The 57,671-nt window shown below is 56.5% G+C and carries 55 protein-coding genes and 4 tRNA genes (2 of these 59 cut by a window edge); 30 read left to right on the top strand and 29 right to left on the bottom strand.

What is annotated here, in order from left to right:
• Together EV681_RS11770 and EV681_RS11765 are read left to right on the top strand one after the other, a co-directional pair.
• Positions 1–197 carry the final stretch of a VOC family protein gene (locus EV681_RS11770; RefSeq protein ID WP_130304125.1) on the top strand. The gene continues 247 nt to the left of window position 1, outside the view, so only the last 197 of its 444 coding nucleotides appear in the window; its start codon lies beyond the left edge, outside the window; its stop codon occupies positions 195–197.
• A gap of 17 nt (positions 198–214) precedes the next feature.
• Positions 215–667, top strand: coding sequence for a VOC family protein (locus EV681_RS11765; protein WP_130304124.1), 453 nt, complete (start codon positions 215–217; stop codon positions 665–667).
• A gap of 116 nt (positions 668–783) precedes the next feature.
• Here the strand turns inward: EV681_RS11765 and EV681_RS11760 are convergent, their stop codons facing one another.
• Positions 784–1,065 carry a DUF1289 domain-containing protein gene (locus EV681_RS11760; protein WP_130304604.1) on the bottom strand — a complete coding sequence of 94 codons (282 nt, stop codon included), beginning with the start codon at positions 1,063–1,065 and terminating at the stop codon, positions 784–786.
• Between the two features lie 45 nt (positions 1,066–1,110).
• Positions 1,111–2,484, bottom strand: a complete 1,374-nt coding sequence (locus EV681_RS11755; RefSeq protein WP_130304123.1) for a class II fumarate hydratase — start codon at positions 2,482–2,484, stop codon at positions 1,111–1,113.
• A 213-nt stretch (positions 2,485–2,697) separates the two neighbouring features.
• Here EV681_RS11755 and EV681_RS11750 point away from each other — a divergent pair, with 213 nt between their 5' ends.
• Positions 2,698–3,333: a glutathione S-transferase family protein gene (locus tag EV681_RS11750; protein ID WP_130304122.1), complete on the top strand. Its 636-nt coding sequence runs from the start codon at positions 2,698–2,700 to the stop codon at positions 3,331–3,333.
• Between the two features lie 160 nt (positions 3,334–3,493).
• Here the strand turns inward: EV681_RS11750 and EV681_RS11745 are convergent, their stop codons facing one another.
• A complete protein-coding gene (locus EV681_RS11745; RefSeq protein ID WP_242612233.1) occupies positions 3,494–4,330 on the bottom strand; it encodes a DMT family transporter in 837 nt (278 codons plus the stop codon).
• Between the two features lie 99 nt (positions 4,331–4,429).
• Between EV681_RS11745 and EV681_RS11740 the strand changes: the two genes are divergently transcribed.
• Positions 4,430–5,002 carry a DNA-3-methyladenine glycosylase I gene (locus EV681_RS11740; RefSeq protein WP_128393290.1) on the top strand — a complete coding sequence of 191 codons (573 nt, stop codon included), beginning with the start codon at positions 4,430–4,432 and terminating at the stop codon, positions 5,000–5,002.
• 202 nt (positions 5,003–5,204) lie between these two features.
• Here the strand turns inward: EV681_RS11740 and EV681_RS11735 are convergent, their stop codons facing one another.
• Complete coding sequence (locus EV681_RS11735; RefSeq protein WP_128393291.1) at positions 5,205–5,663, bottom strand: PACE efflux transporter; 459 nt, start codon at positions 5,661–5,663, stop codon at positions 5,205–5,207.
• Positions 5,663–6,613: an arginase gene (gene rocF / locus EV681_RS11730; protein WP_128393292.1), complete on the bottom strand. Its 951-nt coding sequence runs from the start codon at positions 6,611–6,613 to the stop codon at positions 5,663–5,665. The genes EV681_RS11735 and rocF overlap by 1 nt, the downstream gene beginning before the upstream one ends.
• Positions 6,614–6,917: 304 nt before the next feature.
• Here rocF and EV681_RS11725 point away from each other — a divergent pair, with 304 nt between their 5' ends.
• Positions 6,918–7,688 (top strand): SDR family oxidoreductase, encoded by a 771-nt coding sequence (locus tag EV681_RS11725; RefSeq protein ID WP_128393293.1) that lies wholly within the window; start codon positions 6,918–6,920, stop codon positions 7,686–7,688.
• Between the two features lie 54 nt (positions 7,689–7,742).
• Here the strand turns inward: EV681_RS11725 and EV681_RS11720 are convergent, their stop codons facing one another.
• On the bottom strand, positions 7,743–8,459 hold the full coding sequence (locus EV681_RS11720) for a GntR family transcriptional regulator (protein ID WP_128393294.1): 717 nt from the start codon (positions 8,457–8,459) through the stop codon (positions 7,743–7,745).
• Positions 8,460–8,559: 100 nt separating this feature from the next.
• Between EV681_RS11720 and EV681_RS11715 the strand changes: the two genes are divergently transcribed.
• From EV681_RS11715 to EV681_RS11700, 4 genes are all read left to right on the top strand, one after another.
• Positions 8,560–9,765 (top strand): ABC transporter substrate-binding protein, encoded by a 1,206-nt coding sequence (locus EV681_RS11715; RefSeq protein WP_130304121.1) that lies wholly within the window; start codon positions 8,560–8,562, stop codon positions 9,763–9,765.
• 103 nt (positions 9,766–9,868) lie between these two features.
• Positions 9,869–10,846, top strand: a complete 978-nt coding sequence (locus tag EV681_RS11710) for a 3-hydroxyacyl-CoA dehydrogenase (protein ID WP_130304120.1) — start codon at positions 9,869–9,871, stop codon at positions 10,844–10,846.
• Between the two features lie 91 nt (positions 10,847–10,937).
• Positions 10,938–11,879, top strand: a complete 942-nt coding sequence (gene kce, locus EV681_RS11705; RefSeq protein WP_128393297.1) for a 3,5-dioxohexanoate:acetyl-CoA acetone transferase — start codon at positions 10,938–10,940, stop codon at positions 11,877–11,879.
• Positions 11,866–12,645 (top strand): SDR family NAD(P)-dependent oxidoreductase, encoded by a 780-nt coding sequence (locus tag EV681_RS11700; protein WP_128393298.1) that lies wholly within the window; start codon positions 11,866–11,868, stop codon positions 12,643–12,645. Before kce ends, EV681_RS11700 begins: the two co-directional genes overlap by 14 nt.
• 97 nt (positions 12,646–12,742) lie before the next feature.
• Here the strand turns inward: EV681_RS11700 and EV681_RS11695 are convergent, their stop codons facing one another.
• A complete protein-coding gene (locus tag EV681_RS11695; protein WP_130304119.1) occupies positions 12,743–13,180 on the bottom strand; it encodes an excinuclease ABC subunit A in 438 nt (145 codons plus the stop codon).
• Positions 13,181–13,583: 403 nt separating this feature from the next.
• Here EV681_RS11695 and EV681_RS11690 point away from each other — a divergent pair, with 403 nt between their 5' ends.
• The 17 genes from EV681_RS11690 (at position 13,584) to EV681_RS11610 (ending at position 28,667) form a co-directional block, all read left to right on the top strand.
• Positions 13,584–14,330: a beta-ketoacyl synthase chain length factor gene (locus EV681_RS11690; protein WP_130304118.1), complete on the top strand. Its 747-nt coding sequence runs from the start codon at positions 13,584–13,586 to the stop codon at positions 14,328–14,330.
• Positions 14,273–15,103 (top strand): lysophospholipid acyltransferase family protein, encoded by an 831-nt coding sequence (locus tag EV681_RS11685; protein WP_207227061.1) that lies wholly within the window; start codon positions 14,273–14,275, stop codon positions 15,101–15,103. Before EV681_RS11690 ends, EV681_RS11685 begins: the two co-directional genes overlap by 58 nt.
• Positions 15,100–15,372, top strand: a complete 273-nt coding sequence (locus tag EV681_RS11680) for a phosphopantetheine-binding protein (RefSeq protein WP_128393300.1) — start codon at positions 15,100–15,102, stop codon at positions 15,370–15,372. The genes EV681_RS11685 and EV681_RS11680 overlap by 4 nt, the downstream gene beginning before the upstream one ends.
• Positions 15,373–15,381: 9 nt before the next feature.
• Positions 15,382–15,633, top strand: coding sequence for an acyl carrier protein (locus EV681_RS11675; protein ID WP_128393301.1), 252 nt, complete (start codon positions 15,382–15,384; stop codon positions 15,631–15,633).
• Positions 15,634–15,646: 13 nt separating this feature from the next.
• The gene (locus EV681_RS11670; protein WP_207227060.1) at positions 15,647–16,219 is read left to right on the top strand and encodes a COG4648 family protein; all 573 of its coding nucleotides are present in this window, start codon (positions 15,647–15,649) and stop codon (positions 16,217–16,219) included.
• On the top strand, positions 16,216–18,036 hold the full coding sequence (locus EV681_RS11665; RefSeq protein ID WP_165393040.1) for an ApeI family dehydratase: 1,821 nt from the start codon (positions 16,216–16,218) through the stop codon (positions 18,034–18,036). The genes EV681_RS11670 and EV681_RS11665 overlap by 4 nt, the downstream gene beginning before the upstream one ends.
• Positions 18,037–18,112: 76 nt before the next feature.
• Positions 18,113–18,856: a glycosyltransferase family 2 protein gene (locus EV681_RS11660; RefSeq protein WP_128393303.1), complete on the top strand. Its 744-nt coding sequence runs from the start codon at positions 18,113–18,115 to the stop codon at positions 18,854–18,856.
• A complete protein-coding gene (locus EV681_RS11655; RefSeq protein WP_128393304.1) occupies positions 18,853–19,779 on the top strand; it encodes an LpxL/LpxP family acyltransferase in 927 nt (308 codons plus the stop codon). The genes EV681_RS11660 and EV681_RS11655 overlap by 4 nt, the downstream gene beginning before the upstream one ends.
• On the top strand, positions 19,772–20,206 hold the full coding sequence (locus EV681_RS11650) for an acyl-CoA thioesterase (RefSeq protein ID WP_130304115.1): 435 nt from the start codon (positions 19,772–19,774) through the stop codon (positions 20,204–20,206). The genes EV681_RS11655 and EV681_RS11650 overlap by 8 nt, the downstream gene beginning before the upstream one ends.
• 22 nt (positions 20,207–20,228) lie before the next feature.
• Positions 20,229–20,855 (top strand): outer membrane lipoprotein carrier protein LolA, encoded by a 627-nt coding sequence (locus EV681_RS11645; RefSeq protein WP_128393306.1) that lies wholly within the window; start codon positions 20,229–20,231, stop codon positions 20,853–20,855.
• Positions 20,845–23,184 (top strand): MMPL family transporter, encoded by a 2,340-nt coding sequence (locus tag EV681_RS11640; RefSeq protein WP_130304114.1) that lies wholly within the window; start codon positions 20,845–20,847, stop codon positions 23,182–23,184. Before EV681_RS11645 ends, EV681_RS11640 begins: the two co-directional genes overlap by 11 nt.
• Before the next feature lie 14 nt (positions 23,185–23,198).
• A complete protein-coding gene (locus EV681_RS11635) occupies positions 23,199–24,455 on the top strand; it encodes an NAD(P)/FAD-dependent oxidoreductase (protein ID WP_130304113.1) in 1,257 nt (418 codons plus the stop codon).
• On the top strand, positions 24,433–25,026 hold the full coding sequence (locus tag EV681_RS11630; protein WP_130304112.1) for a DUF3261 domain-containing protein: 594 nt from the start codon (positions 24,433–24,435) through the stop codon (positions 25,024–25,026). Before EV681_RS11635 ends, EV681_RS11630 begins: the two co-directional genes overlap by 23 nt.
• Positions 25,023–26,216 carry a beta-ketoacyl-ACP synthase gene (locus tag EV681_RS11625; protein WP_130304111.1) on the top strand — a complete coding sequence of 398 codons (1,194 nt, stop codon included), beginning with the start codon at positions 25,023–25,025 and terminating at the stop codon, positions 26,214–26,216. Before EV681_RS11630 ends, EV681_RS11625 begins: the two co-directional genes overlap by 4 nt.
• Positions 26,217–26,218: 2 nt before the next feature.
• Positions 26,219–26,713 carry a hotdog family protein gene (locus EV681_RS11620; protein WP_207227059.1) on the top strand — a complete coding sequence of 165 codons (495 nt, stop codon included), beginning with the start codon at positions 26,219–26,221 and terminating at the stop codon, positions 26,711–26,713.
• Positions 26,710–27,441 carry a 3-oxoacyl-ACP reductase FabG gene (gene fabG, locus EV681_RS11615; protein ID WP_128393310.1) on the top strand — a complete coding sequence of 244 codons (732 nt, stop codon included), beginning with the start codon at positions 26,710–26,712 and terminating at the stop codon, positions 27,439–27,441. Before EV681_RS11620 ends, fabG begins: the two co-directional genes overlap by 4 nt.
• Entirely contained in the window at positions 27,441–28,667 is a 1,227-nt protein-coding gene (locus EV681_RS11610) for a beta-ketoacyl-ACP synthase (RefSeq protein ID WP_130304110.1), read from the top strand. Before fabG ends, EV681_RS11610 begins: the two co-directional genes overlap by 1 nt.
• Before the next feature lie 60 nt (positions 28,668–28,727).
• Here the strand turns inward: EV681_RS11610 and EV681_RS11605 are convergent, their stop codons facing one another.
• Positions 28,728–29,579, bottom strand: coding sequence for a 4'-phosphopantetheinyl transferase family protein (locus EV681_RS11605; protein WP_130304109.1), 852 nt, complete (start codon positions 29,577–29,579; stop codon positions 28,728–28,730).
• 193 nt (positions 29,580–29,772) lie between these two features.
• Positions 29,773–30,669, bottom strand: coding sequence for an alpha/beta fold hydrolase (locus tag EV681_RS11600; protein ID WP_130304108.1), 897 nt, complete (start codon positions 30,667–30,669; stop codon positions 29,773–29,775).
• Positions 30,670–30,870: 201 nt separating this feature from the next.
• On the opposite strand from EV681_RS11600, the gene EV681_RS11595 reads away from it, so the two are divergent.
• On the top strand, positions 30,871–31,779 hold the full coding sequence (locus tag EV681_RS11595) for a LysR family transcriptional regulator (protein WP_130304107.1): 909 nt from the start codon (positions 30,871–30,873) through the stop codon (positions 31,777–31,779).
• Between the two features lie 248 nt (positions 31,780–32,027).
• On the opposite strand, the gene EV681_RS11585 is transcribed toward EV681_RS11595, so the two are convergent.
• The gene (locus tag EV681_RS11585) at positions 32,028–33,110 is read right to left on the bottom strand and encodes an ornithine cyclodeaminase (protein ID WP_128393315.1); all 1,083 of its coding nucleotides are present in this window, start codon (positions 33,108–33,110) and stop codon (positions 32,028–32,030) included.
• A gap of 348 nt (positions 33,111–33,458) precedes the next feature.
• On the opposite strand from EV681_RS11585, the gene EV681_RS11580 reads away from it, so the two are divergent.
• Positions 33,459–33,878 (top strand): Lrp/AsnC family transcriptional regulator, encoded by a 420-nt coding sequence (locus EV681_RS11580; protein ID WP_128393316.1) that lies wholly within the window; start codon positions 33,459–33,461, stop codon positions 33,876–33,878.
• Positions 33,879–33,928: 50 nt separating this feature from the next.
• Here the strand turns inward: EV681_RS11580 and EV681_RS11575 are convergent, their stop codons facing one another.
• Positions 33,929–35,314: an amidase gene (locus EV681_RS11575; protein WP_130304106.1), complete on the bottom strand. Its 1,386-nt coding sequence runs from the start codon at positions 35,312–35,314 to the stop codon at positions 33,929–33,931.
• Positions 35,315–35,881: 567 nt separating this feature from the next.
• Between EV681_RS11575 and EV681_RS11570 the strand changes: the two genes are divergently transcribed.
• On the top strand, positions 35,882–37,015 hold the full coding sequence (locus tag EV681_RS11570) for a PQQ-dependent sugar dehydrogenase (RefSeq protein WP_165393081.1): 1,134 nt from the start codon (positions 35,882–35,884) through the stop codon (positions 37,013–37,015).
• Positions 37,016–37,253: 238 nt separating this feature from the next.
• On the opposite strand, the gene serA is transcribed toward EV681_RS11570, so the two are convergent.
• The 18 genes from serA to mnmG form a co-directional block, all read right to left on the bottom strand.
• On the bottom strand, positions 37,254–38,483 hold the full coding sequence (gene serA / locus EV681_RS11565; RefSeq protein WP_128393319.1) for a phosphoglycerate dehydrogenase: 1,230 nt from the start codon (positions 38,481–38,483) through the stop codon (positions 37,254–37,256).
• A 233-nt stretch (positions 38,484–38,716) separates the two neighbouring features.
• The gene (gene rpoC / locus EV681_RS11560) at positions 38,717–42,967 is read right to left on the bottom strand and encodes a DNA-directed RNA polymerase subunit beta' (protein WP_128393320.1); all 4,251 of its coding nucleotides are present in this window, start codon (positions 42,965–42,967) and stop codon (positions 38,717–38,719) included.
• Positions 42,964–47,079, bottom strand: coding sequence for a DNA-directed RNA polymerase subunit beta (rpoB, locus tag EV681_RS11555; RefSeq protein ID WP_128393321.1), 4,116 nt, complete (start codon positions 47,077–47,079; stop codon positions 42,964–42,966). Before rpoB ends, rpoC begins: the two co-directional genes overlap by 4 nt.
• A 186-nt stretch (positions 47,080–47,265) precedes the next feature.
• Complete coding sequence (rplL, locus tag EV681_RS11550) at positions 47,266–47,646, bottom strand: 50S ribosomal protein L7/L12 (RefSeq protein ID WP_014752663.1); 381 nt, start codon at positions 47,644–47,646, stop codon at positions 47,266–47,268.
• A 77-nt stretch (positions 47,647–47,723) separates the two neighbouring features.
• On the bottom strand, positions 47,724–48,248 hold the full coding sequence (gene rplJ / locus EV681_RS11545) for a 50S ribosomal protein L10 (protein ID WP_128393322.1): 525 nt from the start codon (positions 48,246–48,248) through the stop codon (positions 47,724–47,726).
• Between the two features lie 242 nt (positions 48,249–48,490).
• Positions 48,491–49,186 carry a 50S ribosomal protein L1 gene (rplA, locus tag EV681_RS11540; protein WP_128393323.1) on the bottom strand — a complete coding sequence of 232 codons (696 nt, stop codon included), beginning with the start codon at positions 49,184–49,186 and terminating at the stop codon, positions 48,491–48,493.
• Complete coding sequence (gene rplK, locus EV681_RS11535; RefSeq protein WP_014752666.1) at positions 49,186–49,620, bottom strand: 50S ribosomal protein L11; 435 nt, start codon at positions 49,618–49,620, stop codon at positions 49,186–49,188. Before rplK ends, rplA begins: the two co-directional genes overlap by 1 nt.
• Positions 49,621–49,685: 65 nt before the next feature.
• Positions 49,686–50,219, bottom strand: a complete 534-nt coding sequence (gene nusG / locus EV681_RS11530; RefSeq protein WP_014752667.1) for a transcription termination/antitermination protein NusG — start codon at positions 50,217–50,219, stop codon at positions 49,686–49,688.
• A 10-nt stretch (positions 50,220–50,229) separates the two neighbouring features.
• Positions 50,230–50,610 (bottom strand): preprotein translocase subunit SecE, encoded by a 381-nt coding sequence (gene secE, locus EV681_RS11525; RefSeq protein ID WP_128393324.1) that lies wholly within the window; start codon positions 50,608–50,610, stop codon positions 50,230–50,232.
• A gap of 34 nt (positions 50,611–50,644) precedes the next feature.
• A tRNA-Trp gene (locus EV681_RS11520) sits at positions 50,645–50,720 on the bottom strand.
• Between the two features lie 99 nt (positions 50,721–50,819).
• Positions 50,820–52,010, bottom strand: coding sequence for an elongation factor Tu (tuf, locus tag EV681_RS11515; protein WP_128393272.1), 1,191 nt, complete (start codon positions 52,008–52,010; stop codon positions 50,820–50,822).
• A gap of 46 nt (positions 52,011–52,056) precedes the next feature.
• Positions 52,057–52,131: transfer RNA gene (locus EV681_RS11510), tRNA-Thr, on the bottom strand.
• 79 nt (positions 52,132–52,210) lie between these two features.
• A tRNA-Gly gene (locus tag EV681_RS11505) sits at positions 52,211–52,284 on the bottom strand.
• Positions 52,285–52,463: 179 nt separating this feature from the next.
• Positions 52,464–52,549, bottom strand: a tRNA-Tyr gene (locus tag EV681_RS11500).
• Between the two features lie 141 nt (positions 52,550–52,690).
• On the bottom strand, positions 52,691–53,710 hold the full coding sequence (locus tag EV681_RS11495) for a ParB/RepB/Spo0J family partition protein (protein ID WP_128393325.1): 1,020 nt from the start codon (positions 53,708–53,710) through the stop codon (positions 52,691–52,693).
• Positions 53,711–53,721: 11 nt separating this feature from the next.
• A complete protein-coding gene (locus EV681_RS11490; RefSeq protein ID WP_128393326.1) occupies positions 53,722–54,519 on the bottom strand; it encodes a ParA family protein in 798 nt (265 codons plus the stop codon).
• Positions 54,509–55,189: a 16S rRNA (guanine(527)-N(7))-methyltransferase RsmG gene (rsmG, locus tag EV681_RS11485; RefSeq protein ID WP_130304104.1), complete on the bottom strand. Its 681-nt coding sequence runs from the start codon at positions 55,187–55,189 to the stop codon at positions 54,509–54,511. The genes EV681_RS11490 and rsmG overlap by 11 nt, the downstream gene beginning before the upstream one ends.
• A gap of 10 nt (positions 55,190–55,199) precedes the next feature.
• Positions 55,200–57,140, bottom strand: a complete 1,941-nt coding sequence (mnmG, locus tag EV681_RS11480; protein ID WP_128393328.1) for a tRNA uridine-5-carboxymethylaminomethyl(34) synthesis enzyme MnmG — start codon at positions 57,138–57,140, stop codon at positions 55,200–55,202.
• Positions 57,141–57,406: 266 nt separating this feature from the next.
• Between mnmG and EV681_RS11475 the strand changes: the two genes are divergently transcribed.
• Positions 57,407–57,671, top strand: partial view of a methionine aminotransferase gene (locus EV681_RS11475; protein ID WP_165393039.1) — the 5' portion only. The gene runs 911 nt beyond the window's last position; only the first 265 of its 1,176 coding nucleotides appear in the window; the start codon lies at positions 57,407–57,409; the stop codon falls past the right edge of the window.

The raw sequence follows: 57,671 nt of genomic DNA, 5'->3' as shown, positions 1-57,671 counted from the left end.
CGGGCAACGATTTCGGCTTCGGCGTGAGCCTTGACAGTGAAGACAGCCTGCGCCGGTGCATAGAGATTCTCGCCGGCGGCGGCACCATTACCGTGCCACCCGGGCCGGCGCCTTGGGCAGACTTGTTCGCGGCGCTCACCGACAGGTTCGGCAAGATCTGGTATCTGAATTACTTTGGCAGCAAATCACCTCGATAATCCTACTGGAGTTCACAATGAATACAGACAACCCAACCCTGCTTTACGTCAATCTGCCGGTTACCTCGGTTGACGCGACCAAAACCTTTTTCTCGGGACTGGGCTTTACCTTTAACGCCATGTTCTGTGATGAAAACGCGCTATGCATGCAAATTAGTCCGATGGCAAGCGTGATGTTTCTTCAGAAGCAGCGGTTTTCCGATTTCACCCCGAAACCGGTTGCCGACGCCCACAAAAGCAGCGAAGTGCTGCTATGTATCAGTCGCGACTCCAGAGAACAGGTGGACGAGCTGACCAATCGTGCCCTGGCGCTGGGTGCGACCGAAGCGCGGGAGCCACAAGAACATGGGTTCATGTATGGCCGCAGCATAAACGACCTGGACGGTCATATCTGGGAAATCATGTGGATGGATATGGCGCAGTTCCCGGGCAATGATGCCGCAGCAAAGACCGACAATACGACCGCGTAACGACAGCAAGGGTGTGGTGGCAGGTCGCCAGGAAACGTAAAGGCGTTGCGTCACACCCCTTTTAGCACCGACCCGGCCCTGCCCCCACCTACAGCAAGGCAGGCTTGGAACATGCCTCAGGTGCCTGGCAGGCGTGGCTCGTCGTCTTCAATTCCGGTCTGGTTATCTGCAGCATGACCGGTGGCCGCTTGTGCTCGTGCCGCCAGCGCTTCCACAATCAGCTTGTGCTTGCGCTGAGTACACAGGCGCAGTATTTCACGCTTGCGAGTGTCGGAAAAGTTTTGCCATTGAAACCGCTCTTCCCGGTTGCGCAGACAGCCCCGGCACAGGCCGCGGCTGTTCACTTCGCATATCCCCCGGCAGGGGCTGGGAATGTCGAAAAACTCGAGCTGTTCCATTGCTATTTCAGACTGCATATTCACCAGACATGTTCATCACGGTAGTTACAGTCCGCCCTCGGTCAGTTTTTTCGGGTCCAGCAGCTTGCGCAACTGCGCCTGGCCCAGATCGGTGTTTTCGTCAGCCACATCAATCACCGGCCGCTTTTCCTTGTATGCCTGCTTGGCAATTTCGGCAGCCTTCAGGTATCCAACCACCGGATTGAGCGCCGTGACCAGAATCGGATTCTTATCCAGCGCTTCCTGTAACCTGGGTTCATTGACTTTGAAAGTGGCAATGGCTTTGTCCGCCAGCAGGCGGGACACATTGGCCAGCAATTGAATACTGCCCAGCAGATTGTGGGCAATCATGGGCAGCATAACGTTCAATTCAAAGTTGCCTGCCTGCCCGCCTACCGTAATGGCCGCATCATTGCCGATCACCTGTGCTGCCACCATGGCAGTGGCCTCGGGGATGACCGGATTGACCTTGCCCGGCATGATGGACGAGCCCGGCTGCAGCGCTTCCAGTTCGATTTCACCCAGGCCGGCAAGCGGGCCGGAATTCATCCAGCGCAGATCATTGGCAATTTTCATGAGCGTTACCGCCGTGGTCTTGAGCTGTCCTGACAGCGCGACGGCAATATCCTGGGAGCTGATGTGGGCAAAAAAGTTTTCGGCAGGCGTAAAACGCACCCCCGTCAGCGTACTGATCTGGCGGGCAAATTCAGCGGCAAATTTTGGATGGGCGTTGATGCCCGTGCCCACGGCGGTGCCGCCCTGCGCCAGGGTCTGCAGCAGCGGCTGCTGCGCCTTGAGCAGCTGTATGTTCTGTTCGACCTGCACCGCCCAGCCTTCGAGCGGCTGGCTCATCCGCACCGGCATGGCGTCCATCAAATGGGTCCTGCCCGTCTTCACATAGCGATCGACTGCGCGCGCTTTCTTGCGAATCACTTTGGCCAGGTGCGTGAGCGCCGGCAGCAGTTCTTTGTGCAGTTGCACCGCTGCGCTGATATGAATGGTGCCCGGAATCATATCGTTGCTGCTTTGCCCGTAATTGACATGATCATTGGGGCTGACCGGCTCGCCATACAGTTTGCTCGCCAGCGTGGCCAGCACCTCGTTGGCATTCATGTTGGTGCTGGTGCCCGAGCCGGTCTGGTAGATATCGATGGGAAAATGCACCATGAAATCGCCTTCGAGCAGCGTATCCACGCAGGTCACGATTGCCTGACCCATGTCAGGTGGAATCTGTTTGAGCCGGACATTGGCTTTGGCCGCAGCCGCCTTGGCCAGCAACAGCGAACGGATAAAGGCGGCAGGCAGGCGCTGCCCGCTGATCGGGAAGTTATTGATGGCGCGCTGAGTCTGTGCACCATAAAGCGCCTGGGCCGGAACCGCCAACTGCCCCATACTGTCTTTCTCGATCCGTGTTTTCATTGCTTAACCTCATCCGTTCAAAATATGAAAATCCCGTGCTGTGCACTGGCGCCAGCCATATCCTGTCATACCATTATAAGCACCGTCTGACCGCACTGGAAGGCAAAGTGCCGCACAGCGATTTGATTTGCACTGCCCAGCACCTGCGCACTATGATAAGTGCGACGCGCAACATTCTTCGCTATCACCCTTTTTTCCTGTAAGGATTCGATCATGTCAGCCAGCCGCATCACCTTTTACTCCAACCCACAGTCCCGCGCTGCCGTTATCCACTGGATGCTAGAGGAATTGGGCGAACCCTACGAAACCATCTATCTTAATTTTCAGGGTGCCATGAAAACACCCGAGTATCTGGCTATCAACCCCATGGGCAAGGTCCCGGCCATCGTGCATGACGGCCAGGTTGTTACCGAAGGCGCAGCCATCTGCGCTTTTCTGGCCGATCAGTACCCGCAGAAAAACCTGGCCCCCGCCCTCGACAGTCCGTTGCGCGGCACCTATTACCGCTGGTTGTTCTTTGTGGCCGGACCGCTGGAAGAAGCAATCACCATGAAGTCGCTGAACATGCCTATCCCGGCCGATAAGAGCGCAATGCTGGGCTTTGGCACGCTGGGGCACGTGGTCGACGCACTGGAGCAGGCCGTGTCCAACGCAACCTGGATCTGTGGCGAACAGTTCACTGCAGCCGATGTATACGTGGGTTCGGCCATCCGGTTTTATATGCAGTTCGGGGTCCTGGAGCCGCGCCCTGCCTTCAAGGCCTACGTAGACCGCGTCACGCAACGACCCGCCTATCAGCGCAGCGTGAAAATCCTGGAGCAGGCTGCGGCCGAACAGCAGAAGAAATAAACATTAAACACGGATCGTATAAAACTGACCGGCCATGAACACAAAAATGCGGTCGTTAAAAATTCGGTCCTTAAACACGAGTCGTAAACACACATCCCCCAGGGTTGTTCACCCACGCCGCGGCCCTGAGGTTACTGCTGGCAGCGTTGGCCTGACAGCATCAGGGCAGCGCTGCCGGCGGTCGACGTCGCACCCGCAACTTGAATTCGCTCACCACCACGCTCACGATAATCAATACGGCGCCAAACAACGCCAGTGCCGAATGTCGCTCGTCGGCAAACACGCGCCCGATGATGCCAGCCCATACCGGTTCGCCCGCATAAATGACCGTGGCGCGCGTGGCGGAAATATGGTTCTGGGCCCAGTTCATCGTGATCTGAATCACCGCGGTGGCCAGTTGCACGATGGTCACCCGTCGCAGGTCTACCTGACCGGCAAAACGGCTGATCAGAATCACCTCTACCGCGATGGCAATGGCGCTGAAGACGGTCAGCCACTCGCCCGTACCAGCCCCGCCTTCCATGCTTTGCGGATCCGCCAGCAATACCAGCCCGATAAAGGCCATGGTCGCGCCGATCCAGTTCATCAATGTCGGTGGTCGTTTCAGAAACAGCCATTGCATCAACGGAACCAGCGGTACATACAAGGCAGTGATAAACGCCGACTTGCTGCTGGCAATGGTCTGCAAGCCAACCGTCTGCAGGCTGTAGCCCAGAAAAATACACAGGCCGATCAGCATGCCGGCACGCACTTCCAGACTTGTCAATCCGCGCAGTATGCGCAGGGAACACAACATCATGGCCAGCGCGGCACAGCCAAAGCGCATGCCGACAAACACAAATGGATCACTGTGCACCAGCGCTTTCTGTACGATCAGAAAGGTGGCGCCCCAGAAAACCGTAATAATCACGAGCGCAATTTCGTAGCGATTCAGCGCAAGGGACGAAGTGGGTGCAGATTGGCTCATGATGGCGGTAGGTCGCAAGCCGGACAACATGGCCGGTTACTGCGGGTCAGTCCAGGAGGTAGAATAATGCAGAATGGTAGCAGACCCTTGCGGTTTTCTACTGCCCTTTTTGCCTGATCAGGAAACATCATGAGCTACTGCGTATTCGTTGCCCAATTGCCGCCAGAGACTGCCTCCGCCCATAAACACTATCACGACCAGCGCTATGGCTTTCCGGTGGAAGATGATAACGAGCTGTTTGGCCGGCTGGTGCTGGAAATCAATCAGGCGGGCCTGTCATGGTCAACCATTCTGAACAAGGAAGCGAGCTTTTTGCAGGCCTACGACAACTTTGATATTGATACCGTTGCCGCCTACGATGATGCCGATCGCCAGCGGCTGCTGGCCGATGCGGGCATCGTTCGCAACCGGCTGAAAGTAAACGCGGCCATTCACAACGCCCAGGTTGTGCAATCGCTGCAGCAGGAGCATGGCTCATTCAAGGCCTGGCTGCAACAGCATCACCCCATGAGCAAGGATCAATGGGTACGTTTGTTTCGCAAGACATTCAAATTCACGGGCGGGGAAATCGTGGGTTCTTTTCTGATGAGTATCGGCTATCTGCCTGGGGCGCATGATGAAGACTGCCCGGCTTACCAGCGCGCCCTGAAAGCGGGCGCCGTCTGGCAGCAGCAAGCGGTAGAAAATGACAATGCAAGATAACGCTGCAACACACGACGAGTAACAACTTCACCGGACCGGCGGCGCAACGGCGGACAACAGGGCAACACAAGTTGCAAGGGCCTCATGGGACCTGCCGCTTGGACAAGTGTGTGTAGGTCGTGGTCGTATCTCGTACCTGTCCAGCAGGGCGCCAGCGGCGACTGGCGCGAAGGGGCCGCAATACCCGCGATCAAATATCAGGTCAGCATTGCTGCACGCGCCGCCCCCAGTAGCGGCTGCGCAGCGTGTCATAAACCAGATTGTAGATATACGCGTAAGGCAGATAGAACAGGATTAGCCCGATATCCAGCACCAGTGCTTCCCACAAGCCGATATTCAGCCACCACATCACAAATGGAATAGCCATGACCAGCAGGCCAAGTTCAAACCCGATGCTGTGCCAGATACGCATGATCAGGGTCTTGCTTTTTCCGCTTGCCGCCAGAAAGCGATCGAACATGGCGTTGTAAACCATGTTCCAGATCAGCGCCATAATGGCGATTACAACCGTCACCACCCCCATGTCAGTCATAGAATGGCCCGACAGCAAGGCGGCCAGTGGGGCCGATAGCCCAATGGCCAGCACTTCAAAAATAAGGGCGTGCAGGAAACGCTCAAGAACCGTCTTGGTCTTTTCCTGACTCGTTGTTGTTTGTTGCATTATTGTCTGCCAGAACCGTTTTTATGTTTAGGACGCACCAACGTGCTTTGTCCGAACAGGCTGCGCACCAGATCCAGCGCCACTTCGGCGGTCTGATTGCGGACATCCAGCGCCGGGTTCAGTTCGACAATATCGAGCGAAGCCATGCATTCGGTATCGGCAATCATCTCCATGCACAGCTGCGCTTCCCGATAATTGGGCCCGCCGCGCACGGTGGTGCCTACGCCGGGCGCAATATCCGGATCAAGGAAGTCCACATCGAAGCTCACATGCAAATGGGTATTTTCATCCAGCCCGTGCAAGGCCTGTTCCATGGTATGACGCATGCCATGCTCGTCAATGAAACGCATGTCGAATACTTCTATGCCCTGCTGATGAATGAATGCTTTCTCACCCTCGTCCACACTGCGAATACCGATCTGGCGCAGCATATCGGCCTGCAATGCCGGCACCTGGCCAGCCATCTGCACCAGTTCGCGCGGCCCGTGACCAAACAGGCACGCTACCGGCATGCCATGGATATTGCCGCTGGGAGTCAGATCAGCAGTATTGAAGTCAGTGTGCGCGTCCAGCCACAGCACCCGCAGTTTGCGGCCCTGTTCCCGGCAATAGCGCGATACGGCAGCGATCGACCCCACCCCAAGGCAGTGGTCGCCGCCCAGCATGATGGGGAACCGCCCCTGGCAAAGCTCCGCATAGAGCGCATCGTGGGCCAGCTGGTTCCAGGCGATAACCTGTTCCAGATGCCGGTAACCTGCCTGCGGCGGCAACCAGGGATTGGGCGGACCATTCAGATTCCCGCAATCTCGCACTGCGATACCCAATTGCTCCAGCGTTTGCGTGATACCCGCGACCCGAATGGCTTCCGGGCCCATACTGGAGCCGCGATGGCCCGCGCCGACATCGGTCGGCACTCCGACCAGACTCACTTGCTTGCGTATGTCCTGCACTTGACTGTTTCTCCTGACGATTGCAACCGGCGCCGCGACAGATAGGACCGGCGCCTGCAATCTCTGATTGGGCGTTTTTGACGACAGTTCATTGTAACCGCAAAAACCGCCAGATCCGAGACCTGGCCATGACCGTATAGTGGCCTTGCTAAAGCCCTGTCGCCGCATATCGTAACCGACTGATCTGCACCACAGCCCTGACATTTTTACCAGCAGTTACTGTGATCACACTTTTATATTTTCGCTGCGCCAGTTATGATACTCGGCATAAAGTGACAATTATCACCATAACCAGGAGACATATATGAATTTGCAGGGACGACGGGTATTGATCACAGCCGGCGGCAGCGGCATCGGGCTGGCCATGGCACATGTTTTCACCAAGGCAGGCGCGGCGGTGTTTGTCACCGATATCAATGAGTCTGCGCTCAAGACATTGAAGTCGCAATTGCCGCAAGTGCATGCCGTCACGGCGGACGCGGGCAACGAGCGCGATGTCGTGCGCAGCGTGGAGCAGGCGGTACAAGCGCTGGGCGGACTGGATATTCTGATCAACAACGCCGGAATTGCCGGTCCGACCGGGCCGGTAGAGGATATCACGCTGGCAGAATGGGAAAATACCCTGCGCATCAATATCACCGGCCAGTTTCTTTATGTGCAGAACGCGTTGCCGCATTTGCGCAAGGGGACGCATCCGGCCATTGTCAATCTGTCATCGGCTGCGGGCCGCCTGGGCTTTGCCGGCCGCACGCCCTATTCGGCTTCCAAATGGGCAGTGATCGGCTTTACCCGGTCCCTGGCCAATGAACTTGGTCCCGACGGCATCCGCGTCAATGCGATTTGCCCAGGAGCAGTAGACGGCCCGCGCATTCAGCAGGTCATCAGCGCCAAAGCCAAGATGCTGGGCAAGCCCCACGCCGAGGTGGAAGATACGTACAAAGCCCAGTCGGCCATGCATACCATGGTCACGGCAGACGATATCGCCAATCAGGCGCTCTTCGTATGCAGTGATCTGGCCCTGAATATTTCAGGGCAGGCGCTGGCCGTGGATGGCCATACCGAAAAACTGTTTTGATCCTGCGGGGCTTTGCTCAACGGTTCTTGCATCAGCACGTCCCCGCATCACTCCTCAGCGACCAGGGCCGCTGCCATCGGGCGGCAGAAACAGGCTGGGCATGCGTGTTGTCATATGTTCAAATGCCTCGCGGATATCGGCAACCACAGCCAGGCGGGCAGCCTGGGCATCGCCACGCTGCAACGCATCGATCATGGCCCGGTGATGCGCCACGGCCACCTGCTCCCGGGTACGAGGCGAGCCCTGGCGCAGGTCAAAGTTCAGAATGGGGCCGATACGCAGCCACATGCTCTCTATCATCTGAAACAGCACCGGCATGGCGGCCGCCTCGTAAATGGCAAAGTGAAACTGCTGATTTAAGCTGACCAGTTCCTGCGTATCGGCCTGCGGCTTGGCCATTTCCCGGGACAGCGTGTCATTGATCAGCGCAATGTCCGATAGCAGCGACGCACTGGCCTTTCCCGCTGCTTCGGCCACGGCCATCCCCTCGATTTCAAAACGAATCCGGGTAATTTCCGTAAAAGTTCTCACACTCAGGACAGGAACCCGCACCGAGCGGTTCGGCGTCACTTCCAGCGCATGATCGGCCACCAGCCGGGAAAAAGCATCGCGCACCGGCATCATGCTCACACCCAGCGCCTCGGCGGTTTTACGGATCGACAACTGCTCTCCGGGCATGACCCTGCCACTCCACAGCATCTGCTTTATTTGTTCCAGAACCGATGCGCTCAGGGTCTGCCGACTGGCCGTGCCTTCTCTCTCGTTTTTCATATAAGGGTAATTACCAAGGTTTCTTCTGTGATCACAGTTGTTATAGTTTACTTATATCAACAACAACATACTTCTGCAACCGCAGTGTATAGGAGACAGGATGAAATCAACAACATTAGTGCTTGCCGGGTGCTGCGCGCTGGCAGCTGCCCCGCTGGCGCATGCCGCCGCTGCAATATCGGACAAGGAAATCCGGATCGGCTTTATTACCGATATGTCCGGCGTGTACGCCGATACCGATGGCCCAGGCGGCACCGTGGCCATCCAGATGGCGATTGACGAGGTTGGCGGCGCCATTGATGGCAACAAAATCACGCTCGTGACGGCCGATCACCAGAACCGCGCCGATCTGGCGGCCTCCAAGGCGCGCGCATGGATCGACCAGAATAAAATCGACGTCATCATTGGCGGCACCAATTCTGCCACCACGCTGGCCATCGCTACCGTAGCAGCCGAAAAACATATTCCGCTCATTTCCGTGGGCGCCGGCGCCACCGCCATCACCAACGAATACTGCACCCCGTATACCGTGCACTATGCCTACAATACCCGGGCCACGGCCTATGGCGTGGCATCCGCCGTCCTTAAGCAGGGCGGCAAAGACTGGTTCTTCATTACCGCAGATTATGCATTTGGCCACGCACTGCAGAAAACCGCATCGGAAGTGGTCAGCCAGTCGGGCGGCAAAGTCATGGGCAGCGTCAAAGTGCCGCTGAGCACCGCCGACTTCTCGTCCTACATGTTGCAGGCCCAGTCCTCGGGCGCCAAAATCCTGGGCCTGGCCAATTCGGGTAATGACTTCATCTCGGCGGTCAAGGCAGCCAACGACTTTGGCGTGACCTCCAGCATGCGGCTGGCCGGCCTGCAGGTGTACATCAGCGACATTCACGCACTGGGACTGGAACCAACACAGGGCATGTACCGCACCGCTCCCTGGTATTGGGATCAGGACGAAGCCTCTCGCATTTGGTCACAAGCGTTCATGAAAAAACACCGCGCCATGCCTACCTTCAACCAGGGCGGCGACTACTCGGCGGTCAAAACCTACCTGAAAGCGGTCGCCGCCAGCGGCACCGACGATGGCAAGACCATCATGGACTGGTTCAAATCAAATCCGATTGCCGATTTTTATATCAAGAACGGCAAAGTGCGATCTAACGGCCTGCTGGTGCACGACATGTTCCTGTACGAGGTCAAGAAGCCGTCCGAGTCCAAAGGTGAGTGGGATTACTTCAAAGTGTCCGCCACCATCCCGGGTGACGAGGCCTACGGCCCTGAGTCCGAATCGTCCGCGTGCAAGTTGTAAGCGCGGCCTTTATATACCATCACGGGGGCAATCCGGTATTGCCACGGTCCGTCCCCGACGTGACCCATGCCTTGCCCCCACTTCTTGCGGAAACCCTGTCATTGTGAATGCCCCTACCCTTGCTTCAGTCAGTATTATCGGCACCGGCCTGATCGGCCAGGCCTGGGCGGTTGTCTTTGCCCGCGCCGGTTGCATAACAACCCTATGGGACGGTAATGCCCAGGCTGCCCAGCAGGCGGTAACGCTGATCGAGCAGCAAATGCAGACGCTGGCCCAATACGGCCTGGTCGACGATGTGCCCGGCGCCATGGCGCGCATTCGGGTCGCGGACAGCCTGGAAGCGGCGGTTGCCGATACCGGCTATGTGCAGGAGAACCTGCCCGAAGTGCTGGACATCAAACTGGATATTTTCGCCCGGCTGGATGCCGCCGCCCCGCCAGAGGCCATCCTGGCCAGCTCCACTTCAGGTATTCCTGCCTCGGCGTTTACCGAGAAGCTGGCCGGTCGCGCCCGCTGTCTGGTTGCCCACCCGGTCAATCCGCCCTCCCTGATTCCCGTGGTGGAACTGTGCGGCGCGCCGTGGACCAGCGAGCAAACGCTCGGGCGTGCCCGTGCCATCATGGATGCTGTGAAACAAAAGCCGGTCACGGTGTTGCAGGAAATTGACGGTTTCATCCTGAACCGGCTGCAGGGCGCGCTGTTGCGCGAAGCCTTCCGGCTGGTCGAACAGGGTTATGTCTCGGTGGAGGATCTGGACACCACGGTCAGTGATGGCCTGGGGCTGCGCTGGTCGTTCATGGGGCCGTTCGAGACCATCGATCTGAACGCCCCCCAGGGCATCCGCGACTATGCCCAACGCTACGGGCCACTGTATCAGGAACTGGCCAAAACCCAGGTCGATACCCGGCCCTGGTCGGGCGAACTGATCGACAATGTCACCACGGCTCGCCGGGCCGACCTGCCGGAAACAGAACTGGCCGCACGCCGTGCCTGGCGCGATCAGCGTCTGATGGCGCTGGCCGCCCACAAGCAGCATGCCAGCGACAACCACAACGACACCGACATGCAGGACACCCACTGACCCGGTACCGATCGCCCACAAGCCCTGTCCCGCCGCCCCGGCAGCGCACTGCCACTACCGCCACTTATTTTATGAACCTGGATAACATGTTATGAGCACAAGCAAAAAACCGCACAAAGTCATTATTACCTGCGCTGTCACCGGCGCGATCCATACGCCCAGCATGTCTGCGCACCTGCCGGTCACTGCCGAACAGATTGCCGATGACGCGATCGCCGCAGCCCGCGCCGGCGCCGCCATCCTGCACTTGCACGCACGCGACCCGAAAGACGGGCGCCCCACCCAGGATCCGGAATTTTTCAAACCGTTTCTGGCCCGCATCAAGGCAGAAACCGACGCGGTCATCAATATCACCACCGGCGGCAGCCCCCACATGACGGTGGAAGAACGCATGCGTCCGGCCACGACCTTCAAGCCCGAGCTGGCCTCCCTGAATATGGGTTCCATGAACTTTGGCCTGTACACCATGCTGGATCGCTTCAAAGAGTTCGAGCACGAATGGGAGCGCGAGCATCTGGAAAAAAGCCGCGACCTGGTGTTCAAAAATACCTTCAAGGATATTGAAACCATCCTGCGACTGGGCAATGACAACGGTACGCGCTTTGAATTCGAATGCTATGACATCAGCCATTTGTATAATCTGGCCCACTTCATGGATCGCGGTCTGGTCAAGTCTCCGCCATTCATTCAGTCCGTCTTCGGCCTGCTGGGCGGCATTGGCCCGCATCCGGAAGACCTGATGCATATGCGCCGCACGGCGGACCGTCTGTTCGGGCAGGATTACCAATGGTCTATCCTGGGTGCGGGGCGTAACCAGATCCCGCTGGCTTCCATGGGGGCGAGCATGGGTTCCAATGTACGGGTCGGTCTGGAAGACTCGTTATGGATTGCACCGAAACGGCTGGCCGAGTCCAATGCTGATCAGGTCTCACAAATACGCCAGGTGCTCGAAGGCCTGAATCTGCAGATTGCCAGCCCTGATGAGGCTCGCGAGATCCTGCAATTGAAAGGTGCGGCCAATGTCAATTTCTAAGGGCCCTGCACGGTTCTCTTTGGACGGACAGCTTGCATTGGTAACCGGCTCCAGCCGGGGTATCGGGCTGGCCAGCGCACGCGCGCTGGCCGAACAGGGGGCCAGAGTCATCATCAATGGCCGATCGGCGCAGACAGTGTCGCAGGCCGCGCACACCCTGCGCCAGGCAGGGCTGCAGATTATTGAAGCGCCTTTTGATGCGGCAGACATCCATCAGTCGATTGCCACCGTTGACCGCCTGATCCAGGAACACGGCCCCATCCAGATTTTCATGGCCAACGCGGCCATGCAGCATCGTGAAAGCCTGCTGACTTTCCCTCAGGAAAAGTTCGAAGAAGTGCTCTGGCTCAATCTCACCGCGCAATGGGCGCTGGGTCGCCATCTGGCCACCCATATGGTGCAGCAACAATACGGGCGGGTGATTGTGACCGGCTCAGTCACCGGCCTGCAGGGGCGCAAGGACATTTCCGCCTACACCGTCGCCAAGGCCGGCCTGCATGCACTGGCCCGGCAGTGGGCCGTGGAACTGAGTCCGCATCACATCACCGTGAATGCGGTGGCGCCCGGTTATATTGCCACGGAGTTCAATGAAGCGTTGCAAAACGACGAGCAGTTTAACCAGTGGCTGTTTGACCGCGTGCCCCAGCAAAAATGGGGCAGCCCGGACGACATTGCCAACGCAGTGTGCTACCTGGCTTCGCGAGAAGCTTCATTTGTCACAGGCCAGACGCTGGCCGTGGACGGCGGCTTTACCATCGCGTTGTAGGCGCGGCGGCGATGATCGAGTGATTCAGGCGTGTTGTCTTATCCAAAGAAGACAGCACGCCTGCGACGACGGCCCGAATGGTCCGTCGATCAACGCATCAGCGAATGATATCCCCCCTGAGGGCCACACCCGTCACAAATGCCCCTGCATGGCACTCATAATTGACCGTGCTCGCATTCACGTTCTTTTTGTAATAACTGACGATATTGCTCACCCCCGTTCCGCCCAGCTCCCTGGCCCGCTGCTGCAGTTGCTTATAGGCAGACAGAAATGCCCAAGCGCAGGCCTTTTCATCACTGCCCTTGCCGACCCGGCTGGTTTTCTTATTGGTAACGGCATCGGCCTGGATCACCTGTCCCGGCGCTTTGCGCCCAAATGTCATTTTGATGGACGGGTCCACAATGTTCGCGGCTTCCGGGGTGGCCAGCGCCTGCGCAATCGGCAGATCATAGCGCGTATCGCGGGCATGCGCCTGCATACTACTTGCCACTGCCAGCAGGGCGGTCAGACATGCGATTGAAATTTTACCTGGCATTGAATTTCTCCTGAGCAAAATATTAGAAACCACTACACTGCCGTCAGGCAGGATGTAACAATCATCCGCCGACCTGAAACGATCTGAATTCAACTGCGACATGTGTAGGCAGTACAGCGCCGCAAGCACCTGAATGTGTACTATATTTCTGAAACCCCGGCAGATCGGGGCCGCTGCGTATGACCGAAAGGTCAGGTGCCGAATGTCACTATTGAGTCACTATTGAGTCACTATTGAGTCACTGTTGAGTCACTGTTGAGCCACCGTTAAGCCAACGTTGTCCGACAGGAAGCCATACAGCAGGTTTTCGTTTTCAAGCCGCGATATGTTTATTATTGTCACAATAAGAAACATATTATAATAAATTTCGTTTAGCCGACACATTGAGAGTCAATAACTACACATGCTCGCCTTTGAATTGACCATTTCCGAAAAGAACGCGCTTGCTCCCGGCTTAGCCACTGCATCGCAGTGGACACGGTGGCTGCAGGCGGGCAGTGCGCAGGAAAAAGAGCATAGCCGGACACAGAACCCGCAAGATCCGCCGGCGCTCAGTTTTCTTCCGGCTATGCAGCGACGACGCTTAAGCGCGCTGTCCCGGCTGGTCTTTGCAGCAGCCTGGCCCATTCTGGAGCAGCATCCGCAATGCCCCATGGTGTTTTCGTCGCGCAACGGCGAAATCAACCGCAGTTTTCAGCTTCTGATTGAATTGGCCAAAGGCAACGGCGTGTCCCCAACCTCTTTTGGCCTGTCGGTGCATAACGCGATTGCTGGCCAACTGGCCATTCATCACGGCAATTACGCTGAACAGTCGGCGATTTCAGCCAACAGCAACGGCCTGGAAAACGCCATGCTGGACGCCTGGCTGATGCTGCAGGATGGCGCCGACCAGGTGCTGGTGCTTTACGCCAACGATCCGCTGGACGCCCAATACGAAGTCGATATTGAACGGGGGCCGTTTGCGCTGGCCTGTGCCCTGCTGGTACAGAAGGGGTCAGACTGGCGCCTGTGCTACGACACCAACACCGACGCACCGCTGAACAAAGACGGTAGCGCGGGGGTATGCGCACAGCTGCTCAGCGGCCAGAGCCAGTGGGCAACGCTCACCGCACGGCCGCCTGCCTGCTGGACATGGACCCGCCAGGCATGAACCGGATCAGCGCATACTTTTGGCACAAATGGCGCTGGCTGGCCATTGCCAGCGGCTACGTTGTCTTTGGTCTGTTTGGTATCGCCCTCAAGATCGTCCTGCTGCCCTTTACCAGCGGGCTGCTGAATCAATCCCGAGCGGCGAACCAAAAGCGGGCGCGCAGCATTATTCAATTTTTGTGGCGTCAGTTCCTGCAATACGTCCGGCTCATAGGCGGGCTCAATTACCGCTTTCCCGATCACGACCGGCTGGGCCGCCCCGGGCAGGTCATCATCGCCAATCATCCGTCGCTGCTCGACGTGGTTTTCATGCTTGCACATGCCCGACAGTCCAACTGTATCGTCAAGCCCGGCTTGCTGGACAACCCCTTCCTGAACAGCGCCATCCGCGCTTGCGGCTATATCCCCAACGATGGTTCTGCCCAGGTCATTGATCATGCCGTCGCTGCCTTGCAGGGCGGGCAGTCCATCCTAATATTTCCCGAGGGCACGCGTACGGGCGACGATAATGTCATTTGCTTTCACCGTGGCGCCTGCGCCATCGCCCTGCGCGGCGCGACGGTGATCACCCCTGTTATAATCCGGATGCATCCCCGTTGCTTTAAACGGAATCAGCCGTGGTATCACATCCCGCATGAAAAAGTTAATTATGAATTCATCATCGGCGATGACATTGATCCGGCTCACTGGAAGTCGGGAAAACATATGCCTGCGGCAACCCGGCAACTGAATGCCTATCTACAGACTTATTTTGAACGAGAACTACAGAAATGACCACAGCGCTCAATCTGGAAATCAAAGAATTAATTATCTCCAGTCTTGGACTCGAAGACATAGCGCCGGAAGATATTGAAGACGGCGCCCCGCTGTTTGGCGAGGGGCTCGGCCTTGATTCGGTCGATGCGCTGGAATTGGGTCTGGCGCTGCAAAAGCACTTTGGCATCCAGTTCAATACCAAGACACAGAATTTGCGGGAACATTTCACCGATATTAATACACTTGCTGCGTTTGTCAACGATCTGAAAAACAATCCACATACCTGAGGGGCTACCATGAATCCATCAGACCAAATTTATCAGACGCTCAAGACTGCACTGGTTGAGCTGTTTGAAATTGAACCCGAGCGTATCCGGCCTGATGCCGATCTGTACACGGATCTGAACATCGACAGCATCGACGCCATCGATCTGATAGACCATATCAAACGCGTCACCGGCCACAAGCTGCTGGCAGAAGACTTTCGCAGTGTCCGCACGGTGCAGGATGTCGTTGATGCCGTAAACCGCAAACTTGCTCCCGCATAAGGGAAGCAGGCTGGTGTCGTTTCGATTGCCGCGCAGTGCACTGCGCCTGTTTAATCTGCTGGTGGTATTGACTCTGGCCGCCTATCCATTTCTGGTCTATTACGGCAAGGAACGAATTGGTGCCCTGTGGATTACTGCCGGGCTATTGCTGCTATGGGGCGTCAAAAGCCTGCTGAGCGGTCAGCGCTGGCAGCAGATCGTCGCCCTGGCATTGCTGGTCTGCGTCATGGTGTTCCAGTTGACCGACAAGTCGGGTTTCCTTTATTTTTATCCGGTCGTCATCAATCTGGTGCTGCTGGCGGTCTTTGCCGGCAGCCTATTTACCTCCATGAGTGTCGTTGAACGCATCGCACGCAGCCAGCAACCCGATCTGCCCCCATCGGCCATTGCATACACCCGAAGGGTGACAAAAATCTGGATCGGCTTTTTCATCCTGAACGGCAGTACGACTTACCTGCTGTGGCAGGCCGGTTACTTTCACGCTTGGTCGCTTTATACCGGCTTTATTTCCTATGTATTGATGGGGTTGCTATTTACCGGGGAATGGCTTTACCGTCAGCATTACAAACGGAAGCATTCAGCATGAGCGAAGTTACCGGTGGCATCCTATTGCCTTTTCCCCATGCCGACTCGCTGGTTGCGACGCGCCCGGCCATGCGTCGTGCCCAGTTCGAGGCCATTGTCAATCACCTGCAGCAACAATTGCAAACCCGCGGCTGCACGCATGCCGCCCTGTGGTTCGACGATACCGCCCTGTTCAGTTGCGCCCTGCTAGGCTGCTGGGCCGCCGGCGTTCAGGTGCTGCTGGCGCCGGATCTGCTGGGCGATACCCGCGCCTGGGTACAGGCTGATGCGACCTTGTGGATCAGCGACCAGGCACTGCCCGATCCGGCCATGCCTGTCTTGCGGCTGGACGCCATGGCCCAGGCCATCGAGCGGGCAGACCGCAAGGCGCCGGCTGCCGGGCAATCGGACCAGTGGACGCCAGTCGCTGCCGATGGGATGCCAAGTGTATTCCAGGAGCGCTCAGAGGGACTATTTTTACCTCTGCCTGCCGATGCCTGCGCCCTTTTGCGCACCTCGGGTTCCAGCGGCACCCCCCGCGTGATCCGCAAGCGCTTTGGTCAATTACACGCCGAGGCGCTCACCCTTATTCGCACCTGGTCGCTGCATACGCTGCCGGCCACGCTAATCGCCAGCGTCAGCCACCAGCATATGTACGGCCTGACGTTCCGTGTCATGGTGCCATTGCATGCAGGCCTGGTATTGGACCGAATGCCATCGCGCTACCCCGAAACCCTGGCCGAGCAGACGCAGATGTACGAACAATGCATCTGGATCACCAGTCCCGCCCTGCTGCAGCGACTGCCTGACAGCCTGCCATGGGCCGCGCTGCTGCCGCGCCTGTCCCGGGTGGTCTCTGCCGGGGGCGTGCTGGCAGAGGAAACCCGCAAGGGTTTGCTGCAACGCCAATGGCCCCTGCACGAAATTTACGGTAGCACTGAAACCGGCGTCATCGCCACGCGACACAGGCAATCGTGCTGGACACCATTGCCCGGCGTCAGGCTGCAAACCGACAGCGAAAACCGGCTTGCGGTTTGCTCTGCCTGGACAGACGGCACCGAACAAACGGCCGATATTATCAGTCGCGACGACGAAAACAGCTTCACACTGCTGGGCCGCGCCGACCGCATTCTGAAGCTGGAAGACAAACGCATCTCCCTGAATCGTGTAGAACAGGCTGCCCTGTCGCATCCTTATGTCAGCGACATCCATTGCGCGCCCAGCCCACTGGCAGGCCGATTGTGCGCGATGGTCGAACTCTCGGCCGAGGGTATCGCGGCCTTTCGGCAACATGGGCGCCGTCGCGTGATCCAGGCTGTCTCTGCCCGGGTGCGCGAGGAGGTAGACCCCCTGGCCGTGCCACGCCACTGGCGGTTCCCGCTGGCATTGCCGCGCAATGCGCAATCGAAAATTACCCGAAGCCAGGTCCATGACTGCTTCACACAGCAGGTACGCAGCCCCCGATGGGAGCACTGCGCAGCCGACACATCTGCAACGCCATCAGAAAACCCGTTACCGACGGCACCAGACACGGAATACTGCCTGGACACCCGGATTCCCATGGACCTGGTCTATTTCCAGGGGCATTTCCCCTCGTTTCCCCTGGTTCCCGGCGTGGTGCAGCTGGGCTGGGCATTGGAGCAGGCCCGCGCGCGCAAGCTGTGCCGCGGCGACACGCATCGAATTGAAAATCTGAAGTTTCAGCATTTTTTACGCCCCGCCGATCCCTGCACAATGACGTTAAAATGGGACAATGACAAGCGTAAACTGTATTTCACCGTGCGCACCGGCGCGACCCTGACCGCGTCGGGACGCATTGCATTTACCGATTCAGCCTGATCCCGTACTTATCTTTGGAACCGCTGCCATGACAACACGAAAAACAGCCAGTACAGACGTGCTACGGTAAATACTTATGAATCGCACCATTGCCCTGATTCCCTTCTACAACCACCCCGCCACCATCGAATCGGTGGTCGGGCAGTTGCACCGCCACGGACTGCCCGTGCTCATCGTTGATGACGGTTCCGATGCGTCCTCGCGACAAGTGCTGGACACACTCAAGGCCTTGCCACACGTGCATGTCCATCACCAGCCGGTCAACTGCGGCAAGGGCAGCGCCGTCAAGACTGGCTTTAAGCTGGCCGACGCAATGGGCTATACCCATGCGCTACAGGTGGACGCCGACGGCCAGCATCATCTGGACGACGTCCCTACCTTTCTGGCACTATCCGAACAGCATCCCGATGCCGCCATCTGCGGGCAGCCGGTGTATGGCGATGATATTCCCCCTGCACGCCTGCACGGCCGCAAGGTGACGCTGTTCTGGGTGCATTTGCAGACGCTGTCGCGTTCCATCCCCGACGCCCTTTGCGGCTTCCGGCTGTATCCGCTGGCTGCGGTCCGGTTTATCAGCGACACCCCTTATCTGGGCAACTGGATGGATTTTGATCCGGAACTCCTGATGCACCTGTACTGGCGCCAAACGCCGTTGCGCTGGATCCCGACCCGCGTCTCCTATGCGGCCGATGGCATCTCGCACTACCGCATGGTGCGCGACAATCTGCTCATCACGCGCATGCATACACGCAGCTGCCTGCATATGCTGCCGTTTCTGCCTTCGCTGTTGCGACGGGCCTTCGCCAAAGGCGGATCATGAGCGAACACTGGGCGACCAAACAGGAACGGGGCAATCGCTTTGCGCTCAGGCTGGGGGTCCGGCTGATCCGGTACTGCCCCACGTGGCTGTTGGGGATACTGTCGCATATCGTCGTGCTGTACTTCTTCGTGACGTCTCCGACCGAACGCCGCAATATCCGTGACTACCAGCAACATTTGCGATCATGGTCCGGCAGATCCGATCTGCTGCCCGCCTTTGCGCCGGTTTACCGGCAGTTTGTCGCTTTCGGCCAGGCGCTGGTCGATCGCTTTGCCGTCTGGCAGCAACGCCTGCGCTACGAACACATCGTCATTGAAGACCCTGAAGGCATCCATAAGGAAATGCTCTATGCCCAAGGCCGGGGGCAGATACTGATCTGCTCGCACCTGGGCAACACCGAAATCAGCCGTGCACTGGTATCCCATCACAAGGGCCTGGTGCTCAATATCCTGATTCACAGCAAGCATGCCCAGATGTACAACGAGGTCATGGCCGATCTGGGAGCCGACAACGACATCCGACTGCTGCAGGTGACCGAGCTGGACATCGACACCATGATGATGCTGCAACAGCGCGTGGATAACGGGGAATGGATCGCCATTGCGGCGGACCGCGAGCCGGTGCGTGGTGAAAAGGTGGTCCCGGTCTCGTTCCTGGGCGATACCGTTGCATTTCCGCAGGGGCCCTGGCTGATGGCCGGCCTGCTCAAGGCAAGCGTCAACACGCTGTTCTGCACGCGCCAGCAGGGCCGCTACTCCTTGCACATCGAGCGCATGAGCGATCGTATTCAATGGACGCGCCAGGATCGCGATGAAGTGATCAGATCATGGGTGCAGCGTTACGCACAGCGTCTGGAACAGGTCTGTGTGAAGGCGCCGCTGCAGTGGTTCAATTTCTATGACTTCTGGAAGCACAATGACTAAGCATCCGGGCCTGAGCATTTGCATGCCAATGACCATCCCGTTTTTCGACGTTGATGCGATGCATATCGTCTGGCATGGGCATTATGTGAAATATCTGGAAATTGCCCGCTGCGCCCTGCTCGACAAGCTCGGCTACAACTACGACGCCATGCGTGCCGCCGGCTATGTCTGGCCGATCGTGACCATGCAACTGAAGTATGTACGCCCCGCCGTCTTTGGCCAGCAGGTGCTGGTTCAGGCCCACATTCGCGAGTGGGAGTCACGCTTGCGCATTGCGTATGTCATCACCGACGCGGTCTCTGGCGAGCGTCTGACCCAGGCCGAAACCACCCAGGTAGCTGTATTGCTGGAGAATCGCGAAATGCAATTTGATACCCCGCAAGACTGGCAGGACATCATCCGCCGGGCGATGCAGTCTGAAGTCTGAATTTTTGTGAGAGTATTGCTTTATGCCTACTATCAAGTCCCTATTGTCCCTATTGCGCATGACTGTCGTGCTGGCTCTGACCCTGCTATGCACTGCCGTACAGGCCTTTTCGCTCCAGGACCTGCAAAAACAGCTGTCGGCCCACCAGACGGTGCAGGGCGACGTACAACAAAAACGTTATCTGCGCTCGCTTGAACAGCCGCTACTGAGCCAGGGCCAATTCGTCATGGCAGCGGACAAGGGGCTGCTTTGGGAGATGCGCAGTCCGATAGCCAGCCTGATTCGCATCACACCGCAGGGCATGATGCACCAGGATGGTGCGGGGCGCTGGCAACCGGTGCAACAACAGGGAGCGGGCAGCCAGACCCAGATCCGGCTCTTCATGGATCTGCTGTCGGGCAATACGCGCAGCCTGTCTGGACAATTTACGCAAAACCTGCAAGGCGACGCCAAGGGCTGGACACTGACGCTGGACCCGGCATCGGCGGTGCTGAAACAAATTTTCCAGCGCATTACGATCAGAGGCTCACGCTCGGTCGATCAGGTCACCCTGGCCGAGACACAGGGCGACAGGACCGAGATCCTGTTCTCTAATCTGCGCATCAATCAACCCCTGCCGCCCGCTGCCCAAGATGCGCTTGAACGCTGAACGAGGCTGGGCAGCGCTTTATATCCTGGGGCTGCTCGGGTTGCTGCTGTACGCGGCTTGGCAGCTCGCATTTCGCCAGCCGGTGCACACCGACCTGCTAACGCTGCTGCCGCCCGATGGCGCGCAAAGCGAAGTACAAACCAGGGCGCAGGACACCATCCGGCAAACGCTGAACCGGCAGATTATTGTGCTGACCGGCGCCACCGACTCGGCCAAGGCCCTGGCTGCCGCGCAAAAGCAGGCGCAGCAATGGTCCGCCAGCGCCTTGTTCGAGCGCGTGGACCTGCAGGTGGCCGCCAATCTGGATCAGTTGCGCCAGGAGTTGCAACGCATGGATCAGGCAGGCCTGCCACCACAGGCACGGGAGGCCCTGGCGCGCGACCCGCAGGCATGGTTTGGCCAGCGCGCCCAGCAGATCATGTCGCCGCTGGGTGAGCAAACACTGGTTGCCGCCGATCAGGACTGGCTGGGGTTTGCTTCCCGGCTGTCAGGCAAGCTGCAGGCCAGCTCTGCCGTGCACTACGATATTGCAAGCAATACCATGCAACTGGAGGCCGACAACCGCATCTGGTATGTCATGCGCGCGCAACTGGACGCCACAGACCAGAACGGTGGCGATGAACAGTTGCTGGCGCTGATCGACCAAACCCAACAGCAGGCCGCACAGCAGGATGTCCGCGTCCTGATGGCCGGCGGCGCAATCTACAGCGCACAGGGTAAAGCCGAAGGCGGCCAGGAAAGCACCTGGATGAGTATTACCGGCAGTATTCTGACCATCCTGTTTCTGCTGCTGATGTTTCGCTCATCCCGCATTCTGCTGCTGGCGCTGCCGGTGGCGGCCGGTCTGCTGGCCGGCTTTGCCGCCTGCATTGCCCTGCTGGGCTCCATTCACATTCTCACGCTCATTATTGGCACCAGCCTGGTCGGGCTGGTGGTCGATTTTCCGCTGCATTGGCTCAGCCACGCCACGCTTGATGCCCGGTGGCAGCCCTGGCCAGCCGTCAGGCGCGTATCCCGTCCCTTTATCATCAGCCTGGCGGTCACCGTTACCGGTTACCTGTTCCTGCTGCTGACGCCCCTGCCGATCCTGCAGCAGACAGCGGTCTTCTCGTCGGCCGCGGTCATCAGTACTTTTTTGTTTACGCGCCTGCTGCTGCCGGCCCTGTTCAACCACTGGCAACCGCGCCCGACCCCAGGGCTGATGCCGCTTCTGAATGGCCTGCGCCGTGGTATACGTGGCGCCGGCGAGCGCATCCGCCATACGCCCCTGCTGGCAATACTGCTACTGGTCGTTGCAGCAAGCGGGCTGTATCTGAGCAACTGGCAGGACGACATCCGCAACTGGGTAAACACACCGCAATCGCTACTGAACCAGGCGATACAAGTGGGCCGCCTGACCGGCATCGAGCCCACCAGCCAGTACTTTATTGTGCAGGCAGCAGACCAGGAAAGCCTGCTGCAAACCGAACAGCGCCTGTCCGCCAGGCTGGACACGCTGATCGCCCAGGGCCAGTTACGCAACTACCGCGCCGTCAGCCAGTGGGTCAATCCGGCCAGCGAGCAGCAAGCGCTCAAAGCCACCCTGGCAACACTGTCGCAGCAGCCCCAGGCATGGGCGCCGCTGCACGCGCTGGGTGTGCCAGACAGCGCCTTGCAAGCCGAACTCAAGCGACGCCAGGACCAGCCGGTACTGACCATCGAACAGTCGCTGCGCGGCACCCTGGCCGAACCCTGGCGCGCCCTATGGCTGGGACCCGACGAACAAGGCCGGCCCAGCAGCATGATCACCATGAACGGCCTGCAGGACCCTTCTGTGTTGCCGGCGCTCACGCAAAACATCCCCGGGGTCTCTTTGGTGGACCAGCGCAGTCACATCAACACCCTCTTTGCCCAGACCCGTCTGGAAGCGATCGTGCTGAAACTGCTTTCCTATACCGTGGGGTTTCTCATCCTGTATCGCGTCTTTGGCACCCGACCTGCGCTGCGCATTTTACTGGTGCCGCTATCGGCCTCGTTAACAGTCATGAGCCTGTCGGGACTGATTGGTATGCCCCTGAATCTGTTTTGCATTTTCGGCCTGCTGCTGGTGACTGCCATCGGCATCGATTACGCCGTCTACGCCTATACGCCCACGCTGCCGGCTGAAGAAAAAACCGCCGGCATCTTCATGACCTCGATCACCACCATGATTACTTTCGGCCTGCTCTACTTCAGTTCCACCCCGGCGGTGGCCACGTTCGGCCTGAGTGTGGTGCTGGGGGTGCTATGCAACGTCATATATACTTTCTGGTATATGCGCGCCTTTCTGACACCCGAATCTGAACCCTGAATGAGTCATTATTTATGAAAACATCCAGCTTACCCGCCAGTACCGACATCGCCATTATCGGTGCAGGCCCATCCGGATCAGTTGCCGCCGCCCTGTTGCGCCAGCGAGGCTGGCAGGTGTGCGTGCTCGAACGCCAGCATTTCCCGCGTTTTTCTATCGGCGAAAGCCTGCTGCCCTATTGCATGGATATCCTGAAGGAAGCTGATCTGTTGCAGGTCGTCAATGATGCCGGATTCCAGGTCAAAAACGGAGCTGTCTTTACCTGGGGTGATCGGGAAAGCGTCATTGACTTTCGTGACAAGTTCACCGCAGGACCGGGCACCACCTTTCAGGTAGAGCGCGCGAAATTTGACCAGATTCTTATCCAGGAAGCGCAAAGAAAGGGCACACAGGTCTGGTTCGGCCATACCGTCACCCACATGACAAGCCAAGAAGAGCACGCCACACTCTCGATCTGCTCCGATCAGGACGAATCCTATACGTTGCAGGCTCGCTTTGTGCTTGACGCCAGCGGCTATGGGCGCGTGCTGCCACGCCTGCTGGATCTGGAACAACCGTCGACATTCCCGATGCGTGAAGCCTGGTTCACCCACATCCAGGACAATATCAGCGATCCCGGGTTCGACCGCGAGAAAATAGTCATTGCCACCCACCCGCAAGACCGCGCCATCTGGATGTGGCTTATTCCGTTCAGCCACGGCCGCTGCTCCATCGGCGTTGTAGGCGAGCCCAGCCATCTGGCAATGAACGGACGCGAGCCGCTGCCGTTCCTGCAGGCCATGACGAATGAAATACCACGCCTGCGCCGACTGCTGACCAATGCCCAGTGGGATACACCGGTCAATCCGCTACGCGGCTATTCGGCCAATGTGACAAGCCTGTATGGTCAGCGCTTTGCACTGCTGGGCAACGCCGCCGAATTTCTCGACCCCGTCTTCTCCTCGGGTGTCACCATTGCCATGCACTCGGCCAAACTGGCCGCTGCGCTCGTGGACAAAACCCTGCGAGGCCAGGCAGCAGACTGGCAAACGGACTTTGCCGACGCCCTGCGCAAGGGCATCGACACCTTCAGAACCTATGTTGCCGGCTGGTACGACTGCAGCTTTCAGGATGTTATATACTCCAGACAAATCAACCAGGATATCCGGCGCATGATTGCTGCCATCCTGGCCGGGTATGCGTGGGACACTCGCAACCCCTATGTTGAAAAATCAGAACGGCGCTTAAAGGCGCTGGCGGAGATATGTGGTGAAGCACAACTGGATACCTGATCGCAGCCTTACCGGTGCCTGGCTGGGCATGCTGCTGATGCTGTTATTGGCCGGTTGCGCCGCCACGTCGGTCCTGCCGCGCCAATACAACGAGCCCGCACAGGTTCAATCCTACAAGCTGAGCCTGGTTACGGCGCCCGGCCAGACCGAGGACAGCCTGCTGATCGTGCAGCCCGAAGCCGGGGGCGCCAGCCGCTGGATCCAGACCAATGCACTGGGCGCGCCGCTGGCCCGCCTGTCGCTACGTGATGGGCAATGGACGACCGATGGCTTTGCCCCGCCCAATCCGCGTGCTCGCCAGCTGTTCGAAGCTATTATTGCCGCACAGATTCCCCCGGCGCAATGGCCTGCCGTCTATCCCGGTGTTGACATCAGCAAGACACCGGGCAGCAACGGAGCCGCCTACACATTCAGTCGCCAGGGGCAAACGCTGTGGTCGCTGCAATTGCCGCCAGTACGCAATGCCACAGGGACGCAGCAAACCGAGACGGCTGCTGCGGCAACGGCCACCGCAATTACGCTGCCCGACCGTAGCCAATGGAATCTGACCCCACTGCCTGCAAGACCATGAGAAGTTACCTGAGCCCGCCCGCCACGGTCAGCGCATTGGGGCTGACCTTTGCAGACACCATGCAGGCATTGTTTGACACCACCGTCTCGCCGCTGATGCCGGAAACCCAATGGGTGCCAGGCAAGACGATTTATACCGGTCGTCCGGCTGTCGCGCCCCCGCCGCTACCGGCGGGCACACCGACGCACTTCAATACACATAACAACCGCCTGCTGTGGCAGGCAGCCAGCCAATTGCAGGAGCCCATCGAACGCGCCCGCGCTCAGTATGGCGGGCAACGGGTCGGCGTCATTATCGGCACCACCACCACGGGCGTCGACGACAACTACCCGGCGTTCCAGACCTTTGCCCGCGACGGGCACTGGGACAAGGATCTATACCGGCACGAACGCCAGCTGCTGTCGGCGCCGGCCGATTTCCTGGCCCATCATTTCGGCCTGAGCGGCCCGGTCTATAGCATTTCCACCGCCTGCACGTCCGGCGCCCGCGCCATTATCACGGCGCATCGCCTGCTAACTAGCGGACTGTGCGATGCCGTGGTCTGCGGCGGCGTGGATTCTCTGGCCCACCTCACGATCAATGGCTTTGACTCTCTGCAGGCGCTGTCCGCGGGTATTGCCAATCCGTTTTCGATCAACCGCGAGGGCATCAATATTGGCGAGGCGGCCGCCCTTTTTGTGATGACCAGGCAAGCGGACGATGGCTTGCCCCTGCTGGGCTATGGTAACAGCGCCGATGCCTGGCATATGTCCTCGCCCGACCCCAAGGCCACGGGCGCCATTCTTGCCATCCGCCAGGCGCTGGCACAGGCAGGGTGCGAAGCTCAAGATATCGGCTGGGTCAATCTGCACGGTACGGCTACCGAGCTGAACGACAGCATGGAAAGCCTGGCCATGGCGACCTGCTTTGCACAGGACGTTTCCTGCACCAGCACCAAACCGCTCACCGGTCATACCCTGGGCGCGGCCGGCGCGCTGGAAGCGGCGCTGCTGTGGGGTGTCATCCACCCCGAGTACAATCGGGCCGGGCAGCTACCGGCGCAGCATTGGGATGGGCAGGCAGATCCGGCGCTGCCTGCGATTGCGCTTACGGACAGCCGGTCCAGATGGCAAAAGCAGCCACGCATCGGCATGAGTCTATCCTTTGCTTTTGGCGGCAACAACGCCGTTCTGATACTGGGAGAGGCCTGACAATGCAGACACCGATACGCCATCTTGCGCCTTTGCTGCCGCATGCCGGCAACATGATCCTGCTTGACGAAATCGTCACCTACTCCGACTCACAGTTACAGGCCCTGGCGCGCATCGGACCCGATCATCTCTTCCTGGATGAGAACGGGCAGTTACCCATGTGGTGCGCCATTGAAATCATGGCGCAGGGCGTGGCTGCCTTAGCCGGCTGTCATGCTCACGATGCCGGCCAGCCACCAAAGCTGGGTTTTCTGCTCGGCAGCCGCCAGATTGACATCCTGCGCCCCAGCGTTGCGCAGGGCAGCCTGCTATGCGTACAGGTCGAGGCCTCCACGCGTGACGAGGCCAGCGGCTTCGGTGTCTTCGAATGCCGCCTGTCCCTGCTGGATGAGCCTGGAAACGCAAACACCGACAGCGCGCAAACGGTGGCTACCGCAAGACTGAGTGTCTTCAGTCCGCCGGATATTGAACACTATTTACAGGAGCAAACAGCATGACCGCTTCCCGTATTTTTGTCACCGGTTCCAGCCGGGGTATCGGCAAAGCCATTGCCCTTGATCTGGCGCAGGCGGGCTTCGATATCACGTTGCACTGCCGCCAGCGGCGGCAAGAGGCGCAGCAGGTTGCCGAACAAATCCACGCCCTGGGCCGGGCGGCCGATATCCTGCAGTTCGACGTGTCCGATCGCCCGGCCTGCAGGCAGGCTCTGGAAACCTACCTGGAAAGCCACGACGCCTTCTATGGGGTCGTCCTGAACGCCGGACTGACACGTGATAACGCCTTTCCTGCCTTTACCGATGAAGACTGGGACCAGGTGCTGGACACCAACCTGGGCGGCTTTTATAACGTCCTGCATCCACTGGTCATGCCCATGATTCGCCGGCGCAAGCCCGGTCGCATCGTCTGCATGGCCTCGGTGTCGGGGCTTATCGGCAACCGTGGACAGGTCAACTACAGCGCCTCCAAGGCCGGCCTGATCGGCGCGGCCAAGGCGCTGGCCGTGGAACTGGCCAAACGACGCATTACCGTCAATTGCGTAGCGCCCGGGCTGATTGATACTGACATGCTTGACCAGCAGGTGCCCGTCGAGGAAATCCTGAAAATGATTCCGGCCCAGCGTGCCGGCAATCCCGAAGAAGTGGCTGCGGCCGTCACCTTCCTGATGTCCGAAAAAGCCGGCTACATCACCCGCCAGGTGCTCTCGGTCAACGGAGGGTTGTGCTGATGAAGCGCGTGGTCGTAACGGGCATGGGCGGCATTACGGCCCTGGGCAACAGCTGGCCGCAGATCCGGCAGGCCTTTACCGAGGGACGCAGCGCCGTATGCGCGATGCCCGAATGGGATCGCTATACGGAACTGAACACCCGCCTGGCCGCCCCCATTGCCGACTATCGCTACCCATCGCACTGGCAGCGCAAGCAGTTGCGCAGCCTGGGCAGGGTATCGCAGCTGTGTGTGGATGCCGCCGAGCGCGCCCTGGCCGATGCCGGTCTGCTGGGCGATCCGCTCATCCAGTCCGGCGCCATGGGTGTTGCCTGCGGGTCATCCACGGGCAGTACCGAAGACGTCAGGGCCCTGGCGGCCCTGCTCATGCATGGCGAATCGCATGGGGTCAATGCCAACACCTATGTTCGCATGATGCCGCACACCACGGCAGCCAACATTGGTATCTTCTTCGGTCTCAAAGGACGCGTCATCCCCACTTCGAGCGCCTGCACTTCGGGCAGTCAGGGTATCGGCTATGCATACGAGGCCATCAAATACGGGCTGATTCCGTTGATGCTCGGCGGCGGCGGTGAAGAACTGTGCCCCAGCGAAGCCTATGTGTTCGATTCCCTTTACGCCACCAGTCAGCGCAACAACGCCCCGCACACCTCGCCGCGCCCCTATGACCGGGATCGCGACGGGCTGGTTATCGGCGAAGGCGCCTGCATGTTCGTTCTGGAAGAGCGCGATCATGCCCTGGCACGGGGCGCCCGCATATACGCAGAAATCGTCGGCTTCGGCAGCAATTCGGACGGTGCCCATATCACCCGCCCCCAGGCCGACACCATGCACCGGGCCATGACGCTTGCCATTGAAGACGCAGGCATCCACGCCGAACAGATCGGCTATGTCAACGGACACGGCACAGCAACCGAACAGGGCGATATTGCTGAATCACATGCCACGGCTGCCTTGTTTGGCGAACGCGCAGCCATCAGTTCGCAAAAAAGTTTCCTGGGCCACACCCTTGGCGCCTGCGGCGCACTGGAATCCTGGTTCTCCATTGCCATGATGCACGACGGTGCGTTTGTGCACACCCTGAACCTGGATAAAGTGGACCCACGCTGCGCACAGCTGGACTATCTGCAGCATGACTGGCGCGAAATTGACACCGAATATGTGATGAATAATAACTTTGCTTTCGGCGGCATTAATACTTCGCTGATATTCCGCCGGCAAGCGTAAAGACTGAAAGTTGCAACCGCTGCACTGGTCCATCGCAACGGATGCGCCATCGGAGCGCGGCTATCGAACCTCGGGCTGCGGCCCGACACCAAAAACCACAGACTGCTCAAGTGGCAGGATCTGCGCTTGGCCCGGCGATGCCTGCCTGGCGAGCAGCCTCATGGGCGTTGGGAGCTCTTGAGCAGGCCACACAAGCGCCATCATCCAGTTGTCGCCGATCATGGCCGAGACGCCATGCCAGTGCTGGTCTCCCAGGCCGCTCAGGCGCCACCGATGCTGTTGCGCGACCGCTTCGGCGGCGCCGGGCAGCGGCCCCCGCAGGGCACGGGCAACGTCCTCGGGCATTGCCCCGGTTGCGCCAGCAGCAACGCCGCCTGCTGCCGGCGTGGTGCCTGCGCACGGCCGGATCCCGACCCGCAGCATGTCCGCCGGAAAGTCGCCGCCCACCGCTTTGACCAGCGCTTCCTTAAGCGTCCATAATCTGAAAAAAAACCGGGTTCTGTCCTGTCCCTGCAGCGAGCGCAACAGCTGCTTTTCATCCTCAAGGGCGATCAGTTCGGCCAGCGCCAGTTCATCAATAGCGCGTATCCGTTCCAGATCAACACCGATCTGCGCATGCCGCGATGATGCCGCCCACAGGGCATGACCGGCGCTGTGCGACAAGCTCGATGATCGATAGGGGTCAAGCAGGCGGCGCTGCAGTGCGCGGCTGACACGCCACTCGTAGGCTTTGCGCGCGCTCAGGCGAGCCGCCTCGCGAGCGCGATCCTGCGGAGTCAGCGCCAACGGATCGTACTCTACCTGCAAGGCGGGGCCGGCAAACCACAGTTGCAGCAGCGTCGGCTGATCTGAATCGGAAAATGACATGAACAACGCAACCGAAATGGTAATGACGCCATTGTACGTATTCATGCCATTTGCTGGCGCATCTTTGATAAATGATTTGGATGGGTTGCTAGCGTACACCCGGCGTTCAGGTTAAATGGTGACTGCTTGACCTACCGCCACGGCGTACGTTGTGTAAACAAACCAGAACTGCCCTGTGAGCCACCTCACAATTGAGCTATCTGACTGGCAACACCAAAGAGTGGCGCTGGCTCCAAGCCTAATCGCCGTTCTGCGAACCGAAGAACGTCATCATTTCCTGCAGGATAATATCCGGCTGCTCTTCGGCCAGGTAGTGGCCGCAACCCACCGAATGGCCGCTTACGTCGCTACCGGATAGGTCTTTCCATAGCGAGAGCACATCGAAGTTCTGGCCGACAGCGCCGTGCTCGGCCCACAGTACGCGCAACGGCATGGCAAGATGATTGCCGGCATCCCGATCATGTTCATCGTGCTCAAGATCGATACCTGCGGAAGCACGGTAGTCGCTGCATATGCTTCTGGCGGTCAATGGCAGGGCGATACAACGCTCATACTCTGCCAGCGCGTCGGGGTGGAAAGCAGACAAGCCGGCATGCCGCCGGCCCGAAACATTGTGCAGGTAGGCAACGGGGTCGCTCTCAATCAGCCTTTCGGGCAAGGGGGCAGGCTGAATCAGGAAAAACCAGTGCCAGTACGCGCGTGCGAAGGCCATTGATGTGCGCTCGTACATGGCCAGCGTCGGCGCAATATCCAGAAAGAACAACCGCCGCACCCGATCCGGGTGGTCCAGGGCGAGCCGATGGGCGACGCGCGCGCCCCGATCGTGGCCACCGACCATAAAGTGCTCGAACCCGAGCTCGCCCATGATGTCTGCCATGTCTTGCGCCATGGCGCGCTTGGAGTAGGCCACATTCTCCACACCAGGCTCTGGCCTTGATGAGTCCCCAAAGCCTCTGATGTCAGGCGCAACAACGGTATAGTGCTGCGCCAAGCTGGGCGCAATCCTGTGCCACATGGCGTGGGTTTGCGGATGGCCATGCATCAAAAGCAAGCCGGGCCCGCTCCCTCCCACCCGGGCATGAATGCGTACGCCATCCTTCATGGTGAAGTTTTCAGTGGAAAAATTCTCAAACATACTGACGTTACCTTTTTCGCGTTGTCGGCCCGATTCGATGAAGCCAGAAATTCTTGTAGCAGCGTTGCTTTCTTCAAGTACCGGAAGGCATATTCATTGGATGCGTTCCGTATTTGGGAAATCATGCCTCCAGTCTATATTATCTATTTATAATTAATAATATAAATAAACTAGAATCATTAGTTCCTAAAAGTTGATAATATGCGAACAAAATACGATGATCTCGAATTGTTCATTGCGATTGCGCGTACGGGCAGCCTGGTGCGCGCGGGCCGAGAGATGGGTATTACCGGCGCCGCTGTCAGCAAGCGATTAATGGCTCTGGAACGTAGATTGGGCGTGCGGCTGGTGCAGCGTACCACCCGCACGCTACGCATTACGCCGGAAGGAGAACGATACCTCCAGGAAGGCAAACGCCTGGTGGTTGGCCTGGACGAACTGGAGCAGACCTTGCGTGGCGTGACCTCCCAGCCCACGGGTTTGTTACGGGTGAATGCAAGCCTGGGATTTGGACGGGCGGTCATCTGCCTGTTGCTTAGCGCATTCGCCAGGAAACACCCTGACCTGGAGGTGCAACTGCATCTTAGCGACACGCCGCTGAATCTGGTGAAAGACGGCTATGACATTGGCATTCGCGTTGGCGAACTCGCCGATACGCGGCTGAGTGCGCGAAAACTGCGCAATAATCGTCGCTTGCTCTGTGCCTCTCCCGCATACCTGAAAGCGCATGGTACGCCGGACAACCTTGCTGAATTGGCACGGCATCAGGCCGTGGTGCTGCACGAAAACGAGCAGACCTTTGGTATCTGGAATTTGCGCAACGCTGAACGAAAAGAAATGGTCAAAGTCCGCGCTCGCATGAGCACCAATGACGGCGATGTAGCGCTGCGTTGGGCGCTCGAGGGCTATGGTTTGCTGCTGCGTTCTGAGTGGAGTATTGAGCCTTTGCTGGCAAAGGGCGACTTGCAGATCGTGCTGCCAGATTGGTACGAGCCGGCCGACATCTATGCCGTGTTTCCCACCCGCGATCAGTTATCCGCCAAAACCCGTGCCTTCATTGATTTTATAGTGGAGCGACTGGCATCATCTGCCGATGATACTCGCTCCTGATAAACAATCTAAGGATGGCCCATTTCGAGCATCACTCGGTCTTTTGCCTGCCGCGTGAAGACGCCCCCGCGTTGGTCATGGCTATTTTTCATGCGCGTATGGATCTCATGACAAGACTGGCAGACCTGCTAAATAATGAAAATCAGTCGATAAAAACGCGGGTGCCATGTTGTTTGCCTATAGCAAGTAGCTCAAGGGCTGCAGTTTGGCCATTTCTGCGGCCGGCGCTTTGGCCGGCCCCTTCCCACTCAGGGTAATGCGGCAATCGGTTCGGCTTCCCGTTGGACCTGGCCGACGCCAAGATAGGAAAACAGATCCTTCGGATCGGCCAATTCAGGCACCAGCGAAATGGGTTGCATCAGACCCAGCTTGCGTGCCGTATCCCGCATATAGACCAGCGCAGAGAAGTCTTCCAGCGCGAAACCGACCGAATCAAACAGGGTAATCTGTGTATCGGTCTCACGGCCTTTGGCCTGACCCTGAAAGACCTGCCACAAGTGCCGCACAGGAAAGTCTGCGTCCACATTCTGCAATTCGCCTTCCACCCGGGTTTGCGGTTCGAATTCGACGAACACGGTGGCCAGTGGCAGGATATCCGGGTGCAGCTCAGTTTTACCCGGGCAATCGCCACCGACGGCATTGATATGCATACCTGGCTTGATCATCTCGGGGGTCAGGATATGTGCTCGCGAATACTCGGCGGTCACGGTTGTCACAATATCGGCGTCCCGGACGGCGTCGGCCACACTGTCGGCAATGTCTACTGTCATGCCGGTGTGGCGCAGATTATCGGCCAGCTTTTGGGACGCGTCACGATCAAGATCATAAACGCTCAAGTGCTCAATTCCCAGCAGATAATGAAAAGCCAGCGCCTGAAATTCGCTTTGACAACCGTTGCCGATCAGGGCCATTCGACGGCTGTTGCTACGCGCCAGATACTTTGCCGCCAATGCCGACATGGCTGCAGTTCGCAGCGCTGTGGTCAATGTCAGTTCACAAATGACCTCGGGCTTGCCGGTGCTGTTGTCAACCAGCGCACCAAATGCAAGCACCGTCGACAAACCTTCCTGAGGGTTATGCGGATGACAATTGACATACTTGAACGAATAATTCTGTTTGTCTGCAATGGGCATCAATTCCATCACACCATCCTGCACATATTTGGCAACCCGGGACGATTTGTCAAATTCATCCCAGCGCAAATAGTCTGACAGGATATAGTTCATCACGCCGTCAAGCGTCTGCTTCATGCCCTGCCGCTGCACGATGCGGGCCACGTCCTGCGGACGGATCAGCCCCGTATTCAGATTCGTTTGTGTCAAGTTACTCATGGTTATCTCCGTCTGATGTGTTGTCGGCGCCAATAACAGAAGGTCAATGCCCGTGATACTCGCGTACCCTGGCCCTGCCCGCCCTACCCCCTGTTCATCCCGTTGCCTGTTCCCAGGCTGTCGGTAGATGATGTGCTCTGCAAGCCGTTTTCCAACTCCGCCTTGCAGAACCGGGGGTGTCCTGTGCCAACACGACTATTTACTGTGTTTTATTTACTGTGTTTTATTCACTGCGTGTCTTTGTACCTTAGTGTGCCGCATTGTCGCGGCAAAGCATATCGGCAATTTTGCACATTTTTGTCCATTCTTTTGCCATAATGGCAACATAAATTGTCTAAATGAGTAAATATGGACTCCACTGACCAAGCACTCATCTCGTTGTTACGCCAGAACGCGCGATATACAGTCGCGGATCTGGCAAAAAAACTCGGCCTCTCGCGCGGCACGATACGCAACCGAATGCTGCGGCTGGAGGACAGCGGCGTAATCGTCGGATACACGGTGCAATTGCGTCCAGACACGCAGACCCAAACCATCCGTGCATGGATGAGCATTGCCATTGAAGGGAATATGAGTCGCCAGGTAATCGCCAGCCTGCTGGGGGAACCCTGCATCGTGGCCTTGCATGACACCAATGGTCGCTGGGATCTGCTGGCAGAACTGGAAGCCGGCTCACTGGCTGAGCTGGGTCAGGCGCTGGAGCGGATCCGCCTGATCCGCAATATCAGCAACTCAGAAACCAGCATCCATCTGAAAAGCTATCGGTAGCCCTCCTGGTCATTGCAATGGCGCATACCGATACACGTTGCAGCTGCACCCTAGCCCTGGAGGGTTGGCGAGTAGGAATGCCAGGCAGTCAGTGATTGAATCACACTGCCAATCTGCAATAGCCGCCGCTCGTCTTGCGCTTTGCCCACCAGCTGCGCACTTACCGGCATATTGCCCGGGTCAAAGCCGGCCGGCAACGCCAGCGCACAGCCGCCGGTCCAGTTGGCAAGGCGCGTGAAGAATGCCGGGCTCGTGTCCTCATCCAGGTCCGCCAGTAACGGCGCAATCGCGGGCACCGTGGGAATCATGAACGCATCCTTATCCGCCATCCAGGCCTGCCATATGCCTATGGCGGCCTGATGCTGCGCCAGCAGCTCTTCATATTGCGTTTGTGAAACCGCCTGACCGGCAAGCATCCGCCTGCGAACAAACGGGTCCATGGGCGCATCGTGGTCCTGCACCAGGGCGCCATGCAAACGCCAGGCGCAGGCCGCCATCAGCAGACTGCTTTGCTCAAAAACCGTGTTAAACGATAGCGGCGGCCGCTCCCGCACAATATTGGCCCCGGCCATTTCCGCCATGCGCACCATGTCGCGCACACCCAGCCGTACAGAACGCTGCACATCCGTATCGTATTGCTCGTCGGGCATGACGCCCAGTGTCATGCCATCCAGCCCGCTGCCATCATCCAGCAGCCGATGACACGACTCATCCAGCACTTCGCCCGGTTCACAGGTAAGCGCCCGGTACAAAATGGCGGCGTCATCGGCAGTACGCGTAATCGGCCCAACGCTATCGAGCATGGTCGCCAGAGGCAGAATGCCGCTCATATCCGTCTGTCCGGCGGTCATTTTCAAACCCGTCAGACTACAGAAAGCCGCAGGGATCCGCACCGAACCGCCTGTATCAGTGCCAATGGCGCAGGGCACCAGACCGGCAGCCACAGCGACCGCTGAACCACTGGAAGAGCCGCCCGGCGCACGGGCTCGATTGGCGTCCCAGGGGTTATGTGGCGTTCCCAGATGCGCATTGGTGCCCCAGCCGCCAAAGGCAAATTCAACCGTTTGGGTCTTGCCGATCACAATCGCGCCCTGCGCCTGCAATCGTTGCACCAGCGGCGCCGTCTGGCTGCTGGCCTGGCCGCGGTGTACCGCAGATCCCCCGGTGGTCACCGTACCGGCAACATCGATCAGATCCTTGACTGCCACGGGAATGCCGTCAAGCAGCCCCAAGGACTGCCCGGCTGCTCGCCTGGCATCGGAGGCCTTCGCATCCCGGATCGCCTGCTCGCCAAATACGGCCACAAAGGCATTGAGCATTGGATTGTATTTTTCAATACGCCTGAGAAAAAACGTCGTCAGCAACTCCGAAGTCAGGCCTTGCCTGCTCAGTTGGCTGGCCAATCTGGCAACGGTGGCAAAAGCGTAATGTTCCATGGGTTTGTTCGCCTGCGTAAAGTCTTAATAATCAATAGAGTCAATATAGCCAAAGCAATAACCATGCCATCGCGTCTGTCCAATTGTTCAATCTGGCATTGCCGGTGCGCTTTGCGCGCACGCCATTAGCGTGATCTCGCCGTGGATTGCGCCACGCCCTGGTTCGCTTTTCTGGTTCGCTTTTCTGGTGCGTCCCCAAACCCTGATTCCGCCCTTTGTTCACGACACAGTCTGGCCGATTCAGTGTACGCCAGGCCCCTCGTACGCCTCATTGATTTTCAATTGTCATAACCATCTTCTGCCAGTTGCGCGCATATTCGTTTATATTCTAATCATCTTTGTCATTCAGCTATTTGTCATCTTCAAACTGTATCTGTCTCATGCATGTCACCGGCATCGCGCCGCTGCATTGCAGTCGTCGGCCGATGCACCCACTGCCACCCAGCCAAGGAGCTCAGTATGAAACCAGCCGTTCCCGCTACGTCGCGCTTACAATCCCTCCCTAAGTCGTTCACCCACCAGCCCGCCAGGCGCCTGCTTTCGCGCAGCACGCTCGCCAGCCTATTGATGGCCGCCGTAGCCGTCAGCTGTGTGCAGGTGGCCACGGCACAGGCACAGACGACCATCATGTCGCCGGGGGACAAAGCACCCGTTGCCCAGAACGTCACCACCGAAACGCTTCTTAAGGGGCTGGAGCATCCCTGGTCGATGGCCTTTTTGCCGAACGACGCCGGCATGCTCATTACCGAGCGCAGCGGCCATCTCAATTACTGGAAACAGGGCAGTGACAAACCGGTTGTGATCAGCGGCAGCCCCAAGGTCTGGGCCAACGGTCAGGGCGGTTTGCTCGATGTCGTCCTGGCTCCGGATTTTGCCAAAACCCGTCATATTTATCTCAGTTATGCCGAAGAAGGTAAAGACGGTAAAGCAGGCACGGCCGTCGGCTTCGGCCGTCTGTCTGAGGACAACACCAAACTGGACACCTTCAAAGTCGTTTTCCGCCAGGAGCCCAAGCTGTCAGTCGGTAACCATTTCGGCTCGCGCATCATTTTCGATCGCAAGGGCTACATGTTCATTGCGCTGGGCGAGAACGACCAACGCCCTACTTCCCAGGACCTGGATAAGTTGCAAGGCAAGATTGTGCGGCTGTTCCCTGACGGGCGCATTCCCCAGGACAATCCATTCGTGGGCAAACAGGGCGTGCGCCCCGAGATCTGGTCTTACGGACATCGCAATCAGCAGGGTGCTGCGCTCAATCCCTGGACTGGCGCCTTGTGGACCAATGAACATGGCCCGCGCGGTGGAGATGAAGTCAATATTCCCGAGCCCGGCAAGAACTATGGCTGGCCGCTGGCCACCTATGGCATCAATTACTCCGGATTGCCGATTCCCGAAGCCAAAGGCACCGATGGCGCCGGGCTGACCCAACCCATTTACGCCTGGAAAGTCTCACCGGCAATCAGCGGCATGGCCTTTTACGACCACGACCGTTTTGCGCCATGGAAGCAGTCGGTGTTTATCGGCGCGCTGGCCCAACAACGCCTGCTAAACCTGAAAGTGGATGGCGCTACCCTCAAGGACGAACAGGTGATATTCGAAGGCGAACGCATTCGCGATGTGAAAGTGGGTCCCGATGGCTACGTCTATGTCCTGACCGATACCGGCGACGGCAAGCTGATTCGACTCGGCCTGCAAAACTGAACCAGCGCGTGCTCATGGCGGTCAAGGCAGCACCGGCCGCCACATGGATCACGCAGGCCTGACTGCCGCGCCGCTGCTGCTCCTGCCTCTGCTCAGCGAGCAATAAGGCCCGTGCAGTGCCAACGGGCCGTTGCGGCCCAGGGGTCCGTCCGGCCTTATCCGGAAAAAACCAGGCCCGCCACAACATTGCGCTGCGGCGGGCCTGGTTCACTGCCTTCAATTGTCTGCTACTGCAGGATCAATACAGAACGCGCGCCTTGATGGTGCCGGCGATCGCCTTGAGTTGCTCCAGCGCCTTGTCCACGTCAGGCGTTTCCACATCGATAACCACATAGCCATTTTGCGGATCAGTCTGCAGATACTGACCAACAATATTGACCCCATCCTGCTGGAATACCTGGTTAATTGCCGTGAGCACGCCAGGACGGTTCTCGTGAATATGCAAAAAGCGACGGGCGCTCTTGTTCTCTGGCAGCGACACCTCTGGGAAGTTCACGGCAGACAGCGTAGACCCATTGTCAGAGTATTTGACCAGCTTGCTGGCCACTTCGATGCCAATGTTCTCCTGGGCTTCGGAAGTGGAACCACCGATATGCGGCGTCAGGATCACGTTATCGAACTTGCGCAATGGAGAAACGAACTCTTCATTGTTTGACTTGGGCTCTGACGGAAAGACGTCAATGGCCGCGCCGGCCAGGCGTTTTTCTTCAAGCGCCAGCGCCAGTGCCTCGATATCGACCACTGTACCGCGGGACGCATTGATAAGATGCGCGCCCACCTTCATTTGCGCAATGCGTTCTGCGCTCATCAGGTTCTTGGTGCTATCGTTTTCCGGAACGTGCAACGAAACCACATCTGCAATATTCAGCAGATCGGTAAGCGAACTGACGGCGCGGGCATTGCCCAGCGGCAGCTTGCTTTCGACATCATAGAAATAGATTTCCATGCCCAGCGCCTCGGCCAGGACCGACAGCTGTGTGCCGATGTGACCATAACCGATAATCCCCAGCTTCTTGCCACGCACCTCATGGCTGCCCGCTGCCGATTTAACCCATTCACCGCGATGCACTTCGGCATTGGCAGCAGGCACGCGGCGCATCAGCAGAATAAGTTCTGCCAGGACCAGTTCTGCGACAGACCGGGTATTGGAAAAGGGTGCGTTAAAGACAGGAATACCCAGCTTTTTGGCCGCTTGCAGGTCCACCTGGTTGGTGCCGATACAGAAACAGCCAACACCGACCAGTTTCCTGGCCGACTGCAACACGTCTGCACTCAGTTGGGTGCGCGAGCGGATCCCTACGAAATGTGCATCGGCAACGGCTTGTTTGAGCTGATCGCCTTCCAATGCTTTCTTGTGATAGTCGATATTGCTGTAGCCCGATGCATGCAGCACATCCAGCGCATTCTGATGAACGCCTTCGAGCAATACAATTTTGATCTTGTTCTTATCAAGGGACACTTTTTCCATGGGTTTCTTCGCTTAGACAGTTGGGTATGGGGGAGATTTATTGTATCGAAATGTGCTGGTGGCGTCTTGCAAAGCCACCGAACAGTTCAAATGTACTGCTTGCTTACTTAAACAAAGGTTAATTTTTTCATGTCGTCATGAATTGCCCGCATGAAAAAAGCGCCTTGCGTGACTGCTGCAAGGCGCTTTTAGGTCCCGGCCGAAGCCGGGATGACAACAGTTGACCTGTCCGCTTATTCGGCAGCAGGCGGCTCTTCGTCGGTGTTGGTACCCAAAGGTGCAAACACGTTGTCCAGCGTAACCGGAGCAGACTCCTCGAAAGGATTCTCCTGGGCACGCACGGCAGCGCGTTCGGCACGTTCGCTTTCCTCTTTGGCTTTGCGAGCCAGGTGGAAAGACATACCGGTTCCGGCAGGAATCAGACGTCCCACGATCACGTTTTCTTTCAGACCGCGCAGATCATCACGTTTACCCATGATGGCCGCTTCGGTCAGCACCCTTGTGGTTTCCTGGAAGGAAGCCGCAGAGATGAACGAGTCGGTAGACAGCGATGCCTTGGTGATACCCAGCAGGATATTGTCGTAGGTCGCCGGAATCTTGTTATCGGCAACCACACGATCATTCTCGTTGAGCAACTCGGCACGTTCAACCTGTTCACCCGTGATGAACGAGGTATCGCCTGCATCCACGATGTTCACACGACGCAACATCTGACGCACGATCACTTCAATGTGCTTGTCATTGATCTTTACGCCCTGCAGACGGTACACGTCCTGAACTTCGTTGACGATGTAGATGGCCAGCTTCTCGATGCCCTGCAGACGCAGAATATCGTGAGGATCAGCCGGACCGTCCACAATCATCTCACCCTGGTTGACCACCTGGCCGTCATGTACCAGCACCTGTTTCTCTTTCGGAATCAGGAACTCATGCACCGTACCATCGGTCTCGGTAATGACCAGACGCTGTTTACCCTTGGTATCCTTACCAAACGACACAGTACCTGTGACATCTGCCAGCATACCGGCGTCTTTCGGTGAACGGGCCTCGAACAGCTCGGCCACGCGCGGCAGACCCCCGGTAATATCGCGGGTTTTCTGTGACTCTTGTGGAATACGAGCCAGAATCTCACCAATATTGACCTGCTGGCCGTCACGCACGGTAATCAGTGCACCAACCGGGAATGAAATATTCACGGAGTGGTCAGTACCGGCAATTTTCACCTCTTCACCTGCGTCATTGATCAGCTTGATCTGAGGACGCATCAGCGTTTTTCCGCCACGTGTTTTCGGTGTAATAACCACCAGCGTGGACAGACCGGTTACATCATCAACCTGTCTGGCAACGGTCTGACCCTCTTCGATATTCTCGAAGCGGACCTCACCCGAGTATTCGGACACGATCGGACGGGTCAGCGGATCCCATGAAGCCAGGCGTGTACCGGCTTTCACGGTATCGTTATCGCCCACCAGCACGGTTGCACCGTAAGGAATCTTGTGACGTTCACGTTCACGGTTGCTATCGTCGAAAATCACGATTTCACCGGAACGGGAAATGGCCACACGCTCGCCTTTCGCATTAGTCACATACCGCATGGAACCGGCAAAGCCCACCGTACCGGCAGACTTGGTTTCAACCGAAGAGGCCATGGCTGCACGTGAGGCCGCACCACCAATGTGGAACGTACGCATGGTCAGCTGGGTACCCGGTTCACCAATAGACTGGGCAGCAATAACACCCACGGCTTCACCGGTGTTGACCATATTGCCGCGACCCAGGTCACGGCCATAGCAGTGTGCGCAAAGCCCATGACGGGTTTCGCAGGTCAGCGGTGTGCGGATCTTGACTTCATCCACGCCAATGCGATCGATCAGCTCTACCGCATCTTCATCCAGCAGGGTGCCGGCGGCAATCGCCGTTTCCTGCGTATCGGGATTGACGATATCGGCAGCCGCCACACGACCCAGAATACGGTCATGCAACGGTTCAATGACCTCACCACCTTCAACCAGGGCTTTCATCAGATAGCCGTTGCTTGTGCCGCAATCGGTTTCAGTGATAACCAGATCCTGGGTCACGTCAACCAGACGACGAGTCAGGTAACCGGAGTTCGCTGTTTTCAGCGCAGTATCGGCCAGACCTTTACGCGCACCGTGGGTGGAGATGAAGTACTGCAGTACGTTCAGACCTTCACGGAAGTTGGCGGTAATGGGCGTTTCGATGATCGAGCCATCAGGCTTGGCCATCAGACCACGCATACCGGCCAGCTGACGAATCTGCGCTGCTGAACCACGGGCGCCGGAGTCGGCCATCATGTAAATGGAGTTGAACGATTCCTGGCGAGCATTTTCACCCAGACGGGTTACAACCGGCTCTGTCGCCAGTTGCTCCATCATGGCCTTGCCCACTTTGTCACCGGCCTTGCCCCAAATGTCGACCACGTTGTTATACCGTTCCTGCGAAGTCACCAGACCTGACGAATATTGCTTGTCGATCTCTTTAACTTCATTGCTGGCCTGCGTCAGAATTTCTTCCTTCACAGTCGGAATAACCATATCGCCCATGGCAATTGAAATACCACCACGGGTGGCCAGGCGGAAACCGGACTGCATCAGCTTGTCAGCAAAAATCACGGTATCGCGTAAACCACAACGACGGAAGGACTGGTTGATCAGGCGTGAAATTTCTTTCTTTTTCAGGGCACGGTTCAGCACGCTGAACGGAAGCCCGTTAGGCAGAATTTCCGACAGGATCGCACGGCCAACGGTCGTTTCAAAGCGGCGCAGTACAGGCTGCCATTCGCCCTGGTCGTCTTTCACGTATTCGTTCAGACGCACAGTCACGCGTGACTGCAGCTCAACTACACGGTTGTCATAGGCACGAATCAGCTCTGCCAGATCGGCAAAGAACAGACCTTCGCCCTTGCCGTTGATACGTTCACGAGTCGCGTAGTACAGACCCAGCACGATATCCTGGGAAGGCACAATGGAAGGCTCGCCGCTGGCAGGAAACAGGATGTTGTTGGAGGCCAGCATCAGGGTGCGGGCTTCCAGCTGTGCTTCAAGCGACAGAGGCACGTGGACTGCCATCTGGTCACCGTCAAAGTCGGCGTTAAAGGCTGCACACACCAGTGGGTGCAACTGAATCGCCTTACCTTCGATCAGGACCGGTTCGAATGCCTGAATACCCAGACGGTGCAGCGTAGGCGCACGGTTGAGCATGACAGGGTGTTCGCGAATGACCTCTTCCAGAATATCCCAGACCACAGGCTCGTGGGCTTCAACCAGTTTTTTCGCGGCCTTGATCGTGGTCGCCAGACCCATAATCTCAAGACGGTTGAAAATAAACGGCTTGAACAGTTCCAGCGCCATCAGCTTGGGCAGACCGCATTGGTGCAGTTTGAGCTGCGGGCCCACCACGATCACGGAACGACCAGAGTAGTCCACGCGTTTACCCAGCAGATTCTGACGGAACCGACCGCTTTTACCCTTGATCATATCGGCCAGAGACTTGAGCTGACGCTTGTTGGCGCCAGTCATGGCCTTGCCGCGACGACCGTTATCCAGCAGCGAGTCAACCGATTCCTGCAGCATCCGTTTTTCATTCCGCAGAATGATGTCAGGTGCCTTCAGTTCGATCAGACGCTTGAGCCGGTTATTACGGTTGATCACGCGACGGTACAGGTCATTCAGGTCTGAGGTCGCAAAGCGCCCGCCATCCAGTGGTACCAACGGACGCAAGTCCGGCGGCAGCACGGGCAGCACTTCCATGACCATCCAGTCCGGTTTGATACCGGATTTCTGGAAGCCTTCAATCACTTTCAGACGCTTGGAGATCTTTTTGATCTTGGCATCGGAGCTGGTGGCTTTCAGTTCGGCACGCAAAGACTCGGCTTCACGATCAATATCGATCGTGCGCAGCAGTTCCCGCACGGCTTCCGCACCCATCAGGGCCGTGAAGTCATCGCCGTACTCTTCGGTCTTGGCCAGGAAATCGTCGTCGGACATGATCTGACCGCGCTTGAGCGGTGTCATGCCAGGCTCGATCACGCACCATGCTTCAAAGTACAGTACGCGTTCGATATCGCGCAGGGTCATGTCCAGCACCATACCCAGACGGGATGGCAGGCTTTTCAGGAACCAGATGTGCGCAACCGGGCTGGCCAGTTCGATGTGACCCATGCGTTCACGACGCACTTTGGTCACCGTCACTTCAACGCCGCATTTTTCGCAGATCACGCCACGATGTTTCAGGCGCTTGTATTTACCGCAAAGACATTCGTAATCCTTGATCGGGCCAAAGATCTTGGCGCAGAACAAACCATCACGTTCCGGCTTGAATGTCCGATAGTTGATGGTTTCTGGCTTTTTGACTTCGCCATAGGACCATGAACGGATTTTTTCAGGAGAGGCAATCCCAATCTTGATGGCATCGAACTGCTCATCCGGGGAAATCTGTTTGAATAAACCTAGTAATCCCTTCATTCTTTACGCTCCAAATCCATGTCCAGTGACAGAGAACGAATCTCTTTCACCAGCACGTTGAACGACTCAGGCATACCTGCGTCGATGACGTGATCGCCCTTAACGATGTTCTCATACACTTTGGTACGGCCAGCAATGTCATCCGATTTAACGGTCAGCATTTCCTGCAGCGTATACGAAGCACCATAGGCCTCAAGTGCCCACACCTCCATCTCACCGAAGCGCTGGCCACCAAACTGGGCTTTACCACCCAATGGCTGCTGCGTAACGAGAGAGTAAGGACCAGTAGAACGTGCATGCATCTTGTCGTCGACCAGGTGATGCAGTTTCAGGTAATGCATGTAGCCGATAGTAACGGGACGCTCAAAGCGCTCGCCCGTACGACCGTCGAACAGGTAAGCCTGGGTGCGAGAGTCGGTCAGTTGCAGACGTTCTTTCACATCATCAGGATAGGCCAGCTCCAGCATACTGGTAATTTCGTCCTCGGTGGCGCCGTCAAATACCGGCGTTGCCAGCGGCACGCCGTTGCGCAGATTGCGTGCCATTTCGATGATCTCGTCATCGGTCAGGGTATCAATCTGTGCCTTGGCACCGGTGTTGTTGTACACCTTGTCCAGGTACTCGCGGATCTGTCCCACCTGAACCGAGCGCTCATCTTTCATGAGATCGGCAATCCGGTGGCCCACACCCTTGGCAGCCCAGCCCAGATGCACTTCAAGCACCTGACCCACGTTCATCCGTGATGGCACACCCAGCGGGTTCAACACGATGTCGGCAGGCGTACCGTCAGCCATATGAGGCATATCTTCCACAGGTGTAATACGCGATACCACGCCCTTGTTACCGTGACGGCCGGCCATTTTGTCACCTGGCTGCAGACGACGTTTCACGGCCAGATAGACCTTGATCATCTTGAGCACGCCCGGTGGCAGTTCATCGCCCTGAGTCAGTTTCTTGCGCTTCTCTTCGAAGGCCAGATCAAACTCGTGGCGTTTCTGCTCGACCGATTCCTTGGTCTGCTCCAGGGCCACTGCGGCGCCTTCGTCAGACAGACGGATATCGAACCAGTGCCAGCGCTCTACGCCATCCAGGTATTCTTCGGTAATGACCGATCCTTTTGGCAGACGGTTCGGGCCGCCGTTGACAGTCTTGCCCAGCAGCAGCTTGCGGATACGATCGAAGGTGTCGTTCTCAACAATACGCAGCTGGTCATTCAGATCCTGACGATAGCGGCTCAGCTCATCATTAATGATGGCCTCGGCACGCTTGTCGCGGGGAACGCCTTCACGGGTAAAGACCTGAACGTCGATCACAGTGCCGACCATGCCTGAGGGCACGCGCAGCGAAGTGTCTTTTACATCAGAGGCCTTTTCACCGAAAATCGCACGCAGCAGTTTTTCTTCCGGTGTCAGCTGGGTCTCGCCTTTTGGCGTGACTTTACCGACCAGTACGTCATCGGCGCGCACTTCCGCACCAATATGCACAATACCAGACTCGTCAAGACGGTTCAGCTGGGTTTCTGCCAGGTTGCTGATGTCGCGTGTGATTTCCTCGTTACCGAGTTTGGTATCACGGGCAACGACGGTCAGCTCTTCAATATGGATAGACGTATAACGGTCATCGGCCACGACTTTTTCGGAGATCAGGATCGAATCCTCGAAGTTGTAGCCGTTCCATGGCATGAACGCGATCAGCATGTTCTGACCCAGAGCCAGTTCGCCCAGATCGGTCGAGGCACCATCGGCCAGCACATCGCCACGGGCAACGTGATCACCACGTTTGACGATAGGACGCTGGTTGATGTTGGTGTTCTGGTTAGAACGCGTGTACTTGATCAGGTTGTAGATATCCACACCGACTTCACCGGCCTGGTTCTCGTCGTCATTGACACGGATCACCACGCGATCGGCGTCAACATGATCAACGATACCACCCCGTGTTGCCTGCACTGTCGTGCCCGAGTCAACCGCCACGGTACGTTCAATACCGGTACCAACCAGCGGTTTTTCAGGACGCAGACAAGGAACAGCCTGACGTTGCATGTTGGCGCCCATCAGCGCCCTGTTCGCATCGTCGTGTTCCAGGAACGGAATCAGCGAGGCCGCTACAGAAACGATCTGCGATGGCGCCACGTCCATGTAGTGCACGTTTTCAGGCGCAGTCAGCATGGTTTCACCGGCTTCACGGCAGGCGATCAGGTCATCCTGGAAGCGACCTTCTTCGTCCAGCACCGCGTTGGCCTGGGCGATCACATAGTTGCTTTCCTCAATGGCCGACAGATACTCGATCTGGTCACTGACCTTGCCATCGATAATCTTGCGGTACGGTGTTTCCAGGAAGCCGTAGTCATTCAGACGGGCATACAGCGCCATGGAGTTGATCAGACCGATGTTTGGACCCTCAGGCGTTTCGATCGGGCATACACGACCATAGTGCGTCGGATGCACGTCCCGCACCTCGAAGCCGGCGCGTTCACGCGTCAGACCACCTGGGCCCAATGCAGAAACACGACGCTTGTGGGTAATTTCAGACAGCGGATTGGTTTGGTCCATGAACTGCGACAACTGGCTTGAACCGAAGAACTCCTTGATGGCAGCCGAAATAGGCTTGGAGTTAATCAGATCGTGCGGCATCAGGTTATCGGCTTCAGCCTGACCCAGACGCTCTTTGACGGCACGCTCTACGCGCACCAGACCAGCACGGAACTGGTTCTCTGCCAGCTCGCCCACACAACGCACACGACGGTTACCCAGGTGATCGATATCGTCGATCACGCCCTGGCCGTTACGCAGTGCAACCAGCACCTTGATGGTTTCCAGAATGTCTTCGTCGGTCAGGGTCATCGGACCAGTGATATCGTCACCACGGCCCAGACGGCTGTTGACTTTCATCCGGCCCACGCGAGACAGATCGTAAGACTCTTCGCTATAGAACAGACGCTGGAACAATGCCTCGACCGCTTCTTCGGTCGGTGGCTCGCCAGGACGCATCATGCGGTAGATGGCTACGCGCGCAGCCATCTGGTCTGCCGTTTCATCGGTGCGCAGGGTCAGTGAAATAAACGCGCCACGATCCAGTTCATTGGTGAAAATGGTCTGGATTTCATGCACGTTCGCATCACGGATCTTGGTCAGCAAAGATTCGGTGATTTCATCATTGGCATTGGCGATCACTTCGCCGGTATCCGCACTGATCACATTCTTGGCCAGCACACGGCCCACCAGATAGTCTTCAGGCACGGAAATGCGCTCGATCTTGGAGTTAGCCAGTTCGCGCAGGTGCTTGCTGTTGATACGCTTGTCTTTTTCGACCAGCACCGTACCGTTCTTGTCGGTAATATCGAAACGGGCAACTTCACCCTTCCACCGCTCAGGCACCATCTGCATCAGCGCGCCTTCGGATTTGATATCAAAATGATCAAATTCGTAGAAGTGCGCCAGAATGGTTTCCGGTGTCAGGCCAATGGCCTTGAGCAGGATGGTCACGGGCATCTTGCGGCGACGGTCGATACGGAAGAACAGCACGTCCTTCGGATCGAACTCAAAGTCAAGCCAAGAGCCACGGTAAGGAATAACGCGGGCAGAAAACAACAATTTGCCCGAGCTGTGTGTTTTCCCACGATCGTGTTCAAAGAACACGCCGGGAGAACGATGCAGTTGTGATACGATTACACGCTCAGTACCGTTGATCACGAAAGAACCGGTGTCTGTCATCAGGGGAATTTCACCCATGTAGACTTCCTGTTCCTTGATCTCTTTGACGGTAGGTTTGCTGACTTCACGGTCCATCAGAACCAGTTTGACTTTAGCACGCAGTGGTGAGGCAAAGGTCAGTCCACGCAACTGACACTCTTTGACATCAAACACCGGCTCGCCCAGCATATAGCTGTCGAACTCCAGCCTCGCCATGCCGTTGTGGCTGACGATGGGGAAAATGGATTTAAACGCCGCTTGCAGACCTTCGTCTTTGCGCTGGCTTGAAGAAACCGACTGTTGCAGAAAAGTACGGTAGGAATGTAATTGTGTAGCTAACAGATAAGGTACGTCCTGGACATCTTCGCGTTTTGCGAAGCTTTTACGGATACGCTTTCGTTCTGTGTACGAGTAAGGCATGAGCACTCCGACTCGAGAGGGTTGTAAGAATTATGGGGTTGTCCATAATCCATGGGGTTTTACGACTCCACGAAAAACGCCTTCTTTCAATTTATTCTGCCGACAAGACAGTGAAAAGGTCGTCTTTCCTAGAAACGCAAAAACCCGGAGGTGGCTAAAGCCACTCCGGGTATCATCGTTAGATGATTACTTGAGTTCAGCTTTAGCGCCAGCGTCTTCAAGTTTTTTCTTCGCTTCTTCAGCTTCAGCTTTAGAAACGCCTTCTTTAACTGGTTTTGGTGCACCGTCAACCAGGTCTTTCGCTTCTTTCAGGCCAAGACCTGTCAGTTCGCGAACGGCTTTAATGACGTTTACTTTCTGAGCACCGGTTTCAGTCAGAACGACTGTGAACTCAGTTTGTTCAGCGGCAGCAGCAGCTTCGCCACCGGCTGCAGGAGCAGCAACAGCAACAGCGGCAGCAGCAGCTGACACGCCGAATTTTTCTTCCATTTCTTTGATCAGCTCAGACAGTTCCAGCACAGTCATGCCGGCGATAGCGTCGAGGATTTCTGCTTTGTTTAAAGCCATTTTAGAACTCCGAATAAATTTAAATAATTGCCAGGGTTTTGTATCGCTTAGTCTTTAAGAAAGAACCAACAGGTGCCTTAAGCGGCTTCCTTCTGATCGCGCACGGCAGCAAGGCCACGAACGAATTTGGTTGGAACTTCATTAAGCGTACGCACAAATTGTGTAACAGGTGCCTGCATAGTACCCAACAGTTTGGACAACAGCTCTTCGCGAGAAGGCATGGTGGCCAGGGCTTTAACGCCGTTGGAATCAAGGATGCTGCCTGGAAGGGCACCACCTTTGAGTACGATCTTGTCATTCGTTTTAGCGAATGTAGAAAGTACTTTTGATGCAGAAACAGGATCTTCACTGATTGCATAGATCAATGGACCAGTCAGTTGATCAGACAAGCCTTCGAAAGGCGTGCCATTGATCGCGCGACGGGCCAGCGTGTTCTTCAGAACACGCAGATAAACACCTGATTCACGTGCAGATTTGCGCAATACGGTGACAGAAGCAACGTCAATACCACGGTACTCAGCAACAATAATGGATTGTGCATTCGCTACTTGAGCGGATACTTCCTCGATTACTGCCGCTTTCTCATTACGATTGAGACTCACGGTTTGAACACTCCATCTAAAGACGCGGCTGGGAACAGTTCCCAATTGCGTCAACCATATGCGGCGTACCTCTGGTCGAGCTCTGCTAAGAATTCTTCCATGGGACGCCGTCTACGCAGGATCCGGAAAAACGTCTCCGGTTTTAAGCAGCCCGGGACATCACACAGTGATGATCAGGCCGCTCCAGCGGTCTTTGACAGCAATGCCTGATGCGCGATCAGGCACAGCCCAAAGTTCTGTTATCAGGCTGCCAGCGAGGCAACCTCGATTTTCGCTCCGCCACCCATTGTGGATGAAACGGCCAGCTTGCGCAGGTAAACGCCTTTTGACGTAGCCGGACGGGCTTTGTTCAGGGCGTCAACCAGAGCAGCCAGGTTTGACTGAAGCTTGTCGATGTCGAAAGATGCGCGACCGATCGTGGCGTGAATAATACCTGCCTTGTCGGTACGGTACTGAACCTGACCGGCCTTGGCATTTTTCACTGCAGTAGCGACGTCTGGCGTCACGGTACCGACTTTAGGGTTAGGCATCAGGCCGCGAGGGCCCAGGATCTGACCCAGGGTACCGACGATACGCATTGTGTCAGGAGACGCAATCACGATATCAAAGTTGAACTGGCCTGCCTTGATCTGGTCTGCCAGGTCTTCCATGCCAACGATATCGGCGCCGGCGGCCTTGGCGGCTTCGGCTTTCTCGCCCTGGGCAAATACTGCCACACGAACGGATTTACCTGTACCGGCAGGCAGCACAACGGAGCCGCGAACCAATTGGTCGGATTTCTTGGGATCAATACCCAGCTGAACGGCCACGTCGATAGACTCATCAAACTTGGCAGTGGCTGTTTCCTTGACCAGTGTCAGGGCTTCAGCAACAGGGTACAGCTTGTTACGATCGATTTTGGAAGCAATAGCTGCCGTGCGTTTAGATACTTTAGCCATTAGTTCACTCCTTCAACCGTAATACCCATACTGCGGGCACTGCCGGCAATCGTACGTACTGCTGCGTCAAGATCGGCAGCGGTCAGGTCAGGTTCTTTTGTTTTTGCGATTTCTTCAGCCTGAGCACGTGTCAATGTGCCAACTTTGTCCGTATGCGGACGTGCTGAACCTTTCTGGATACCGGCGGCTTTCTTGATCAGAATCGTGGCCGGTGGCGTTTTCATGATAAATGTGAAAGATTTATCAGCAAACGCGGTAATCACAACAGGAATTGGCAGACCAGGTTCCATGCCTTGGGTTTTGGCATTGAAGGCCTTGCAGAATTCCATGATATTCAGGCCGCGCTGACCCAGCGCAGGACCGATTGGGGGTGATGGGTTGGCTTTCCCTGCAGGTACCTGCAGTTTAATAAAGCCGACGATTTTCTTCGCCATGCTATGCTCCTTACGGGTTCAATCGCAGCTTGCGCTGCTCCCCGGGGTTAATGAAAAAGAACCGCTCAGGTCTTTTCGACCTGGCTGAAATCCAGCTCAACAGGGGTGGCACGACCAAAAATGGTCACATTGACACGCACCTTGCTTTTCTCGTAATTGACTTCTTCCACGTTGCCATTGAAATCGGCAAACGGACCTTCCTTGACGCGCAGCATTTCGCCCACTTCAAAGAGGATTTTCGGACGGGGCTTCTCAACGCCTTCTTCAATCTGAGACAGAATTTTTTCCACTTCTTTCTCAGAGATAGGCGCCGGACGATTGCCCGATCCACCCAGGAACCCGGTCACACGATTGGTGTTTTTGACCAGATGCCAGGTTTCGTCTGTCAGATCCATTTCAACCAGCACATAGCCAGGAAAGATCCGACGTTCAGTAATGGCTTTTTGCCCGCCACGCATTTCGATCACTTCCTCGGAAGGAACCAGAATGCGGCCAAAAGAGGTCTGCAGGCCGGCCCGCTCGATACGCTCGAGCAGGGCTTTATGAACACTTTTTTCCATGCCAGAAAAGACATGCACAACGTACCAACGTTTACTCATCGCCTGTCCTTTAATTCCAGCCTAAAAACACGCCGTAGATGATCCACTCAATCAATTTGTCAACAAGCCATAGGAAAATGGCCATGACAATGACAAAGGCAAATACGATTCCGGTCATTTGGATGGTTTCGGCACGTGTTGGCCAAACCACCCGCTTGAGCTCCGAATAGGCCCCGGTCGCAAAATCGACTGAACGGCGGCCTGACTCGCTGAACCAGAAAATCAAAGCAGCAACCACCAGACTACCGACAAACATGCCGACACGCGCATAGATATTCATATCGGAAAAATATGAATATGCAAAAATGCCAACGGCAATAATGACCACCGCCAGTACGATCTTATACTTGTCTGACGGTGTTGTTACGGTTTCTACACTGCTATTTGACATGTTAAATTGAGCTGTTTACAGCCCCACAAATGGGTGGCAGGGGCAGTAGGAATCGAACCTACAACCTTCGGTTTTGGAGACCGACGCTCTGCCAATTGAGCTATACCCCTGTAAACCTGTCTTCTGCGCGGTTCAGAAGCGGAGGGTAGTGCATATATAACTATACACTACCCAGGCACCGCGTTGTACTGCAATGGCGATTACTGCAATTACTTCGTGATTTTAGCAACCACGCCGGCGCCGACAGTACGGCCACCTTCGCGAATCGCGAAGCGCAGACCTTCTTCCATGGCGATCGGTGCAATCAGCTCTACGTCCATTGATACGTTATCGCCGGGCAGAACCATTTCTTTGTCTTCTGGCAGCTTGATCGTACCGGTTACGTCCGTTGTACGGAAGTAAAACTGGGGACGATAGCCCTGGAAGAATGGTGTGTGACGACCACCTTCGTCTTTAGACAGAATATACACCTCGGCTGCAAAGCCGGTGTGCGGTTTGATTGAACCGGGCTTGGCCAGAACCTGACCACGCTCAACGTCTTCACGCTTGGTGCCGCGCAGCAAAATACCCACGTTATCGCCCGCACGACCTTCGTCCAGCAGCTTGCGGAACATTTCCACGCCCGTGCAAGTGGTTTTGACAGTGTCTTTGATACCGACGATTTCAATCTCTTCGCCAACTTTGACGATACCGCGCTCGATACGACCTGTAACAACCGTACCACGACCGGAAATAGAGAACACGTCTTCTACTGGCATCAGGAATGTGCCGTCAATCGCACGCTCTGGTGTAGGAATATACGTATCCAGTGCGTTGGCCAGTGCCATAATGGCTTGCTTGCCCAGCGGACCTTCGTCGCCTTCGAGCGCCAGTTTGGCTGAACCCTTGATGATCGGTGTGTCGTCGCCCGGGAAGTCGTATTTGGACAGCAGCTCGCGCACTTCCATTTCGACCAGTTCCAGCAACTCTTCATCGTCAACCATGTCCGCTTTGTTCAGGAACACAACGATGTAAGGCACGCCAACCTGACGCGACAGCAAAATGTGCTCACGTGTCTGAGGCATCGGGCCGTCAGCGGCCGAACATACCAGGATCGCGCCGTCCATCTGCGCCGCACCCGTGATCATGTTTTTAACATAGTCGGCGTGGCCTGGGCAGTCTACGTGCGCGTAGTGACGCGCTTCGGTTTCGTACTCTACGTGTGCCGTGTTGATCGTGATACCACGCGCTTTTTCTTCAGGCGCCGCGTCAATCTGGTCGTAGCCTTTGGCTTCGCCGCCAAACGCTTTGGACAATACCGTTGTAATCGCCGCTGTCAGCGTTGTTTTGCCATGGTCAACGTGACCAATCGTACCTACGTTTACGTGTGGTTTGGTACGTTCAAACTTACCTTTTGCCATTACCGACTCCTGAAGATTGGGGCTGGATAAATAATTAAAACGCTTGTGGTGCCCATGGCGGGAATCGGACCCGCGACCTCTCCCTTACCAAGGGAGTGCTCTGCCACTGAGCCACATGGGCAAATTCTTTCTAACAACTTGTCCCGGCCATATAAAAACTAACGTACATATGGCCTAAACAATAGGAAACCGGTGCGGGATGGAGCGGGTGAAGGGAATCGAACCCTCATCATCAGCTTGGAAGGCTGTTGCACTACCATTGTGCTACACCCGCAGGATCCTGAAACGTTCCTGCATTCGCAATTTGTTATTGTTGAGGCGGTACTATTCGTATCCCAGTATCACCACTGTTACAGCAGGAGGGTGACTAGTTGCGGCAGATGTAAATCTGGGCAAATCACTCACTCCGGCAGCCAATGACTAACAAAAGCCTTCACAAAGAACAAATTCGGCTGGTGGTGGAGGTTGGATTCGAACCAACGTAGGCGTAAGCCAACAGATTTACAGTCTGCCCCCTTTAGCCGCTCGGGCACTCCACCAAGAGAACTACGGATTATGTAGTACTTGAGATTAGCTGTCAAGTACTAATTATGGCCAAAACGATGATTAACCCGATTTACTGCAATTTTTTACCGAACTGTCGGAAAATTGCCGCAAATCCGGCCATCAAATCGCCGTCTTCAACTTTCCAGAATATTGTTCAATCCCTGCTTTTCCAGCAGCGAGTTCAGATGCTCCCAGCCATGAAAGTCAATCATTAGCTGGCCCTTGTCCTTGCTGCCCATTTTCAGGCTGACGCGGGTACCCAGGTGGTCCGACAGGGCCTCTTCGAGGCGCTCGACATCCCGATTCACTGCTTTGGGCTTGGACTGCGCCTTGCTCTGCCCTGCGCTGTTAACGAGTCTCTCGGTCTCACGCACGGACAGTTGGCGAGCCACAACCTGGTTGGCCAGAATGATCTGAGTTGCCGAATCCACGGCCAGCAGGGCCCGCGCATGACCCATGTCGAGCTGGCCCTGCAGCAGGAAGTTCTGGACCGGCTGGGCCAGATTCAACAGACGCAGCAGGTTGCTGGTCAGCGAGCGGGAACGGCCAATTGCCTGGGCCGCCTGCTCATGGGTGAACTGAAAATCGTCAATCAGCCGTTTTACCCCCTGGGCTTCTTCAAGCGGGTTCAGGTCTTCGCGCTGAATATTCTCGATCAGCGCCATGACTGCCGCATTCTCGTCGGCTACTTCGCGCACCAGCACCGGCACTTCGGCAAGGCCGGCCAGTTTGGCGGCCCGAAAGCGCCGCTCGCCGGCGATAATTTCGTATTTTTCCGGCTGGTCTCCGGCAATCGGGCGAATCAGGATAGGCTGCATGATGCCCTGGCTGCGTATCGATTCGGCCAGTTCGTTTAACGCCGTCTCGTCCATTTGCGTCCGGGGCTGGTACTTACCGGCACGAATCTGGTTCAACGGCACGCTTGAGGGCAGCTCAGGGCCTTTTTTCTCGTCACGGGACAGGTCCTCGATGACATTGATATCATTGCCCAATAGCGCTGACAATCCGCGGCCCAGGCCCTTGGCCTTCTTTACCGCTGCTGGGGCAGCCCTGGATACCGATTTTGCAGTCGTTTTTGCAGCCGATTTTGCGGGCGTTTTGGTAGTGCTTTTGGCTGCGGTTTTGCCGGCCGTTTTCGATGACGCTGTTGCCATGATTTCCTCTATTATTCCTTATCCATTGCTTTGACGCGCTTGATGACTTCGAGCCCGAATTCCCGATAGGCCTTGGCGCCGCGCGACGACTTATCGTACAGGACGCCGGGTACGCCATGACTGGGCGCTTCGGCCAGCCGCACATTGCGCGGGACGACAGCTTTGAACACATTGTCGCCAAAGTGTTCCATGAGCTGTTCCGATACCTGCTGCTGCAATGTCACGCGAGAATCATACATCACGCGCAGTAGCCAGATCATTTTCAGATCCGGGTTAATGTTCTTATGCACCCGCTTGATGGTGTTGACCAGGTCCGAGAGCCCCTCCAGCGCAAAATACTCGCACTGCATCGGAATGATGACGCCATTTGAACATGCCAGCCCGTTCAGGGTCAGCAGTGACAGCGTAGGCGGACAATCGATCAGAACGTAATCATAATCGCCAGCGACCTGGGCAATCGCATTTTTCAGCTGATGCTCGCGGTTCTCTAGCTCAAACAGATCGAAGTCTGCACCCGACAGTTCGCGGTTGCCGGGCAAGACATCGTAGCCGCCAGTTTCCGAGCGTACACGTACATCAGCGATACTGGCTTCGCCTATCAGCACCTGATAAATGTTTAAGCTTAAACTATTTTTATCAATGCCGCTGCCCATGGTTGCATTGCCTTGCGGATCCAGATCCACCAGCAACACCCGCTTTTTGTGTAACGCCAGACTGGCAGCCAGATTAATTGCCGTCGTCGTTTTACCTACCCCTCCCTTCTGGTTTGCAATACAGAATACGCGAGGTGATTTTATTTCATTTGTCATATTTTCCTACTTGCTGCAACCATACAAGACAACGCTCAGCATCCAGTTCCGGCACGTTCAGTTTCTGAACCTGCCCAACCGACCACGCGCCCTTTTCTTCCAGCTGTGACACTTCTTCCGGTGCCAACCGCCCTTTCATTGCGACCAGGTGCCCGTCGCGACCCACATGCATACCCGACCAGTCACTGAAATCGACCAATGAGGCAAACGCGCGCGAAATAACCAGGTCGGCGCCAGCCGGCGGCTTTCGTTCAATACGAATATGTTCGGATACCAGATTGGGGAGCTTAAGTACGCCCGCGGCCTGTCTGATAAACGCCGTTTTCTTTTCAACGGCATCTACGCAGCATACCAGCCAGTCAGGTCTCATTATAGCCATGACTGCCCCTGGCAGACCACCACCAGAACCCACATCCAGTACAGAAATTTTACGCCCTGGGGCAAACTTGTCACTCAGGGGACCAATCACAGACAAGCTATCAAAAACATGCTGAATCAGCACCTTATCCGGATCCCTTAACGCAGTCAGGTTATACACTTTATTCCAACGTAACAGCTGATCCTGATAATCTATCAACTGCTGAATCTGCATATCGGTAATGGACAGATCCAGATTGACGGCCGCACCTGCAATGCGGTCGTGCCGCCCTGCTCTCTCATGCTCGTTCATACCCACCTGCTCATTCTTCAACGGCCACGGGCGCTGTTTTGCGCAGCGTTTTGGTCGACAGCTGCAAACGTTTCAAATGAATCAACAGGATGGAAATAGCAGCCGGAGTTACTCCTGAAATCCTGCGCGCCTGACCTACGGTCTCGGGGCGTGCGTCCTTCAGTTTCTGCCGCACTTCAAATGACAGACTGGCCACTGTTTCGTAGTCCAGGTCTGCCGGAATTTTCTGTTCTTCAAGATGGCTCTGACGTGTAACTTCTTCTTGCTGACGGGCAATATAACCGGCGTATTTCACCTGTATTTCGACCTGCTCTTTGACCGCGTCAGACAAAACATCTGCAGGTGCCAGCACGGTACCATCTTCAGTGGCCGCATTCGTCAGGGTGTTATAAGTTACGGCTGGGCGTTTCAACAAATCTGCAAGCGAGTAATCCCGTTCCAGCTGTGTACCAAGCAGCTTCTCGGATAGATCTGCGTTAAATGTCCTGGGTGATACGCGAGTACCCGTAAGTCTGGAAACTTCCCGTTGAACCGCATCACGCTTATTACTAAAGAAATCCCAACGTGCATCGTCAACCAGCCCTAACTGCCGCCCTATTTCCGTCAAACGAAAATCTGCATTGTCTTCACGCAGGCTTAACCTATATTCTGCCCGTGAGGTAAACATCCGGTACGGCTCGGTTACGCCTCGCGTCACCAAATCGTCTACCAGCACCCCCAGATAAGCCTCGTCGCGTTTCGGCGTCCACGAATCAAGCCCTTTTGCCAGCCGGGACGCATTAAGCCCGGCAAGCAAGCCTTGTGCCGCAGCCTCTTCATAACCGGTAGTGCCATTTATCTGCCCTGCGAAGAACAGACCAGAAATCACTTTCGTTTCAAGACTGCGTTTGAGTCCACGTGGATCGAAATAGTCATATTCGATGGCATAGCCAGGGCGCAGCACGTGTGCGTGCTCCAGGCCTGGCAGGGTGTGAATCAGTTCCAGCTGCACATCAAAGGGCAAACTGGTGGAAATTCCATTGGGATAAATTTCATTCGTAAGCAGACCCTCTGGCTCCAGGAATATCTGATGAGAGTCTTTATCGGCAAAGCGGTTTATTTTATCCTCAATAGACGGGCAATATCTCGGCCCTATTCCGTCGATCACGCCGGTATACATGGGTGAACGATCCAACCCATTGCGGATAATATCGTGCGTTCGGGTATTGGTGTGCGTAATCCAGCAAGACACCTGGCGTGGATGCATCTGTACCGACCCCATATAGGAAAATACCGGCATAGGATCTGTATCGCCAGGCTGCTCTTCCAACTTACTGAAATCAATACTACGGGCATCGATACGTGGTGGCGTGCCAGTCTTAAGCCGTCCTTGTGGCAGATTCATTTCCTTAAGCCGTTGTCCAAGACTGATTGCAGGGGGATCTCCCGCTCTGCCCGCAGAATAATTATTCAAACCCACGTGAATCAAACCATTCAGAAAGGTTCCAGCAGTCAGGACAACCGTTTTCGAACGAAACACTACCCCAATTTGGGTTTTGGCGCCAACTACCCTATCCCCCTCCAGAACAAGATCATCTACTGCTTGTTGAAACAGCCACAAATTCTGCTGATTTTCCAATCGGGAACGAATAGCCTGCTTATAGAGCAGTCGATCTGCTTGTACACGCGTCGCTCTTACCGCCGGGCCTTTCGAACTATTCAGAATTCTGAACTGAATTCCCGCCTCATCCGCAGCAATAGCCATTGCGCCACCCAGCGCGTCAATCTCTTTTACCAAATGCCCCTTCCCTATTCCGCCAATAGAAGGATTGCAGGACATTTGCCCCAAGGTTTCAATATTATGGGTCAACAAGAGGGTTTTGGATCCGGATCGCGCAGCAGCAAGCGCCGCTTCAGTACCGGCGTGACCTCCACCAACAACAATGACGTCAAATTCGTCTGGGTAGTTCATTTTGTTCTTTCAATCGAAGGAAATAGAGAAATGTTCCACGTGGAACATTAAAAGGCGTTTTATGGAAATGCTATTTTAAACGCAATAGCACATAAAAGATATTATCTAAATTGTTCCACGTGGAACAATTGTGGATAAGTATGTTGATAACACGGTGAATATGCTGTGAATATATAGGTATTGTTTGTGTATAAGATCATCAACATTCAGGCATAATAAGAATTATAGCCCTGTTGATAAAATTAATACAGTAAGAGACGCAAAAAGTGAATACAAGCATTTCATCCAAACTTCCCACTGTTGGAACCACAATTTTTACCGTTATGACCAAAATGGCGGCCGATTTCAAGGCAATAAACCTTGGTCAAGGCTTTCCGGACTTCGATCCTGATCCAAAACTCATTGATCTGGTTAGCCAGGCAATGAAAACAGGCCACAATCAATATCCCTATATGCCTGGTGACCAGCTGTTGCGCAGCAACATCGCAAAAAAGGTCGCAACACTGTATGGCCACCAATATGACGAAAATA

The sequence above is a fragment of the Advenella incenata genome (assembly GCF_004217095.1).
GTDB lineage: Bacteria > Pseudomonadota > Gammaproteobacteria > Burkholderiales > Burkholderiaceae_B > Advenella > Advenella incenata.
The sequence above is the reverse complement of the archived record's forward strand: the minus strand, read 5'-3'. Positions and strand labels throughout refer to the sequence as shown.

Bases quoted from the DNA above. Each gene is read 5' to 3' on its own strand.
- rpoB (WP_128393321.1), bottom strand. From the start codon at position 47,079: ATGCCTTACTCGTACACAGAACGAAAGCGTATCCGTAAAAGCTTCGCA.
- EV681_RS11690 (WP_130304118.1), top strand. From the start codon at position 13,584: ATGCTCGCCTTTGAATTGACCATTTCCGAAAAGAACGCGCTTGCTCCC.
- EV681_RS11740 (WP_128393290.1), top strand. From the start codon at position 4,430: ATGAGCTACTGCGTATTCGTTGCCCAATTGCCGCCAGAGACTGCCTCC.
- EV681_RS11715 (WP_130304121.1), top strand. From the start codon at position 8,560: ATGAAATCAACAACATTAGTGCTTGCCGGGTGCTGCGCGCTGGCAGCT.
- fabG (WP_128393310.1), top strand. From the start codon at position 26,710: ATGACCGCTTCCCGTATTTTTGTCACCGGTTCCAGCCGGGGTATCGGC.
- EV681_RS11595 (WP_130304107.1), top strand. From the start codon at position 30,871: ATGCGAACAAAATACGATGATCTCGAATTGTTCATTGCGATTGCGCGT.
- EV681_RS11600 (WP_130304108.1), bottom strand. From the start codon at position 30,669: ATGTTTGAGAATTTTTCCACTGAAAACTTCACCATGAAGGATGGCGTA.
- EV681_RS11610 (WP_130304110.1), top strand. From the start codon at position 27,441: ATGAAGCGCGTGGTCGTAACGGGCATGGGCGGCATTACGGCCCTGGGC.
- EV681_RS11650 (WP_130304115.1), top strand. From the start codon at position 19,772: ATGACTAAGCATCCGGGCCTGAGCATTTGCATGCCAATGACCATCCCG.
- secE (WP_128393324.1), bottom strand. From the start codon at position 50,610: ATGTCAAATAGCAGTGTAGAAACCGTAACAACACCGTCAGACAAGTAT.
- EV681_RS11755 (WP_130304123.1), bottom strand. From the start codon at position 2,484: ATGAAAACACGGATCGAGAAAGACAGTATGGGGCAGTTGGCGGTTCCG.
- EV681_RS11605 (WP_130304109.1), bottom strand. From the start codon at position 29,579: ATGAATACGTACAATGGCGTCATTACCATTTCGGTTGCGTTGTTCATG.
- EV681_RS11645 (WP_128393306.1), top strand. From the start codon at position 20,229: ATGCCTACTATCAAGTCCCTATTGTCCCTATTGCGCATGACTGTCGTG.
- EV681_RS11620 (WP_207227059.1), top strand. From the start codon at position 26,219: ATGCAGACACCGATACGCCATCTTGCGCCTTTGCTGCCGCATGCCGGC.
- EV681_RS11745 (WP_242612233.1), bottom strand. From the start codon at position 4,330: ATGTTGTCCGGCTTGCGACCTACCGCCATCATGAGCCAATCTGCACCC.
- EV681_RS11625 (WP_130304111.1), top strand. From the start codon at position 25,023: ATGAGAAGTTACCTGAGCCCGCCCGCCACGGTCAGCGCATTGGGGCTG.
- EV681_RS11575 (WP_130304106.1), bottom strand. From the start codon at position 35,314: ATGGAACATTACGCTTTTGCCACCGTTGCCAGATTGGCCAGCCAACTG.
- EV681_RS11570 (WP_165393081.1), top strand. From the start codon at position 35,882: ATGGCCGCCGTAGCCGTCAGCTGTGTGCAGGTGGCCACGGCACAGGCA.
- EV681_RS11765 (WP_130304124.1), top strand. From the start codon at position 215: ATGAATACAGACAACCCAACCCTGCTTTACGTCAATCTGCCGGTTACC.
- rpoC (WP_128393320.1), bottom strand. From the start codon at position 42,967: ATGAAGGGATTACTAGGTTTATTCAAACAGATTTCCCCGGATGAGCAG.
- EV681_RS11735 (WP_128393291.1), bottom strand. From the start codon at position 5,663: ATGCAACAAACAACAACGAGTCAGGAAAAGACCAAGACGGTTCTTGAG.
- EV681_RS11585 (WP_128393315.1), bottom strand. From the start codon at position 33,110: ATGAGTAACTTGACACAAACGAATCTGAATACGGGGCTGATCCGTCCG.
- EV681_RS11490 (WP_128393326.1), bottom strand. From the start codon at position 54,519: ATGACAAATGAAATAAAATCACCTCGCGTATTCTGTATTGCAAACCAG.
- EV681_RS11760 (WP_130304604.1), bottom strand. From the start codon at position 1,065: ATGGAACAGCTCGAGTTTTTCGACATTCCCAGCCCCTGCCGGGGGATA.
- EV681_RS11725 (WP_128393293.1), top strand. From the start codon at position 6,918: ATGAATTTGCAGGGACGACGGGTATTGATCACAGCCGGCGGCAGCGGC.
- EV681_RS11660 (WP_128393303.1), top strand. From the start codon at position 18,113: ATGAATCGCACCATTGCCCTGATTCCCTTCTACAACCACCCCGCCACC.
- rplA (WP_128393323.1), bottom strand. From the start codon at position 49,186: ATGGCTAAAGTATCTAAACGCACGGCAGCTATTGCTTCCAAAATCGAT.
- rplL (WP_014752663.1), bottom strand. From the start codon at position 47,646: ATGGCTTTAAACAAAGCAGAAATCCTCGACGCTATCGCCGGCATGACT.
- tuf (WP_128393272.1), bottom strand. From the start codon at position 52,010: ATGGCAAAAGGTAAGTTTGAACGTACCAAACCACACGTAAACGTAGGT.
- EV681_RS11495 (WP_128393325.1), bottom strand. From the start codon at position 53,710: ATGGCAACAGCGTCATCGAAAACGGCCGGCAAAACCGCAGCCAAAAGC.
- EV681_RS11675 (WP_128393301.1), top strand. From the start codon at position 15,382: ATGAATCCATCAGACCAAATTTATCAGACGCTCAAGACTGCACTGGTT.
- serA (WP_128393319.1), bottom strand. From the start codon at position 38,483: ATGGAAAAAGTGTCCCTTGATAAGAACAAGATCAAAATTGTATTGCTC.
- EV681_RS11635 (WP_130304113.1), top strand. From the start codon at position 23,199: ATGAAAACATCCAGCTTACCCGCCAGTACCGACATCGCCATTATCGGT.
- EV681_RS11580 (WP_128393316.1), top strand. From the start codon at position 33,459: ATGGACTCCACTGACCAAGCACTCATCTCGTTGTTACGCCAGAACGCG.
- EV681_RS11720 (WP_128393294.1), bottom strand. From the start codon at position 8,459: ATGAAAAACGAGAGAGAAGGCACGGCCAGTCGGCAGACCCTGAGCGCA.
- EV681_RS11655 (WP_128393304.1), top strand. From the start codon at position 18,853: ATGAGCGAACACTGGGCGACCAAACAGGAACGGGGCAATCGCTTTGCG.
- nusG (WP_014752667.1), bottom strand. From the start codon at position 50,219: ATGAGTAAACGTTGGTACGTTGTGCATGTCTTTTCTGGCATGGAAAAA.
- EV681_RS11680 (WP_128393300.1), top strand. From the start codon at position 15,100: ATGACCACAGCGCTCAATCTGGAAATCAAAGAATTAATTATCTCCAGT.
- EV681_RS11700 (WP_128393298.1), top strand. From the start codon at position 11,866: ATGTCAATTTCTAAGGGCCCTGCACGGTTCTCTTTGGACGGACAGCTT.
- mnmG (WP_128393328.1), bottom strand. From the start codon at position 57,140: ATGAACTACCCAGACGAATTTGACGTCATTGTTGTTGGTGGAGGTCAC.
- rsmG (WP_130304104.1), bottom strand. From the start codon at position 55,189: ATGAACGAGCATGAGAGAGCAGGGCGGCACGACCGCATTGCAGGTGCG.
- rplK (WP_014752666.1), bottom strand. From the start codon at position 49,620: ATGGCGAAGAAAATCGTCGGCTTTATTAAACTGCAGGTACCTGCAGGG.
- EV681_RS11750 (WP_130304122.1), top strand. From the start codon at position 2,698: ATGTCAGCCAGCCGCATCACCTTTTACTCCAACCCACAGTCCCGCGCT.
- EV681_RS11665 (WP_165393040.1), top strand. From the start codon at position 16,216: ATGAGCGAAGTTACCGGTGGCATCCTATTGCCTTTTCCCCATGCCGAC.
- kce (WP_128393297.1), top strand. From the start codon at position 10,938: ATGAGCACAAGCAAAAAACCGCACAAAGTCATTATTACCTGCGCTGTC.
- EV681_RS11695 (WP_130304119.1), bottom strand. From the start codon at position 13,180: ATGCCAGGTAAAATTTCAATCGCATGTCTGACCGCCCTGCTGGCAGTG.